Source organism: Streptosporangium sp. NPDC001681 (genome assembly GCF_040298085.1).
Lineage (GTDB): Bacteria > Actinomycetota > Actinomycetes > Streptosporangiales > Streptosporangiaceae > Streptosporangium.
The window spans coordinates 1-56,995 of the sequence record NZ_JBEOZN010000058.1 but is presented as its reverse complement, the minus strand read 5'-3'; the positions used below and the strand labels follow the sequence as shown (position 1 = coordinate 56,995).

Annotated in this window: 54 protein-coding genes and 1 pseudogene (1 of these 55 cut by a window edge); 24 read left to right on the top strand and 31 right to left on the bottom strand. The window is 69.6% G+C overall.

All coding sequences use genetic code 11. The annotated features are described in order from the left end of the window. A protein-coding gene (gene hemL, locus ABT130_RS25320) for a glutamate-1-semialdehyde 2,1-aminomutase (RefSeq protein ID WP_350959179.1) crosses the window boundary here: on the bottom strand, positions 1-632 show its 5' end (the start). Its footprint begins 667 nt before the window's first position; only the first 632 of its 1,299 coding nucleotides appear in the window; it begins with the start codon at positions 630-632; the stop codon falls past the left edge of the window. 219 nt (positions 633-851) lie between these two features. Here hemL and ABT130_RS25315 point away from each other — a divergent pair, with 219 nt between their 5' ends. From ABT130_RS25315 to ABT130_RS25305, 3 genes are all read left to right on the top strand, one after another. Further along, entirely contained in the window at positions 852-2,126 is a 1,275-nt protein-coding gene (locus tag ABT130_RS25315; RefSeq protein WP_350959177.1) for a sensor histidine kinase, read from the top strand. Between the two features lie 215 nt (positions 2,127-2,341). Next, on the top strand, positions 2,342-4,333 hold the full coding sequence (locus ABT130_RS25310) for a sensor histidine kinase (RefSeq protein ID WP_350959174.1): 1,992 nt from the start codon (positions 2,342-2,344) through the stop codon (positions 4,331-4,333). Next, positions 4,330-4,971 carry a response regulator transcription factor gene (locus ABT130_RS25305; protein ID WP_350918540.1) on the top strand — a complete coding sequence of 214 codons (642 nt, stop codon included), beginning with the start codon at positions 4,330-4,332 and terminating at the stop codon, positions 4,969-4,971. The genes ABT130_RS25310 and ABT130_RS25305 overlap by 4 nt, the downstream gene beginning before the upstream one ends. Positions 4,972-4,995: 24 nt before the next feature. Here ABT130_RS25305 and ABT130_RS25300 read toward each other — a convergent pair whose 3' ends face one another. From ABT130_RS25300 to ABT130_RS25275, 6 genes are all read right to left on the bottom strand, one after another. After that, the gene (locus ABT130_RS25300; protein ID WP_350959172.1) at positions 4,996-5,637 is read right to left on the bottom strand and encodes a bifunctional DNA primase/polymerase; all 642 of its coding nucleotides are present in this window, start codon (positions 5,635-5,637) and stop codon (positions 4,996-4,998) included. A gap of 192 nt (positions 5,638-5,829) precedes the next feature. Further along, positions 5,830-6,816 (bottom strand): porphobilinogen synthase, encoded by a 987-nt coding sequence (gene hemB, locus ABT130_RS25295; protein ID WP_350959169.1) that lies wholly within the window; start codon positions 6,814-6,816, stop codon positions 5,830-5,832. Positions 6,817-7,097: 281 nt separating this feature from the next. After that, on the bottom strand, positions 7,098-8,678 hold the full coding sequence (locus tag ABT130_RS25290) for a bifunctional uroporphyrinogen-III C-methyltransferase/uroporphyrinogen-III synthase (RefSeq protein WP_350959166.1): 1,581 nt from the start codon (positions 8,676-8,678) through the stop codon (positions 7,098-7,100). Next, positions 8,675-9,586 carry a hydroxymethylbilane synthase gene (hemC, locus tag ABT130_RS25285; RefSeq protein WP_451934946.1) on the bottom strand — a complete coding sequence of 304 codons (912 nt, stop codon included), beginning with the start codon at positions 9,584-9,586 and terminating at the stop codon, positions 8,675-8,677. Before hemC ends, ABT130_RS25290 begins: the two co-directional genes overlap by 4 nt. Before the next feature lie 5 nt (positions 9,587-9,591). Next, on the bottom strand, positions 9,592-10,932 hold the full coding sequence (locus ABT130_RS25280) for a glutamyl-tRNA reductase (RefSeq protein WP_350959165.1): 1,341 nt from the start codon (positions 10,930-10,932) through the stop codon (positions 9,592-9,594). A gap of 115 nt (positions 10,933-11,047) precedes the next feature. Next, positions 11,048-11,755 (bottom strand): redox-sensing transcriptional repressor Rex, encoded by a 708-nt coding sequence (locus tag ABT130_RS25275; protein ID WP_350959163.1) that lies wholly within the window; start codon positions 11,753-11,755, stop codon positions 11,048-11,050. A gap of 284 nt (positions 11,756-12,039) precedes the next feature. On the opposite strand from ABT130_RS25275, the gene ABT130_RS25270 reads away from it, so the two are divergent. Beyond that, positions 12,040-12,288: a glutaredoxin family protein gene (locus ABT130_RS25270; RefSeq protein ID WP_350918561.1), complete on the top strand. Its 249-nt coding sequence runs from the start codon at positions 12,040-12,042 to the stop codon at positions 12,286-12,288. Between the two features lie 50 nt (positions 12,289-12,338). Here the strand turns inward: ABT130_RS25270 and ABT130_RS25265 are convergent, their stop codons facing one another. Beyond that, a complete protein-coding gene (locus ABT130_RS25265; protein WP_350959160.1) occupies positions 12,339-14,069 on the bottom strand; it encodes an antibiotic biosynthesis monooxygenase in 1,731 nt (576 codons plus the stop codon). A gap of 204 nt (positions 14,070-14,273) precedes the next feature. Between ABT130_RS25265 and ABT130_RS25260 the strand changes: the two genes are divergently transcribed. The 3 genes from ABT130_RS25260 to ABT130_RS25250 all read left to right on the top strand — a co-directional run bounded on the left by ABT130_RS25260 (position 14,274) and on the right by ABT130_RS25250 (position 16,770). Beyond that, entirely contained in the window at positions 14,274-14,918 is a 645-nt protein-coding gene (locus ABT130_RS25260) for a sigma-70 family RNA polymerase sigma factor (protein WP_051752836.1), read from the top strand. Positions 14,919-15,170: 252 nt separating this feature from the next. After that, the gene (locus ABT130_RS25255; protein ID WP_350959158.1) at positions 15,171-15,779 is read left to right on the top strand and encodes a DUF5667 domain-containing protein; all 609 of its coding nucleotides are present in this window, start codon (positions 15,171-15,173) and stop codon (positions 15,777-15,779) included. 106 nt (positions 15,780-15,885) lie between these two features. Then, on the top strand, positions 15,886-16,770 hold the full coding sequence (locus tag ABT130_RS25250; protein WP_350959155.1) for an HAD family hydrolase: 885 nt from the start codon (positions 15,886-15,888) through the stop codon (positions 16,768-16,770). 47 nt (positions 16,771-16,817) lie between these two features. Here ABT130_RS25250 and ABT130_RS25245 read toward each other — a convergent pair whose 3' ends face one another. From ABT130_RS25245 to proC, 9 genes are all read right to left on the bottom strand, one after another. After that, a complete protein-coding gene (locus ABT130_RS25245) occupies positions 16,818-17,843 on the bottom strand; it encodes an alpha/beta fold hydrolase (protein ID WP_350959153.1) in 1,026 nt (341 codons plus the stop codon). Positions 17,844-18,003: 160 nt separating this feature from the next. Then, the gene (locus tag ABT130_RS25240) at positions 18,004-18,975 is read right to left on the bottom strand and encodes a lysophospholipid acyltransferase family protein (RefSeq protein WP_350959151.1); all 972 of its coding nucleotides are present in this window, start codon (positions 18,973-18,975) and stop codon (positions 18,004-18,006) included. Then, complete coding sequence (locus ABT130_RS25235) at positions 18,972-19,997, bottom strand: NAD-dependent epimerase/dehydratase family protein (protein WP_350918579.1); 1,026 nt, start codon at positions 19,995-19,997, stop codon at positions 18,972-18,974. The genes ABT130_RS25240 and ABT130_RS25235 overlap by 4 nt, the downstream gene beginning before the upstream one ends. 23 nt (positions 19,998-20,020) lie before the next feature. Beyond that, a complete protein-coding gene (locus ABT130_RS25230; RefSeq protein ID WP_018654693.1) occupies positions 20,021-20,119 on the bottom strand; it encodes a 30S ribosomal protein bS22 in 99 nt (32 codons plus the stop codon). Positions 20,120-20,424: 305 nt separating this feature from the next. Further along, entirely contained in the window at positions 20,425-20,628 is a 204-nt protein-coding gene (locus ABT130_RS25225; protein WP_012887307.1) for a helix-turn-helix domain-containing protein, read from the bottom strand. Between the two features lie 322 nt (positions 20,629-20,950). Next, positions 20,951-21,730 (bottom strand): phosphatase, encoded by a 780-nt coding sequence (locus ABT130_RS25220; RefSeq protein ID WP_350959148.1) that lies wholly within the window; start codon positions 21,728-21,730, stop codon positions 20,951-20,953. Between the two features lie 36 nt (positions 21,731-21,766). Further along, positions 21,767-22,930 carry an acetoin utilization protein AcuC gene (locus ABT130_RS25215; protein ID WP_350918587.1) on the bottom strand — a complete coding sequence of 388 codons (1,164 nt, stop codon included), beginning with the start codon at positions 22,928-22,930 and terminating at the stop codon, positions 21,767-21,769. 215 nt (positions 22,931-23,145) lie between these two features. Next, positions 23,146-24,384, bottom strand: coding sequence for an MFS transporter (locus tag ABT130_RS25210; RefSeq protein WP_350959146.1), 1,239 nt, complete (start codon positions 24,382-24,384; stop codon positions 23,146-23,148). 86 nt (positions 24,385-24,470) lie between these two features. Next, a complete protein-coding gene (gene proC / locus ABT130_RS25205; RefSeq protein ID WP_350959143.1) occupies positions 24,471-25,265 on the bottom strand; it encodes a pyrroline-5-carboxylate reductase in 795 nt (264 codons plus the stop codon). 261 nt (positions 25,266-25,526) lie between these two features. On the opposite strand from proC, the gene ABT130_RS25200 reads away from it, so the two are divergent. The 7 genes and pseudogenes from ABT130_RS25200 to ABT130_RS25170 all read left to right on the top strand — a co-directional run bounded on the left by ABT130_RS25200 (position 25,527) and on the right by ABT130_RS25170 (position 34,097). Then, positions 25,527-26,000 carry a hypothetical protein gene (locus ABT130_RS25200; RefSeq protein ID WP_350918596.1) on the top strand — a complete coding sequence of 158 codons (474 nt, stop codon included), beginning with the start codon at positions 25,527-25,529 and terminating at the stop codon, positions 25,998-26,000. Positions 26,001-26,256: 256 nt separating this feature from the next. Beyond that, entirely contained in the window at positions 26,257-28,128 is a 1,872-nt protein-coding gene (gene dnaK / locus ABT130_RS25195; protein WP_350959140.1) for a molecular chaperone DnaK, read from the top strand. 28 nt (positions 28,129-28,156) lie between these two features. Then, a complete protein-coding gene (gene grpE / locus ABT130_RS25190; protein WP_350918602.1) occupies positions 28,157-28,777 on the top strand; it encodes a nucleotide exchange factor GrpE in 621 nt (206 codons plus the stop codon). Positions 28,778-28,811: 34 nt separating this feature from the next. After that, on the top strand, positions 28,812-30,011 hold the full coding sequence (dnaJ, locus tag ABT130_RS25185) for a molecular chaperone DnaJ (RefSeq protein WP_350959137.1): 1,200 nt from the start codon (positions 28,812-28,814) through the stop codon (positions 30,009-30,011). A gap of 2 nt (positions 30,012-30,013) precedes the next feature. Next, positions 30,014-30,266, top strand: a pseudogene (locus tag ABT130_RS25180) (heat shock protein transcriptional repressor HspR); the annotation flags it as partial. A 240-nt stretch (positions 30,267-30,506) separates the two neighbouring features. Continuing rightward, a complete protein-coding gene (gene clpB / locus ABT130_RS25175; protein WP_350959134.1) occupies positions 30,507-33,089 on the top strand; it encodes an ATP-dependent chaperone ClpB in 2,583 nt (860 codons plus the stop codon). A gap of 120 nt (positions 33,090-33,209) precedes the next feature. Continuing rightward, entirely contained in the window at positions 33,210-34,097 is an 888-nt protein-coding gene (locus ABT130_RS25170) for a hypothetical protein (RefSeq protein ID WP_350959131.1), read from the top strand. 81 nt (positions 34,098-34,178) lie between these two features. Here the strand turns inward: ABT130_RS25170 and ABT130_RS25165 are convergent, their stop codons facing one another. Continuing rightward, positions 34,179-34,718 carry a tetratricopeptide repeat protein gene (locus ABT130_RS25165; protein ID WP_350918614.1) on the bottom strand — a complete coding sequence of 180 codons (540 nt, stop codon included), beginning with the start codon at positions 34,716-34,718 and terminating at the stop codon, positions 34,179-34,181. 169 nt (positions 34,719-34,887) lie between these two features. Here ABT130_RS25165 and ABT130_RS25160 point away from each other — a divergent pair, with 169 nt between their 5' ends. Beyond that, positions 34,888-35,583, top strand: a complete 696-nt coding sequence (locus ABT130_RS25160; protein WP_350959128.1) for a hypothetical protein — start codon at positions 34,888-34,890, stop codon at positions 35,581-35,583. Here the strand turns inward: ABT130_RS25160 and ABT130_RS25155 are convergent. The 5 genes from ABT130_RS25155 to ABT130_RS25130 form a co-directional block, all read right to left on the bottom strand. Beyond that, a complete protein-coding gene (locus tag ABT130_RS25155; RefSeq protein WP_350918693.1) occupies positions 35,559-36,119 on the bottom strand; it encodes a TetR family transcriptional regulator in 561 nt (186 codons plus the stop codon). The genes ABT130_RS25160 and ABT130_RS25155 overlap by 25 nt on opposite strands. A 200-nt stretch (positions 36,120-36,319) precedes the next feature. Continuing rightward, positions 36,320-37,429: a CapA family protein gene (locus ABT130_RS25150; RefSeq protein WP_350959125.1), complete on the bottom strand. Its 1,110-nt coding sequence runs from the start codon at positions 37,427-37,429 to the stop codon at positions 36,320-36,322. Between the two features lie 541 nt (positions 37,430-37,970). After that, positions 37,971-38,195, bottom strand: coding sequence for a DUF397 domain-containing protein (locus tag ABT130_RS25140; protein ID WP_350918623.1), 225 nt, complete (start codon positions 38,193-38,195; stop codon positions 37,971-37,973). A gap of 381 nt (positions 38,196-38,576) precedes the next feature. Next, on the bottom strand, positions 38,577-38,783 hold the full coding sequence (locus ABT130_RS25135; RefSeq protein WP_350918626.1) for a DUF397 domain-containing protein: 207 nt from the start codon (positions 38,781-38,783) through the stop codon (positions 38,577-38,579). A gap of 32 nt (positions 38,784-38,815) precedes the next feature. Next, a complete protein-coding gene (locus ABT130_RS25130) occupies positions 38,816-39,676 on the bottom strand; it encodes a helix-turn-helix domain-containing protein (RefSeq protein ID WP_350959122.1) in 861 nt (286 codons plus the stop codon). Between the two features lie 467 nt (positions 39,677-40,143). Here ABT130_RS25130 and ABT130_RS25125 point away from each other — a divergent pair, with 467 nt between their 5' ends. From ABT130_RS25125 to ABT130_RS25105, 5 genes are all read left to right on the top strand, one after another. Next, the gene (locus ABT130_RS25125) at positions 40,144-40,404 is read left to right on the top strand and encodes a hypothetical protein (protein ID WP_350918632.1); all 261 of its coding nucleotides are present in this window, start codon (positions 40,144-40,146) and stop codon (positions 40,402-40,404) included. Further along, entirely contained in the window at positions 40,391-41,074 is a 684-nt protein-coding gene (locus ABT130_RS25120) for a hypothetical protein (RefSeq protein ID WP_350918635.1), read from the top strand. The genes ABT130_RS25125 and ABT130_RS25120 overlap by 14 nt, the downstream gene beginning before the upstream one ends. Positions 41,075-41,262: 188 nt before the next feature. After that, on the top strand, positions 41,263-43,428 hold the full coding sequence (locus tag ABT130_RS25115; RefSeq protein WP_350918637.1) for a molybdopterin-dependent oxidoreductase: 2,166 nt from the start codon (positions 41,263-41,265) through the stop codon (positions 43,426-43,428). Between the two features lie 101 nt (positions 43,429-43,529). After that, positions 43,530-44,084, top strand: coding sequence for an HD domain-containing protein (locus ABT130_RS25110; RefSeq protein ID WP_245651701.1), 555 nt, complete (start codon positions 43,530-43,532; stop codon positions 44,082-44,084). Between the two features lie 89 nt (positions 44,085-44,173). Next, the gene (locus ABT130_RS25105; protein ID WP_350959119.1) at positions 44,174-45,040 is read left to right on the top strand and encodes a Rieske 2Fe-2S domain-containing protein; all 867 of its coding nucleotides are present in this window, start codon (positions 44,174-44,176) and stop codon (positions 45,038-45,040) included. Between the two features lie 46 nt (positions 45,041-45,086). Here ABT130_RS25105 and ABT130_RS25100 read toward each other — a convergent pair whose 3' ends face one another. The 3 genes from ABT130_RS25100 to ABT130_RS25090 all read right to left on the bottom strand — a co-directional run bounded on the left by ABT130_RS25100 (position 45,087) and on the right by ABT130_RS25090 (position 47,024). Next, complete coding sequence (locus ABT130_RS25100) at positions 45,087-45,314, bottom strand: DUF8836 family protein (protein WP_030916880.1); 228 nt, start codon at positions 45,312-45,314, stop codon at positions 45,087-45,089. Between the two features lie 29 nt (positions 45,315-45,343). Next, on the bottom strand, positions 45,344-46,099 hold the full coding sequence (locus ABT130_RS25095) for a sulfite exporter TauE/SafE family protein (protein WP_350959116.1): 756 nt from the start codon (positions 46,097-46,099) through the stop codon (positions 45,344-45,346). A gap of 130 nt (positions 46,100-46,229) precedes the next feature. Continuing rightward, positions 46,230-47,024 carry an ABC transporter ATP-binding protein gene (locus ABT130_RS25090; RefSeq protein WP_350918647.1) on the bottom strand — a complete coding sequence of 265 codons (795 nt, stop codon included), beginning with the start codon at positions 47,022-47,024 and terminating at the stop codon, positions 46,230-46,232. Positions 47,025-47,090: 66 nt separating this feature from the next. On the opposite strand from ABT130_RS25090, the gene ABT130_RS25085 reads away from it, so the two are divergent. Beyond that, complete coding sequence (locus ABT130_RS25085) at positions 47,091-47,810, top strand: Rv1486c family protein (protein ID WP_350959113.1); 720 nt, start codon at positions 47,091-47,093, stop codon at positions 47,808-47,810. 32 nt (positions 47,811-47,842) lie between these two features. Here ABT130_RS25085 and ABT130_RS25080 read toward each other — a convergent pair whose 3' ends face one another. Next, complete coding sequence (locus ABT130_RS25080; RefSeq protein WP_350959110.1) at positions 47,843-50,311, bottom strand: protein kinase domain-containing protein; 2,469 nt, start codon at positions 50,309-50,311, stop codon at positions 47,843-47,845. A gap of 172 nt (positions 50,312-50,483) precedes the next feature. Between ABT130_RS25080 and ABT130_RS25075 the strand changes: the two genes are divergently transcribed. After that, entirely contained in the window at positions 50,484-51,203 is a 720-nt protein-coding gene (locus tag ABT130_RS25075; RefSeq protein ID WP_350959108.1) for a hypothetical protein, read from the top strand. A 13-nt stretch (positions 51,204-51,216) separates the two neighbouring features. Here ABT130_RS25075 and ABT130_RS25070 read toward each other — a convergent pair whose 3' ends face one another. From ABT130_RS25070 to ABT130_RS25055, 4 genes are all read right to left on the bottom strand, one after another. Further along, positions 51,217-51,855, bottom strand: coding sequence for a response regulator (locus ABT130_RS25070; protein ID WP_350959105.1), 639 nt, complete (start codon positions 51,853-51,855; stop codon positions 51,217-51,219). Then, positions 51,852-52,982: a GAF domain-containing sensor histidine kinase gene (locus tag ABT130_RS25065; protein ID WP_350918662.1), complete on the bottom strand. Its 1,131-nt coding sequence runs from the start codon at positions 52,980-52,982 to the stop codon at positions 51,852-51,854. The genes ABT130_RS25070 and ABT130_RS25065 overlap by 4 nt, the downstream gene beginning before the upstream one ends. Positions 52,983-53,328: 346 nt before the next feature. Continuing rightward, positions 53,329-54,474: an RNA polymerase sigma factor gene (locus tag ABT130_RS25060; protein WP_350959102.1), complete on the bottom strand. Its 1,146-nt coding sequence runs from the start codon at positions 54,472-54,474 to the stop codon at positions 53,329-53,331. 6 nt (positions 54,475-54,480) lie between these two features. Beyond that, positions 54,481-54,888 (bottom strand): YciI family protein, encoded by a 408-nt coding sequence (locus ABT130_RS25055; protein ID WP_350959181.1) that lies wholly within the window; start codon positions 54,886-54,888, stop codon positions 54,481-54,483. 516 nt (positions 54,889-55,404) lie between these two features. Here ABT130_RS25055 and ABT130_RS25050 point away from each other — a divergent pair. Both ABT130_RS25050 and ABT130_RS25045 read left to right on the top strand, forming a co-directional pair. Next, positions 55,405-55,950, top strand: a complete 546-nt coding sequence (locus ABT130_RS25050; RefSeq protein ID WP_350959099.1) for a hypothetical protein — start codon at positions 55,405-55,407, stop codon at positions 55,948-55,950. 454 nt (positions 55,951-56,404) lie between these two features. Beyond that, the gene (locus ABT130_RS25045) at positions 56,405-56,959 is read left to right on the top strand and encodes a hypothetical protein (RefSeq protein ID WP_350959096.1); all 555 of its coding nucleotides are present in this window, start codon (positions 56,405-56,407) and stop codon (positions 56,957-56,959) included. Positions 56,960-56,995 lie beyond the last annotated feature (36 nt).

Sequence of the window (56,995 nt, the reverse complement as noted above, 5' to 3'; positions counted from 1 at the left end):
GCCGGGCACGCCTCGGTGATCACGCACGCGATCTCGGCGCCGAACGCCTGGAACGCCTCGGTGACCGCCTCGATCGAGTTGTACGGCAGCACCACGGTGTCGGCGGCCGAGGCGCCGGTCACGCCGGGGGTGTCGGGCAGGCCGAAGGTCACCAGGCCGGAACCGGCCGAGGCGAGCAGGGCGTCGACATGGCCGTGGTAGCAGCCGGCGAATTTAATGATCTTGGATCGGCCGGTGAAGCCACGTGCCAGCCGCACCGCGGACATGGTGGCCTCGGTGCCGGAGCTGACCAGGCGGATCTTCTCCACCGGGTCGACCCGGGCGACGATCTCCTCGGCGAGCTCGACCTCGCCGGCCGTCGCCGTACCGAACGAGGTGCCGTCGCGCAGCGCCTCCTGAAGGGCCTCGATCACGGCGGGATGCCGGTGGCCGAGGATCATCGGCCCCCACGAGCAGACCAGGTCGACGTAGCGGTTGCCGTCCACGTCGGTGATGTAGGGCCCCTGCCCCGAAGCCATGAAGCGCGGCGTGCCGCCGACGGCTCCGAAGGCGCGGACCGGGGAGTTGACACCTCCCGGGACGATCTCACGTGCGCGGGCGAACAGGTCCTCGGAGTTCTCAGTACGGCTCACGCCCACCAGGGTAGTCACCGCGGGACGAGCCTCCGCCTGCGGCGTTCCCGCCCCGGGTTCCAGGCCTCGCGTTCGCACCCCGGAGGGACAGAGCCGGGAAGCACCGCCCGAGCCTTCCCCACCAGATACACCCGCGAACCAGTGAGACCTAGAAAAATCATTCCAGAACGGGACATCTGCCCCGGGACAGCGGGACATCACCTGGGAGATCCTGCCCTCATGGCAGTCACGACGCCCCCCGCACAGCCCCCCGCTGCCCGGCCATCCGGCGTCCACGCCGTGCTCAACGGCGTCCTGGTCTACGGCACGCTGGCGCTGATCGCCGGGGGGATCTACTCCGGCCTGACCTGGCTGACCGGCACGCTGTCCGGCGACGAGGATCCGGTGGCCGGGCTCGTCGCGGCACTGACCGTGGGCGCGGTCTTCCGCCCGGTACGGCTGCGCCTGCAGCATGCCGTGAACCGGCTGCTCCGCGTCGAGCACGACCCCTACCGGGTGGCCGATCGGCTGAGCCGCACCCTGCAGGAGGCCGTCGACCCCGCCGAGGGGCTGGCCACCGCCGTGGTACTGGTCCGCCAGGCGCTGCGCGCCGACGGCGTGGCCGTCGAGGTCCACGGCGGAACCGTCGCCGACGGCGAGTTGGGGGAACGGCCGGTCGAGACTCCGCTGGTCTGGCACGGGGAACCGGTCGGACGGCTGCTCAGCAGCGGTCCCGCCTCCTCGCCGGACCTGCTGAACGTGCTGGCCCGGCACCTGGCCGAGCTGGCGCACGCCGTACGGCTCACCGCGGACCTCCGGCGGTCCAGGGAGCACATCCTCACCACCCGGGAGGAGGAACGGCGCAGGCTCCGCCGCGACCTGCACGACGGGCTGGGGCCGACGCTGGCCAGCCTGGCGATGACCGTGGACGAGGCCAGGCTCCGGCTGGAGCGGGATCCCGAGGCCGTGGAGGGGCTGCTGATCCGCGTGCGCGACCAGATGGGCGCCGCGATCGCCGACGTCAGGGACCTGGTGTACGGTCTGCGCCCGCCCGCGCTGAAGGACTTCGGCCTGGCCGGCTCGCTGAGCTCGCTGGCCGACGCGCCGGGGCCGCGGGTGGACGTCGCGCTGGCCGGTCGGCTGGAGGACGTACCCCCGGCGGTGGAGGTGGCGGCCTACCGGATCGCCCAGGAGGCGCTCACCAACGTCCGCCGGCATGCCCAGGCCACCACCGCCCTGGTACGGGCCGAGGTGGTACGGGCCAAAGGCGTCGGGCCCACGGTCACCGGAGGCGGATCCGGCGGCATGACAGACGCTGCGACGGCGGGCGGCGAGTTACGGCTCTCGATCGCCGACGACGGGATCGGCCTGCCGGAAAAAGTCCGCGGTGGCGTGGGCCTGCTCTCCATGCGCGAGCGGGCGGCGGAAACGGGCGGCTCGTGCACGATCGGGCCGCGTCCGGGCGGCGGCACCGAGGTCGTCGCCCGGCTACCCCTCGGAACGGAAGCACCGTGATCTCCTTCACCGGCGAAGACCTCACGACCTCATTCACGGACAACGGAGTCGGCATGACCTCCCCCGCGACCGCAGCCACCGTGACCGTCCCCAGGAACGAAGACAGAACGACCTTCCCCGGGAACGGAGGCGGAACGACCTCCTCCACCGACGGAGAGCCCACGGTCTCCCCCACGACCGCAGATGCCGTGACTTTCCCCAGGGACGAGAACTCCATGACCTCACCGACAGACGGAGGCGCCGCGGGGAACCGGCGGCGGACGGCGCTGGCCGTTCTCGTCTGGACCGGTGCGGTGCTGGCGCCGGTCTGCAACCTCCTGGCGATCTGGCTGGTCGAGCTGAGCGCCTCGACCTGGCGCGAGGACTTCATCACCCTGGATCCGACGGTCATCCTGTTCCCGGTCGCCGGCGCGTTCCTCATCACCCGCCGGCCCCGGCTGCTCGTCCCCTGGCTGCTCTGGGCCAGCGGGGTGGCCGGCGGCCTCTACTACCTGGTCTACAGCGCCGCCCACTGGTCCTACCTCACCGACCCCGGAGGGATCACCCCCTACCTCGGGTGGCTGGCGCTGTGGCTGTGGCTGTGGCACGTTCCGGTGTTCATCTCGCTGCTGCCGCTGCTCTTCCCCGACGGCCGGCTGCCCTCCCGGCGCTGGCGGCCGATCCTGTACGCCAACCTGGTCCTCATGGTCGGGCACTCGCTGTTCCTGGGACTGGCCCCGGATCCCGAGTTCGAGCTCCAGCTCCCGATCGCGAACCCCTTCGGCGTCGAGGCGCTGCGTGAGATCTCCCCGATCGTGGAGTCGTACATCGGCGCCCCGATGATGGCGCTCACCGCGCTCGGCGTGCTCTCGCTGGTCTTCCGCTACCGGGCGGGCGACACCGAGCTCCGGCGCCAGATCGCCTGGTACGTCGGCGCGCTGGTGGTGCTCCTGCTCTCCTGGATCCTCCGGGTGGCGACCGAATCCTGGCTGCTGAAGGCCACGGAGACCCTCTTCATGGCCGGGGTGCCCCTGTCGATCATCGCGTCGGTGCTGCGCTACCGCCTCTACGGCATCGACGTCGTGCTCAACCGGGCGCTGGTCTACGGCTCCCTCGTCGCGGTCACCGGAGGCGTCTACTTCGGGCTGATCTGGCTGGCCGGTGCCCTGGCCAGCGACCTGGGCCAAGGCGCCGGGCTGATCTCCGCACTGGCCGTGGGCGGTCTCTTCCACCCGGCACGGCTACGCCTGCAGCGGTTGGTGGACCGGGCCTTCGCCGTCGAGCGCGACCCCTACCGGGTCGTCGGCCTGCTCGGCCGTACCGGGCAGGGGGCGCAGGATCCGGCGGCGGCCCTCGGCGAGGCCGTGGCCCTGATCCGCGGGGCGCTGGGAGCCACCGGGGTCGGTGTCGAGGTCCGCACCGGGCGGGGCGCGACGCGCGTGTTCACCGACGGTGAGCTTCGGCCGGGGGTGGCGGAGACGCCGCTGTTCTGGCACGCGGACTGGGTCGGAACCCTGATGGTGGCGGGGGTCCGGCCGGGCCGCGAGCCGATGGAGGTGCTCGCCAGACACCTCGCCGAGCTGGCGCACGCCGTACGGCTCACCGCCGACCTGCACCGCTCCCGGGAACGCATCCGGTCCACCCGCGACGAGGAGCGCCGCAGGCTGGGCAGGGAGCTGCACGACGGGCTCGGCCCGGCGCTGACCAGCGTCACGTTCGCCCTCGACGAGGCGCGCAGAAGGCTCGACACCGACCCTCGGGCCGTCGAGAAGCTGCTGGTCCAGGTCCGCGAGGAGATGATCGCGACGATCGCGTCGGTCCGCGAGCTGGTGTACGGCCTGCGCCCGCCCGCGCTGGACGACCTGGGTCTGGAGGGCGCGCTGCGGGCAACGGCCGGAGAGACCGCGGTGACCGTGGCCGGTCCGCTGGCCGACCTGCCCGCGGCCGTCGAGGTCGCCGCCTACCGCATCGCCCAGGAGGCACTCACCAACGCCCGCCGCCACGCCGGCGCGACCACCATCCTCATCCGGCTGCGCCGCCTGCCGGGTGAGCTGCGCGTGGAGATCGCCGACGACGGGATCGGCCTGCCCGAGAACCCGGTCGCGGGCGTGGGACTGACCTCGATGCGCGAGCGGGCGGCAGAGGTGGGAGGCTCATGTGTGATCGGCCGCGGGCCGGGCGGCGGCACGGAGGTGATCGCCAGGTTGCCGGTGGAGGAGACCGAGTGATCACGGTACTGATCGTGGACGACCACCCGATCTTCCGGCAGGGTCTCCGCGGCCTGCTCGGAGCCATGGACATCGAGGTCGTCGGGGAGGCCTCCGGCGGCCAGGAGGCCGTGGCGCTGGCCGCCGAGCTCCAGCCCGACGTGGTCGTGATGGACCTGCAGATGCCCGGCGGCAACGGCATCGAGGCGACCAGGACGATCATCAGGACCAGCCCGCGGATCGGGGTGCTGGTGCTGACCATGTTCCGCGACGACGACTCGGTGTTCGCCGCGATGCGCGCCGGGGCGCGCGGTTACCTGCTCAAGGAGGCCGGTGCCGAGGAGATCGCCCGCGCTGTACACGCCGTCGCCGCCGGCGAGGCCATCTACGGGCCCGAGATCGCCCGCCGCGTCCTGACCTACTTCACCGGCATGCCCGATCCGTCACGTACCGCCTTCCCCGAGCTCACCGAGCGGGAGCGGGAGGTGCTCGGGCTGGTCGCCCAGGGCAAGGGCAACAACGAGATCGCCGGGCTCCTCTTCCTGTCCGGCAAGACCGTGCGCAACCACGTCTCCAACATCTTCATGAAGCTCCAGGTGGCCGACCGCGCCCAGGCGATCGTCCGCGCCCGCGAGGCCGGCCTGGGGGGCTCTCCCTGACCGGGCGGCTGCTCCGTACCAGAGTCACTCGCAGACGTCGGCGAGAAACTCCAGGACGCGGAGCGGATCGGGCAGCGGGCGGCCGTCCGGCGGGCGCAGCCACGAGCAGTGCTGGCCACCGGGCAGGAGCGAGGGCGGGGCGAGGACGTAGCTGTCGCGGCAGTGCCAGCGCAGGCCGGGCATCTCGTCGATGGTGGACGGGCCGAAGTCGAGGGCGCAGGACCACCACTCGTCCTCGTCGTCGGAGGCGTTACGGGTGGCCACATAGAACAGGGCCCGGTCGCCGTTGACGGCGACCGGGCCCTGGGCTGCGCTGGCGGAGTCCATGTTCGCGAGGGCGGTGCGCCCCGCGGCGAGCGGTACGTCGAACACGTCGAACACCCGCCCCGTGGGGAGAATCACATTCGCCTCGGGTTCGTACCGCCACCAGTTGGTCAGCAGGGTGGGGTCGGTGGTGGCCTGCATCTGCCAGGCCACCGAGAGGGGGTGGCATCCCGGGTCGGGACAGCCGACGCGGTCGCAGGAGCAGGAGCGCGAACCGCCTCTCAGCGGCCGCGCGCCCAGACAGCTCGCCCAGCCCAGTGCGGCGTACTCCAGCACAGAACTGATCATCTGCTTCGGATGGCCATGTCGTCTGTTTCGACGAACCATCGGTACCCCGACCATTGTGTCCTCCGTCGTCCGCGCATCCCGCGTGCCACCCGGATGCGACGACCTGTCCACACTCTGGTCAGTGGGAACGTCAAACCCCCCAGGGTCTACGCCACCTGGGACACATCCGCACCGGTTATCGCACTCTAACGCACACGTATCTCCAGCAAGCGACGAACCTCCAGTTCTCGGTACGTGCCGCCGATCTCATCTCAGCTTCGCGGCGACCTCGGTCGCCCAGTAGGTGAGGATCATGTCGGCCCCCGCCCTGCGGATCGCGACCAGCGACTCCATGATCACCCGATCCCGGTCGATCCAGCCGTTCGCGGCGGCGGCCTCGACCATGGCGTACTCGCCGCTGACCTGGTACGCCGCCACCGGCACGTGCACGGCGTCGCGCACCTGGCGCAGGATGTCAAGGTAGGCCAGGGCCGGCTTGACCATGACGGCGTCGGCGCCCTCGTCGAGGTCCAGCCGCACCTCGCGCAGCGCCTCCCCGACCGGCCCCGCCGCGTCCTGCTGGTAGGCGTTGCGGTCGCCGAACTGCGGAGCGCACTCGGCCGCCTCGCGGAACGGGCCGTAGAACGCCGAGGCGTACTTGGCCGAGTACGCGAGGATCGGGACCTGCTCGAAGCCGTCGTCGTCCAGGGCCGCCCTGATCGCCGCCACCTGGCCGTCCATCATGCCGCTCGGTGCGATCACCTGCGATCCGGCCCGTGCCTGGGCCACCGCCGCGGCCGCGTAGCGCTCCAGGGTGGCGTCGTTGTCGACCTCCCCCTCAGCGGTCAGGATGCCGCAGTGCCCGTGGTCGGTGAACTCGTCCAGGCAGGTGTCGGTCATCACGACCATCGTGTCACCCACGTCGGAGACCAGATCGGCGACGGCTCGCTGGACGATCCCCTCCGGGTCGTCGGCCGCCGACCCCCTGCCGTCCTTCACCGCGGGGATGCCGAACAGGATCAGCCCGCCCACCCCTGCCTCGGCCGCCTCATGGGCGGCCTTGCGCAGCGAGTCGCGGGTGTGCTGGAACACCCCGGGCATCGAGCCGATCGGGTTCGGCTGGTCGATGTCCTCCTTCACGAACATCGGCAGCACCAGTTCCGCCGAGTGCAGCCGGGTGCCGGCCACCATCCGGCGCATCGGTGCCGTGCGGCGGAGCCTTCGCGGGCGTGCGACAGGGAACTGGGCCGTCATGGTGTCTCCCCCTCCCCCCGGCCGGTAGGGGACTGCGGGCCGGAGAAGCTCGATGTGTGTGCCGGCTCACCGCTCGCCGCGACGCGCCGCTGTCTCATGGCGCGCCGCCCGGCACCGCACATCACGCACCGCGTTCCGCGGCACTCCGGTCGCCACGCCCCACCACCTGTGGCGACGCACCGCCTGCCGGGGCGCCGCCGGTCACGGCCCGGCGCGCTCGCGCGGGACCGTCGAGCACGGCCTGCCCGCCCTTTTCGCGCGGGCAGCCGCCTTGTTCAAGGTTACTTGGCGCGGCGCCGGGCCCCTCTTCGGGTCTGCGAGGGCCTGCGGGGAACGTCCCCCGCCATGACCGCGGCCTGCCGCTGCTTGGCACCGTACTCCGCCAGCGCCGCCGCGAGGGCGGAAGTCGAAGGTTTGTCTGCCATGACGTCGACCCTGAGCCCGAATTCCTCCGCGGTCTTGGCGGTCTGCGGGCCGATCACGGCGATGACCGTGACGTTGTGCGGCTTGCCCGCGATGCCGACCAGGTTGCGGACGGTGCTCGACGAGGTGAACAGCACCGCGTCGAACCCACCGCCCTTGATCGCCTCACGGGTGGGGGCGGGCGGCGGCGCGGCGCGGACGGTCCGGTAGGCCGTCACGTCGTCACATTCCCAGCCGAGCTCGATCAGCCCGGCCACCAGCGTCTCGGTCGCGATGTCGGCACGCGGCAGCAGCACCCGGTTGATCGGGTCGAGCATCGAGTCGTACGGGGGCCACTCGACCAGCAGGCCCTCCGACGACTGCTCGCCGGACGGCATCAGATCGGGCCTGACGCCGAACTCCACCAGGGCCCGCGCGGTGCTCTCGCCCACGGCCGCGACCTTGAGCCCGGCGAACGCGCGGGCGTCCAGGCCGTACTCCTCGAACTTCTCGCGCACCGCCTTGACCGCGTTCGCGCTGGTGAAGGCCACCCACTCGTAGCGTCCGGTGACCAGGCCCTTGATCGCCCGATCCATCTGCTGCGGGGTGCGCGGCGGCTCGACGGAGATCGTGGGGACCTCCTCGGGCACCGCGCCGTACGAACGCAGCTGGTCGACCAGGCCGGCCGACTGCTCCTTGGTCCTGGGCACCAGCACCCGCCAGCCGAACAGCGGTTTGGTCTCGAACCAGGACAGCCGGTCGCGCATGCCGACGGCCTCCCCGACCACGATCAGCGCGGGCTCGACCATCCCGGCGTGCTTGAGATCGGGCCCGATCCGGCCCAGCGTGGTCACCACGGTGTGCTGCTCGGTCGTGGTACCCGCGCTGCTGATCGCCACCGGCGTCGAGTCGGGACGGCCCGCCGCGATCAGCGCCTTGCCGATCGGAACGGCCTCGGCGACGCCGTTGTAGATCACCAGAGTGCCCGCTCCCGCGGCGTAGGCGGACCAGTCCTTGATCTGGGTCGCGTCCACCACCCGGAACTCGGGCACCGACACCGCGGCCGGGATCCCGGCATAGGTGAGCACCGCCGTGGCCGGGGGCACACCGGGCACGATCTCGAAGTCCACCTCCGCCTTGGCGCAGGCCGCGACCTCCTCGGTGATCGAGGAGAAGAACATCGGGTCGCCCGCGCACAGCCGCACGACGCAGCTGCCGCCCTTGGCTGCCTTGACCGCCTTCAGCGAGACGGCGCCCTCCTCTGCCGTGCCGACGATCTCGACGCCCTCGCGGCAGTGACGTAGCAACGAGCCGTACGCCTCCTGGTCGAGGATGACGATGTCCGCTCTGGAGAGCAGATCGGCACCGCGTAGCGTGAGCAACCCCTCATCGCCGGGCCCCGCGCCAACAAAGGCGACGAACCCGGACGGATGCTCGAAGGTGGTACTTCCGGAGCTCAATGTGCTTGCTCCCCTATCAACGTGCCGGCCCCTTCGGCGATCATCTCGGCCGCGAGGTCGCGACCGAGATCCATGGGCGCAGAAGAGCTCCCGGCGGCGGACTTGCGCACCGCCCGCCTGCCGTCGACGGCGACGGCAGCGGCGGTCAAAACCAGATCGTGCCCGCGGGAGGCCGCGTACGTGCCCAGCGGGGCGGCGCACCCCGCCTCCAGGGCGTTGAGCACCGCGCGCTCGGCGGTGACCTCGGCGCGGGTACGCGCGTCGTCGAGCACGCTCAGCAGCTCGATCATGTCGGCTCTGTCGGAGCGGCACTCCACGGCCAGCGCTCCCTGACCGGGGGCGGGGAGTATCTCCTCGACCTCGAAGATCTGGGAGATCTCGGCCTCGCGGCCCAGTCTGCCGAGCCCGGCGGCGGCGAGCACGACCCCCTGCAGCTCACCCGAGGTCACCTTGCCGATCCGGGTGTCGGCGTTGCCCCGGATGGGCACGTAGTCGAGATCAGGACGGATCATCCGAAGCTGGGCGATCCTGCGCGGGGAGCCCGTGCCGATCTTCGCTCCGGGCGGCAGGTCGGCCAGCTTGGCGGCGCTCACCAGGGCGTCCCTGGGGTCGTCGCGCGGCGGGATCGCCGCGATGACCACGCGCGGGTCGGGCGTGGTGGGCAGGTCCTTCAGCGAGTGCACCGCGAAGTCGATCGAGCCCTCGATCAGCTCGTCACGGAGCGCGCTGACGAAGACGCCCGTACCGCCGAGCTGCGTGAGATCGCCCTTGGTCACGTCGCCGAAGGTGACGACACCGACGAGCTCGACGGCCCTTCCGGTCAGCTCGGTGAGGCGGTCGGCGACCAGGCCCGACTGCGTGGTCGCCATGACGCTCCGCCTCGTTCCCAGCCGGAGCGGAGGAGAAATGCTGCTCACAAGCCTGCCTCCTTCTTGCTCGGCTCGGTGTTCCTACCCTGCTCGACGTCGATCGTCTCGATACGCCGCACCGCTTCGGGCACCTTCGGGTCAAGATTGAACAGTTCGCGGAGTGCTTCCGCATAATGATCGCCCGCCGGAGACTCCGCCAGCTGCTTGACACGCACTGTGGGCTCGTGGAGTAGCTTGTCGACCACCCGCCTGACGGTCTGGGTGACCTCGGCCCTGACGCGTCCGTCGAGTTCGGGAAGCCGCGCGGCGAGGCGTTCGAGCTCCGTCTCGACCACCTGCGCCGCCTTGCTCCGCAGCGCCACCACGGTCGGCGTGACGCGCGCGGCGCGCTCGGCCGACAGGTAGGCGGCGACCTCCTCGGCGACGATGCCGCGCACGGAGGCCACGGCCTCGGCCCGGCCACCGTCGTCGGTGCCGGCGTCGGCCCCGCTCTCCTGCATGGACTCCAGGTCGACCAGCGTCACGCCGGGCAACCGCCGTACGGCGAGGTCGACGTCGTGCGGCAGGGCCAGGTCCAGTATGAACATCCGGTGCGGAGTCACCATGTCGGCGGTGACGACCACGTCGGTGGCGCCGGTGCAGGAGATGACCAGGTCGGCCCTGGCCAGTTCCCTCTCCAGGTCGCCGAACTCGGCGGCCCGGCCGCCGACCGTCTGCGCCAGCCGCACCGCGCGCTCGTGGGTCCGGTTGACCACCACGATGTCGGTGAGGCCCGCCCGCTGCAGGGTCGCGGCCGACAGGGCGCTCATCGAGCCCGCACCGACCACCAGGGCCCGCGCCCCCTCAAGGGGACCGAGGGTCCGCTCGGCGAGCGTGAGCCCGACCCCGACGAGGGAGGCGCCGGCCCGGTCGATGCCGGTCTCGGTGTGCGAGCGCTTGCCCACCCGCAGTGCCTGCTGGACGAGCTCGTTGAGCGTCGGGCCGAGCGTGCCCTCCTCCTGGGCCAGCCTGAGCGCCGAACGCACCTGGCCGAGGATCTGCCCCTCGCCCAGGACCATCGAGTCGAGGCCCGAACCGACCGAGAACAGGTGCTCGATCGCGCGATCCTCGTAGTGCACGTAGAGGTGGGCGGCCAGCTCGTCCATGGGGACGCCGGAATGGGTGCTGAGCAGCCAGGAGATCGACGTCACCGCGGCATGGAACCGGTCGGCCTCGACGTAGACCTCGACCCGGTTGCAGGTCGAGACGACCATGGCCTCGACGACGTGGACATCCCGGTGGACTTCCTGGAGCAGCTTCACCAGCGAGTCACCGGAGACGGAGACCCGTTCCAGCAGGGCCACCGGGGCCGTGCGGTGGCTCAGGCCGACGACGAGAACGCTCATCGACCCTCCACCGCCTTCCCCGAGAGGACACGGTCCGCCCTCGTCGTCTCCATGCTCGTGGTCGCCCGGGAAGGCCTGAAGAGTGCGTGCCCGTCAGTTCGTGTGCGGTGCTTCCTCACAAGTCCACCGCCTCGGGCCACTCCTCGGCCATCGCGGGCCCCCCACTCATCCGATCCGTCTTACGTTGCTCGTGGAACGCAAGGATCTGTAGTTCAATCGATAGGTCGACTTTACGGATATCAACGCCTTCTGGAACAGAAAGTACAACGGGGGCAAAGTTCAGGATGCTGGTGACCCCCACGGCAACGACCCGGTCGGCCACCTGCTGGGCCGCCACGGCCGGTGTCGCAAGCACCACGATCGACACTCCCCGCCGTCGTATCACGGCTTCCAGCTCGTCGATGTGCTCCACATTCAATCCCGCGATGTGGTCGCCCACCACTTCGGGGTCCGCGTCGAGCAGCGCCGCGACCCTGAATCCTCGGGAGACGAACCCGCCGTAATTGGCGAGCGCACGACCGAGGTTACCCACTCCGACGATGGCGACGGCCCAGTCCTGGGTGAGGCCCAGCTCGCGGGAGATCTGGTAGATCAGATACTCGACGTCGTAGCCGACCCCTCGGGTGCCGTACGACCCGAGGTGGGAGAGGTCCTTGCGAAGCTTGGCGGAGTTGACGCCGGCCGCGACGGCCAGGTCCTCCGAGCTCACGGTCGCCAGGCCACGCTCGGCCATGCCGTTCAGCGCTCGCAGATAGAGCGGCAGCCGGGCGACGGTCGCCTCGGGTATGCCGCGTTCGCGGGCTTGGGACAGACGGCGGATCACGTGCCGGAGCTCCAGGGGGACAGGCGACCGGCGCGGCCCGGACGCGACGGATGACGAGGTGAGGCCACTGTCATTCAGGTTAGTCCTTTTGTGAACCGGTGCACAAAGTGAGTGTTCACAATCTTGGCCACCCCCTTCGCCGGTTCGCGGTCCGACCCCCTCATCAGGGCCCTGACCTGCGCCTCCGGCAGGTTCCCCGAGGCCGTCACCGGACCGCCCACCGCCCACCGGGCAGGTCGGCGGGCAGTCCGGCGTGGCGCCCTGACTCGGCTACCGTGGCGGTCATGTCACCCCGAGACCATCGCATCACCCTGCTCGGCAAGCCCGGTTGCCACCTGTGCGACGACGCGCGGGCGGTGATCGAACGGGTCGCCGCCGAACTCGGCGTCCCGTGGGAGGAACGCGACATCACGGCCTCAGCGGAGGATCAGGCACGGTACTGGGAGATGATCCCGGTCACCTTCGTCGACGGCGTGCAGCACGACTTCTGGCGCGTCGACGAGAACCGCCTCCGCGCCGCCCTCGGCGCCTGAGACGTCTCACCTGATCCGGCGCGCGGACGACCACCGCCCGCGCGCCGTGGTCACGGCCTGAAGGCCGTCGGGAGCGGCATCACCTTCGCGGCGTTCATGGTGAGCTCGATGACGTTGGTGGCGAGCACCATCGGCTGGCGCTCGGTGACGAAGCGCTCCGTGTGCGGCTGGCGTTGATGGTCGCTGTAGGCGACCTCGTCACGGTAGATCTCGTAGACGATGCGCTGGAGCGGCGCCGACTTCACCGAGTGGCAGGCGTAGATGAGCGTGTCCGGCTCGGATCGGCGTACCGCCTCGACGGTCTCCTCGGCGAGCCGGTCGAACCTCTCGCCGGTGCCGTCGAGGAGGGTGAAGACGGTCAGCATGCCGAAGATGCTCGGTGAGGGACGGCCCGAGCCGCCCGGCAGGTCACCCGCCCCGCCCGGTCCACCCGGGTACCTGGCGCCGCTTGCGGGGGCGGCGCCGAATGCCTGGTCATAGCCGGGAAAACCGCCTCGCCCCTGGTCCATGCCCGGGGAGGGCGCGCCGCCGAACGCCTGGTCGGCGGGCATCGGCTGGAGACTGCCCGGCCTGCCGAACTCACCGGTGGCGGGCCCGGCGGGCCTGCCGAACTCACCGGTGCCCGGGCCGGACTGCCTGCCGGGACCGGGAGCCCCGTGCCTGCCGAACTCGTGGGCCGGAATGTCGTACTCGCCGGTCGCCGGCCCCCCGGACGGCATGCCGAACTGACCGGTGACCGGCGGCTGTCCCCCGGGGGCGCCACCCCGTCTGCCGAGGTCGCCGCCGAACGGCTGGTCGGGGGAGGGCATGCCGTACTCACCCGCCATGAACATCCCGGTGGCGGGTCCGCCGAACCTGTCGTCGCTCGGCGGAGGCTGCTGCCCCATGCGCGCCGCGTAGTCGACCTCCTGGTCGCCCGCACGGTACTCGGCGACGAGGTCGCCGAGCCCGGAGCGGCGGGGAGGCTCCTCGGCCAGGGTCCGGCCGCCGGGGGCCTCCTGGGACATCCTGCGTCCGGCGACCTGCACGTCGCGGGGCTGGTACTCGGGGGGCCGGAGTGTCGGGAGGCGCTTCTCCCAGTCGTCGTCCTCGGCCTCCTCGTCGTCCTCGTAGGGCGCGAGCGGACGGAGCAAGGCGTACCAGACGGCGGCGGCGGTGACGAGGAGCAGCAGCGCGGTGAACATTCCGGGCACCGCGAAGCTGACGGCTCCCACCAGCGCGAGACCGGTGGGGCCGAGCACCAGGAGCGCGTGCATGTTGTCGGCGTCGTAGTCGTCGCCGCCGCGCCAGCGCATGACCGCGAGCAGCAGTCCGGCCAGCAGCACGATCGCGACGATCACGTGGACGACAAGCAGCAGGTATTTCGACGGCAGGTCCCAGTGGTGGCTACCCAGCGGGAGGACCTTGGCGAAGTCCTTGTCCTGCAGGACCGGGTCGACCGCCAGGATCACCGTCGCGATGACGGTGAGTGCGATCCCCAGGAGCCATGAGGCGAACCTGGCCGTGCCCTTACGGGCCAGCAACTGGATGGCTCCGACAGCCAGCCACAGGGGCGCCAGCATGGATCCGGTCAGTTGATAAACACGAAATGTTCCTGCCCCGAACCCGGTTATGTAGCCGATGGCGATTACTCCGAGTGAGACGGAGAGAGACGCCGTCGTGATGCTCCAGGCGATCAGCCAGCCCTTGGGCTCACTGCGAAGACGGCTGATGAGAGCACCGGTGGCGATGACGGCGAGCAATGCACCGGCGAAGGCGATGACAGCGACGAGGACTTCCATGGTGTCTCCAATGCTGCCGGACATTACCCCCTAACCGGTAGCCGAACCCTCGGTCGGCTCCCGGAGTCGGCATGAAACAACCGACCCAACACCGTATCTGGTGATTACCCCCAGTCACGGCGCTTCGAAGTGGATTGTGGAATTACCGCTTGGTTTCCTAGAGTGATCAGGCACGCCGTACCCCCTTCCCCTCAGGGATACCGGATGCCTGAAACGTGGCCGCTCGCCGGGCACCTCCCCACGACCGTCGGGATGGCCCAGCCCGTCCGCAGTAATGACCTCACTCTGCGTGAGGACGCCTCCGAAGAACTCCGGAGGCTCGTTTTGCGTGCCAAAACCGGAGACACGGATGCTTTTGGCACGCTCTATGATCGCTACCTCACCCTGGTCTACCGCTATGTCTATTTCCGGGTCGGCTCACACCCGCTGGCCGAGGATCTCACGAGCGAGACCTTTCTCCGCGCGCTCCGCCGGATCACTGACTTCACGTGGCAAGGGCGTGATTTCGGGGCCTGGCTCGTGACCATCGCGAGGAACCTGATCACCGATCACTTCAAGTCCGGCAGGTACCGTCTTGAGGTCACAACGGCCGAGGTGATCGACACCCCGCTCGACGGCCCGCACATCCCGGAGAACGCCGTCGTCATCTCGATGATCAGCGACCGGGTGCTCAGCGCCGTCCGCGACCTGGGCCCCGAGCAGCAGGAGTGCGTGGTGCTGCGCTTCCTGCACGGCATGTCGCTGGCGGAGACCGCGCTCATCATGGGCAAGAAGAGCGGCGCGATCAAGGCGCTGCAGTTCCGCGCGATCCGCTCCCTGGCCCGCGCGCTCCCCTCGGACCTGGGCTGACGCCGCGCCCGCGCCCCTTACCCCGCCCCAAAGGACCCCGCCCGGGGGAGCCTGCGGGAAGAATCCCGCGTCCGGCCGGGCGCAAGAGGATTGTTCACCATGCCGATGCCGGTGCGGCGCGTAACCTGACGTGCGGAGTCGTCGTTAGGCAAGTGACACCGATGGATCATGAGCTGGGGGCGGCAGGGAGCGTTCATGGGGAAGTGGCTGCCCGGAATCTCACGGAGATCGCAGGCTCACATCCAAAACCGCGTGTCGCGCCTCGGTAACCGCATGGCGGCCACCCCCCGTCCCGAGTTCCACGCCAGGCTCCGCGAGCAGCTCACCCAGCCCCCTCCCGGAGAGGACCTCGCGGAGCGGCCGCCGACCGGCCCGCGCCACTCCCGGCGCAGACCTCGTACGGGGCTGTTCACGCAGCTGCTGAGCGTCGTCCTGGTGGCCGCGATGGTCACCTCCGGTATATGGACCTCCCGGTCGATGCCCGGTGACACCTTCTACCCGCTCAAGCGCGCCGCCGAGAGGACGCTGTTCCACCTGAGCACCGACGAGGCCGAGCGGGCCGACCGCTCCTTCGGCTACGCGGAGACCCGCGCCCGCGAGGTCGAGGAACTCCTGGGCTCCGGCGAGCGCGAGGACATGATCGGGGAGACCCTCCAGGCGATGGAGGACACCACTCGCTCCGCGGTGACCTCCCTCAGACAGGTCCGGCGCCGTGACGCCGCGAACGCCAGGGAGCTCAAGCGCTTCGTCCAGAAACAGCGCACCCAGATCAGTGGGATGATCCCCAAGATGGATGCCGAGGATCAGATCAAGGCCCACGTCTACCTCAACTACATCGACGGTCTGGCCCCACCCGATTAGCCTGTTCCGTCCAGGTCATGCCATGCCGTATGACATCGAGACGTCACATTGGGCTAACACGGCGGCTACCGATCTACCCCCCGTGTCCCGGTTAAGCTGAGGTGCTATGAGGCGGCTACTACGACGACGGGGCGAAACGGCGACGGTCGGGGAGCAGGCGGCCGGGGAGGTCGCGGCCGCGGCCGCCGTGGCGATGCCGATGGCCGAACCCGACCCGGTGGCCGCCGCCTTCTTCGACGTCGACAACACCATGATGCGCGGCGCGTCCATCTACCACTTCGCCCGGGGCCTCGCCTCCCGGGGCCTGTTCACCAGCAAGGACCTGTTCAGGTTCGCGCTCGGCCAGGCGGTCTTCCGGGTCCGCGGCGACGAGAACCCGGCCCACATCGCAGAGGCCAGGGAGACCGCGCTGGCGTTCGTGGCGGGCAGCAAGGTCGAGGAGATCATCCGGCTCGGTGAGGAGATCTACGACGAGGTGATGGCCGACCGCATCTGGGCGGGCACCCGCGCCATCGCGCAGGCACACCTCGACGCCGGCCAGCGAGTCTGGCTGGTCACCGCGACCCCGGTGGAGCTGGCCCGCGTGATCGCCCAGCGCCTCGGCCTGACCGGTGCCCTCGGCACCGTCGCCGAGACCGAGAACGGCGTCTACACCGGCCGCCTGGTCGGCGACCTGCTCCACGGCCCGGCCAAGGCGGAGGCCGTCAGGGCTCTGGCCCGCAGGGAGGGGCTCGATCTGACCCGCTGCTCCGCCTACAGCGACTCGGCGAACGACCTGCCGCTGCTCTCCCTGGTCGGCCACGCCACCGCGATCAACCCCGACGCCGAGTTGCGCGACTTCGCCAGGGAGAACGGCTGGGAGATAAGGGACTTCCGCACGGGGCGTAAGGCGACCTTGATCGGCCTGCCCATCGCGGCGGGCGCCGGGGCCATCGCGGGGAGCATCGCCGCCGCCATCGCCCTGCGCCGCCACTACCGTTCCGGCGGCTGACCCGCCCGCCGCTCCGGCGCCCGCAGGACGGCCTGGCGCGGCTCCGGTCAGCCTGCCGTACCGGCGGCCGTGATCCGGTCCAGCAGCGCGGACAGTTCCCGGTTGACGGCCTCCGGGCGTTCCAGGCCGATCATGTGACCGGCCTCGGGGAACACGACCAGCCTGGCGCCCGGCACGGCCTCGGCGATGCGCCTGCTGTGCGCCGGTGGAGTGAGACGGTCACGGTCCCCGACCATGACAAGCGTCTCGACCCCGCCGAACGCGGCCAGCGCGGCCAGCTTGTCGTGGATGAGGAAGTCACGAAAGAAGCCGACCATGACCTCCGTCGGGGTGGCCGCGGCCATGTCGTTGACGAAGCGCACGTGCTCGCGCGGGGCGCGGGGCCCGAAGGCGACGTACCGGGTCACCGGCAGGTTGGTGCGAGATTTGAGGGCCACGCCGCGGTCGATGAGCGTGCCCCTGGCCAGCATGCGTTCGAACATGAGGGGCGTGACGCGCGGGGCGAGCCGCCCGATCGGCCCGGGGAGCCCGAACGTGCTGCCGTTCAGCTGCCCGGACGACGTGCTCAGCAGGGCCACTCCCGCCACCCTGGCGGCGAACGTCTCCGGATGCCGCCCGGCGAACGCCATGACCGTCATACCGCCCATGGAGTGGCCGACGAGGAGCACCGGCAACCCCTCGGGCACGGTGGCCTCGATCACCGCGGCGAGGTCGTCACCAAGCCGGTCGACGGTGCAGGCGTCGAGGGCACCCGCCGAGGAGGCGCCGTGCCCGCGCTGGTCGTAGAAGATCAGGGTGGCCCGGCCGGCGAGCGCCTCGCGCTGGAAGTGCCAGCAGTGCCTGTTCATCACCCAACCGTGTGTGAAGATCACAGCCAGCTCGGGCGCCCCGGCCTCCTCGATGTCGACCGCGAGCCGCACGCCGTCACCGGTGGTGACGGTGGCCGACCGGCCGCGGTGCCCGCCGAGCACCGTGCCCGCGTACGCCCTGCGCCGCCGTACGGCGACTCCCAGTACCGCCCCCACGGCCAGCCCGGCGATGGCGGCCCCTGTCGCGGTACGGCCTGCGCCCATGACCACTCCCTTGATCCGGAAGACCGATGTTGAGCGCACCATACCGACGGAAAGCACTCGTTGTTAGACGTCGTGACTAATAAAAACCACCCCCGTTTGTCCGCCGGGCGCGCGCTCGCGCGACAGGTCTCCATCCGGATCGGCGGGAGGCCGGAGAGCCTCAGAAGAAGGGCGGGAACGCGTGGCCGCGCTGGAGCCGGAGCTCGTCCAGCTGCTGCTGGATGGTCTCCCGGACCTGGTCCGTGAGGTTGAGGACCAGCATCGGGTCGTCGGCGTCGGCCGGGGCGAACTCGTCGGTACGGATCGGCTCACCGAAGCTGATCATCCACTTGGACGGGAGCGGGACCAGCCCGAGGAGCCCGAACCAGGGGAACAGCGGCGTGACCGGCAGGTAGGGAAGGCCGAACACCCTGGCCAGGAGACGCAGGTCACCGATCTTGGGGTAGATCTCCTCGGCGCCCACGATGGCGCAGGGAACGATCGGCACGCCCGCGCGGATGGCGGAGGCGACGAAGCCGCCCCGCCCGAAGCGCTGCAACCGGTAGCGATCGGAGAACGGCTTGCCGACCCCCTTGAACCCCTCGGGAAAGACACCGACGAGTTCGCCCTTGCGGAGCAGCCGGTCGGCGTCCTCGCGGCAGGCGAGGGTGTGGCCGGTCTTACGGGACAGATGCCCGAGCACCGGGAGCCGGTAGACCAGGTCGGCCCCCAGCAGGCGGAGCGCGCGGCGCGCGGGATGTTCGTCGTGCAGGGCCACCTGCAGCATGAGCCCGTCAAGCGGGATGGTGCCCGAGTGATTGGCCACGACCAGGGCGCCGGAGTCGTCGGGCACGTTGTGCAGGCCGACGGTCTCGGTGCGAAACCAGTGGCGGTACAGCGGGCGGATCAGCTCCAGCAGCACCCTGTCGGTGAGCTCGGGATCGAACCCGAACTCGTCGACCTCGTACTCTCCGCTCACCCGGCGCCGCAGGAAGGCGAGCAGTTCGGCCAGCCTCTGATCGTCGCCTCCGCCCGCCGGCGGCCCGGGGAAAGGCTCGTCCGGCGTCTCCTCGGCGACAGGCTCGCCAAAGGTGCGGGCGCCGGTGATGGGAATCACCTCGGCCTCCCGGCCCTCCCCTGCCGTCTCGGTCATTCCGTCACCGCCCGGGACAGCACGTCCATCATGGCGGCGGGAAGACCACCGGCCAGATCCCGCGCGCGGATGAAATCCTCGAAGGCGGTGGCGGTGGAGAACTTCGGCTTCCAGCCGAGAGCCGCGGACAGCAGGGTGGTGTCGACCACCCGGCCGTGACACATCAGGCGGAGTTGCTCGGGGGAGAAGTCGACCAGCCCCGCACCGCGGGCGAGGTCGCCCATGAGACCGAAGACGGGAGAGGGCATCGGAAGCGAAAGCAGGCCCACCCTGCGCGCGCACTGCGACAGGAGCAGCACGCCGTCCCCGGCCACGTTGAACGTGCCGGGGTGGTCCTCCATCGCCATCCGCCGCAGCACCTCGACCGCGTCGTCCTCGTGAACGAACTGCAGCCGCGGGTCGAACCCGAACACGGTCGGCAGGACGGGCTGGGCGAAGTAACGCGTCAGTGGGGAGTCGACGCCGGGACCCATGAAGTTGGCGAATCTGAGCGTCGACACGACCATGTCGCGGCGCCGCCTGGCAAAGCCCCGGACATAGCCCTCCACCTCGGAGGCGTCCTTGGCATAGCCGTGGCTCGGCGGCTCGGCAGGCTCGGCGTTCTCCGTGAAGACCGCGGGATCGTGCGGGGAGGAACCATAGACGGCGGTGGTGGAGCGCACGACGACACGGCGGACCGTCGCGGACCGCTGACAGGCACCGAGCAACTGCATGGTGCCGATGACGTTGTGCTCCTTCATGAGTGCCCGGCCACCGCTCCGGGGAGGAGCGCTCACCAGGCTCATGTGAACGACGGTGTCGATGTCGGCGGCCGCGATCACCTGCGCGATGTCGGGGCTGCGCAGATCGACGCGGACGAACTCCGTCCGGCCGAGAGGTACGCCGCCATCACCTGAGAGCGAGGGCGGCGGCACCGTATCCACTCCGATGACCCGGTCGATATCCGGGTCATCCGCGAGAACGCTCGCCACTCGGGCGCCGATGTGGCGCGAGACCCCGGTGACAAGCACGGTGTGGGTCATCGGCGCCTCGCAGATCCGCGCTGTTACTTCTTGTTACGCCGCTGGATGCGGGTCTTCTTCAGAAGCTTGCGGTGCTTCTTCTTCGCCATGCGCTTACGGCGCTTCTTGATCACAGAGCCCACGGGACCCCCAGGTAGCTGGTAGCCGAGAATGTCAAACCGGCATGCGATAGCACACCGGCACAACAGACTACCGGCGATCCACGGTAGATCGCCCCTGGGGGGACCCCGGGCACATCAACTCACGACGTGGCGTACACGTCGCTACCTCGACGAGACAGCGGCCTGTCACACACCGGTCGCACCGGAAATCATGCTCCGGCACGACCGGAAGGGACAGACTCACGAGCCGTCAGCGCGCCTCGCCCACCTCACGGCCGGATGTTCCCTCCACCGGCCGCTCGGCTCGGCGCGCCGAGCCCCCTGTCTCAACCTGCCTCGATGTAGGCATCCCTGAGATAATCGTGCACCGCCTGCTCAGGCACCCGGAAGGATCGACCGACCCGGATGGCCGGCAGCTCGCCCGAATGCACGAGTCGGTACACAGTCATCTTGGACACCCTCATGACAGTGGCCACTTCTGCCACCGTCAGGAACTTCACCTCGCTGAGAGGTCTTTCGCCTGCACCCATCGGACGCCTCTTCCGCACGTGTATCCGGGTTATCCCCACTGGTGCCATTGCTCACGCACGTGTACTGCCGTCAGCGTAAGTCGGGAGGCCGGGCACGCAAACCCCCTATTTTCTCAGCCCTCTGAGCCTCACGTCAGTGAAACCGACAAAATCGCTGGCCAGCAGCCGGACCGTGCCCCTTTTTTCGATCTTGGAACGGACCAACTGTCTCCTATTAGAGTCGCCCACAATCACCAAAAAGTTGGCAAACGGTCGGCGAGCTCCGTGGAATGCAGGCGCGAAATACCTGTATAGGGATGACCCAATTTGCGCATCCCCCGTCTCAGAGGGCTCGTGCGACCCTCTCGACCAGGTGGTGTGTCAGCGGTTCGTAATACCTCGGTAGCACGTTGTCATCGAGCGGGACGGTCACCGCGATCTTGCCCTCGGCCTCCCCGACGAAGAGCGCGGGGTCGTTGCTGTCGGCGAATCCGACGGTGAGGATGCCCGCCTCGCCCGCCGCTCCGGCCCAGCCGTGATCGGCGATCACCAGATCGGGACGGTCCGCGTCGAGCTCGGCGATCATGGCCCGCATCGGGGCGGGGTCGTGGGTGTGCACGAAGGCGCCCTTGTCGTCGAGCATCGCGACGTCGTCCAGATAACGGATCTTGCGCCTGCGGCCGAACCCGCTGCCCCAGTACGACCACCCCTCGGCCGGGCTCATCAGGATCGCCCCGCGCGCCCTGAGCATCCGGGCCAGGGCCAGGTGAATGGTGAGCAGGCCGGTGGGGTGCCCGGTGGCGATCAGGATCTGCGGATTCTCCCTGCCGAGCACTCCCGCGATCGTGTCGCCCATCTTCTCGACCGCCTCGATCGTACGGTCGGGGTCGATGGTGTCCTGACCCTCCCGGTGCAGCGGATCGGCCACCACCCCGGCGGACTTGGCCATCAACTCCAGCACGTCCCGATAGGACCAGGCCCCGTCCACGGTCAGCCCGAACATGTAGTGCGGATCACGGTTGGCCAGCGACCGGTAGTGGTCCAGGTTGTTCTCCCGGCTGGTCGCCACATCACCGGCGATCCGAGTCCGGACCAGGTGCTCACGAAGCTCAGCACGAGTCATCGGTATACCAGTCCAATTCGCCCACGGACACTCGTGTCACGGGAGGGGGTCGAGGCCGTGGAAGGGGAAGATGGCTTTTCTTGTCGCCATGATGGCTCGGTCGATCGGGTCTGCTGGGTCATAACCGGCGGAGAAATCGCTGAATTCCGGATTCCGGCCATCGGTCAGCGTCAGGGGTGCCGACTGGTTGGTCCGTTCCTTGACGAACGTGCGCCACGCCTCGGGAGTGGCGGTCCTCGGGTCGAGCGGGTGGCCCGCCACCTCCGCGATCAGGTGGGTCCACGCCCGGGGCACGACCTGCACCAGCTCGTACCCTCCACCGCCGGTCACGATCCATCGCCCGCCCGCGGTCTCGTGGGCCAGCTCGTGCAGCGCCGCGTACGCCAGGCGCTGACCGTCCAGGCTGAGCATCAGGTTGGCCAGCGGGTCGAGGGCGTGACTGTCGCAGCCGTGCTGGGTGACCAGGACCTCGGGGGCGAACTCCCGCAGCAGCGGCGGGACCACCGCGTGGAAGGCCCGAAGCCAGTCGCTGTCGCCGCATCCGGCGGGTAGGGCCACGTTGACCGCGGTGCCCTCCGCGCCGCTCTCATTGGGGAAGCCCGTACCGGGGAAGAGCGTGCGGGGGCTCTCGTGCAGGCTGATGGTGAGAACCCTGGGATCGTCATAGAACATCGCCTGCACGCCGTCGCCGTGGTGCACGTCCACGTCCACGTAGGCGACCCTGGACGCGCCCTGAGCCAGCAGCCACGCGATCGCCACCCCCGGGTCGTTGTAGACGCAGAACCCGCTCGCCAGGGCGGGCATCGCGTGGTGCAGGCCGCCCGCGACGTTGACCGCGTGCTCGACCTCGCCGGTCCACACCGCGCGGGCCGCGGCCAGGCTGGCCCCGGTGATCAGCGCGGACGCCTCGTGGACCCCGACGAAGGCGGGATTGTCCTCGGTGCCGAGCCCGCAGGTCAGGTCGCGTCGCCCGGTGGCGGAGACCCGTTTGACCGCCTCGATGTAGTCACGCTTGTGAACGAGCGCCAGCTCGTCGTCGGTGGCGGGCGTGCATCCGCTCATCTCCACCAGGTCCAGCACGCCCAGTTCCCTGGCCAGCGCCATGGTCAGCTCGACCCGCACGGGCGCGAGCGGGTGCCCCGGCCCGAAATCGTAGGAGATGAGCGCATCGTCCCAGACAACCCGCACGGATCGGCTCATGCGCACTCCCTGTCTGGTCGCGACGCCACGCGCCACGGCCCGATCTTCCTACTCCCGGCTCGACGTTACCGCACGTGTACGGAATGCGGTTTACGCACGCGTCTCGGAGGACAGGGCGGTTTTCATCTGAGCGAAATATCCTAATTTATTGCTATTAACAGTTCCGTATGCCGGGACATGAGACCGCTGCCCGGAGCACCCTCCGGGCGGTGTGGTCAGGTGGGGTGCACCCGGCGCAGTCCCCGGACAGCGGGTACCAGGAGTAGTGAGGCGCATCCGGCGACCGCCACGATCGAGGACACGGTCAGCAACTGCGGCGCACCCACCACCCCTGCCACCGGGCCGGCGAGCACCTGGCCGATCGGGACGAACAGGGTCGAGCCGGCGACCTCGTAGGCGGTGACCCGGTTGAGCGCCTCCGCGGGCACCTGGGTCTGGACGCTCGTGGCCCACATGACCGACCAGAACGCCCATCCCGCGCCGCCGATCACATGCGCGGCCATGAGGACCCCCTGCGGCGATGCCAGGGCGATGGAGAGCGGCTCCAGGGCGAAGCCGAACAGGCCGATCGCGCCGGCCATCAGCGGCCGTCCCGGGCGGACCCGCATGGCGATCAGACCGCCGACGACAGTGCCCGCGCCCGAGGCGGACATGACCAGGCCGTAGGCGGTCTCGCTGAGCCGCTCGGTGATCAGCACCGAGCCCAGCGGAATCATCGGGCCGAACAGGGTGACGCCGAAGACCGTCCAGACCAGGATCACCGACCACATCCAGGTCCTGGACCGGAACTCCTGCCAGCCACCGCGCAGGTCACGCCAGACCGACCGCGCCACGGCCTGGAAGGCGACCGCGGGCAGGCGCAGGAGGAGCAGGCAGACCGCGCTGACGGCGAACCCCGCGGCCTCGATCGCGAAGACGACGCCGACCCCCCAGAAGCCGACGATGGCACCGGCGACCCCCGGCCCGGCCAGCATCATGATCGACTCGGAGACGCGCAGGGTGGCGTTGGCCTTCTGCACGTCCCGCGCCACCCGCGGGACCGTACTGGAGACCCCCGGCTGGTACATCGCGGCGGCGACACCGTTGACCACGGAGATGACGAGGATCTGCCAGAGGTCCGGCCTGCCGGAGATGAACAGCGCCGCGCTGATCCCCTGGGTCACCATCCGGACCGTGTCGGCGCCGATCATCATGCGGCGCGGCGTGAACCTGTCGGCGAACACCCCGCCGAACAGGATCAGCACCGCGAAGGGCGCCATCCAGGCGGCCAGCGCCAGCCCCACCCCGGTGGGACCGTAACCGAGCCCGCCCACCCCCACCGCCGTCGCGAACGGCACCATCGACGCGCCGAGCATGGAGATCGATCTGGCGGTGAAGAAGAGCAGGAAGCTCCGTGTCCAGACGGAGGGACCGCCGAGTTCCCGCTGATCATCATCCAGTACGGCCTGCCCCACGATGGCCCCATCTCCCCCGAAGTTCCGCGGAAAATGATGCCGTTATATAGGAAAATTTCCTAATAGATTTCCTGGCGGGGGCGAGCTCAGCCCTCGGCGAGCTGGCGTCCCCTGTCCCTGGCGGCCTCGATGGCGGCCAGGAAGGCGGCTCGGACGCTGTGCCGCTCCAGTTCGGCGATGGCGGCGATGGTGGTGCCCCCCGGCGAGGTGACCGCCTCGCGCAGTATCACCGGGTGCTCGCCCGAGTCACGGAGCATGATCGCCGCGCCGACGATCGACTGGGTGACCATGTCAAGGGCCGCGGCACGGGGCATGCCGAGCAGGATTCCGGCGTCGACCATGGCCTCGACGAGATAGAAGAAGTAGGCGGGACCGCTGCCCGACAGGGCCGTGGCCGCGTCCTGCTGCGCCTCGGGGATGCGCAGCACCTTGCCGACCGGGCTGAACAGGTTCTCGGCGCGCTTGAGGTGCTCCTCGGAGGCGTGCGCTCCCGCCGAGATCACGCTCATCGCCTCGTCGACCAGCACCGGCGTGTTGGACATGACCCGGACCACCGGGATCTCGGCACCGAGCCGCGACTCGACGAACGAGGTCGTGATCCCCGCCGCCGCCGAGATGACCAGCCGGTCGGCCGGCAGGTGCGCCGCGATCTCGGCGAGCAGGAACCCCATGTCCTGCGGCTTGACCGCGAGGATGATCGTGTCGGCGCTCTTGGCCGCCTCGGCGTTGGAGACCACCCGTATGCCGTACTGCTTCGCGAGGGCCTCGCCCCGCTCGGCACGTCGTGCCGTCGCCATCACGTCGCCCGGCTTGAACCCGGCTCTGAGCAGCCCGGACAGCAGGGCCTCCCCCATCTTGCCGGTTCCAAGAATCGCGATCATGTGAGCACCTCGAAATCAGGGATCGAAACTCCTCGCAGCCTATCGGCCCCGTCTTCCCACGAAATCATCCAGCGCCGCTGGGTAGTGGCGATGTATGTGGACATACGCCATCGACATAAACCGCCGTGCACCACGGGCCGACCGCACTACCCGTCGACAATGACCTCGTCACGGTCTCGGCGGTCATGGCCGAGGTACGACAGCGCGACATCGGGGTGCCCTGAACCGTCCAGGGGCCCGATCCGTCTTAGGGGTATGCGTATGATCGCGACTCCCATCCTGGCCGGAAGCCTCCTGCTGGCGCTGGGCTGCGGTACCGAACCCAGCGCCACCCCCTCGCAGCCGGTGAGCCGGAGCACCGCCCTTCCCGGCGGTCCCTCGGAGCCGGCGAGCCACACCGTGGCCCCTCGGGACGAACCCACCGGTGGCGGCCCCAGACCGACGAGGCCGGAGGGCCACACCGAGAATCCCCGCAAGGTCAGGTGGCTGAAGGCGACCCCGTCGAAGGACGGCCGGAGCCTGCGGATCATCTGGTGGTCCGGGGTGGAGCCGTGCAACGTGCTCGACCGGGTCACCGTACGGGAGACCTCCAAGCGGGTGACCGTCACCCTGTGGGAGGGCCCGAGCAGCAAGGCCCAGAACGTCGCCTGCATCGAGATCGCCATCCAGAAGGTGACGACGGTCAAGCTCAAGAAGCCGCTCGGCTCCCGCAAGGTGGTCGACGGCGCCCGCTGACGCGGTGCCCTCCGGGGCTCGCGCGTCCAGAACGGGCCCCCGTCGGCGGTGACCGGACGGCCTCCGGTCACCGCCGGGAACGACCATGCGCGTTCCCTCGTCGGAGGGGATGAAGGATCCCGCCCGTTTCCCGGAAATCGGGAATGCTTCCACGCGGTCGAAGGTTGAGCCCAATAGACTCAAGTCGTTTGACAAACCTCGCGCGAGGTTCCACTATGAGTGGCATCGACTCAACTTTGACTACAAGGACGTACTCATGGCACGTGCGGTAGGTATCGACCTGGGGACGACCAACTCCGTCGTCTCGATTCTTGAGGGCGGTGAGCCCACCGTCATCGCCAACGCCCAGGGTTCGCGGACCACGCCGTCCGTGGTCGCCTTCGCGAAGAACGGCGAGGTCCTCGTCGGAGAGGTCGCCAAGCGGCAGGCCGTCACCAACGTCGACCGGACGATTCGCTCGGTCAAGCGCGAGATGGGCACCAACTGGACCGTCGAGATCGACGGCAAGAAGTTCTCCCCGCAGCAGATCAGCGCCTTCGTCCTGCAGAAGCTCAAGCAGGACGCCGAAGCCTACCTGGGCGAGAAGATCACCGACGCGGTGATCACCGTTCCCGCCTACTTCAACGACGCTCAGCGTCAGGCCACCCAGGAAGCCGGCACCATCGCCGGCCTCAACGTGCTGCGCATCATCAACGAGCCCACCGCCGCGGCGCTCGCCTACGGCCTGGACAAGGACAAGGACGAGACCATCCTCGTCTTCGACCTCGGCGGCGGCACCTTCGACGTGTCCCTGCTCGACGTCGGCCAGGAGGACGGCCACGGCTTCGTCGAGGTCAAGGCCACCAGCGGCGACAACCACCTCGGTGGTGACGACTGGGACCAGCGCGTCGTCGACGAGCTCGCCACCCGGTTCAAGAACGCCCACGGCGTCGACCTGACCAAGGACAAGATGGCCCTCCAGCGCCTGCGTGAGGCCGCGGAGAAGGCCAAGATCGAGCTCTCCAGCCAGTCGGAGACCTCCATCAACCTGCCCTACATCACCGCCTCGGCCGAGGGTCCCCTCCACCTGGAGGAGAAGCTCACCCGCGCCGAGTTCCAGCGGCTCACCGCCGACCTGCTCGAGCGGTGCAAGGGCCCGTTCAACCAGGTCGTCAAGGACGCCGGCATCAAGGTCTCCGACATCGCCCACGTGGTGCTCGTCGGCGGCTCGACCCGCATGCCCGCCGTCGCCGACCTCGTCAAGGAGCTGACCGGCGGCAAGGAGCCCAACAAGGGCGTCAACCCGGACGAGGTCGTGGCCATCGGCGCCGCCCTCCAGGCCGGTGTGCTCAAGGGCGAGGTCAAGGACGTCCTGCTGCTCGACGTGACCCCGCTGAGCCTGGGCATCGAGACCAAGGGCGGGATCTTCACCAAGATCATCGAGCGCAACACCACGATCCCGACCAAGCGCTCCGAGGTCTTCACCACGGCCGAGGACAACCAGCCGTCGGTGCAGATCCAGGTCTACCAGGGCGAGCGCGAGATCGCGGCGTACAACAAGAAGCTGGCCACCTTCGAGCTGACCGGCATCGCCCCGGCGCCGCGCGGGATCCCGCAGATCGAGGTCACCTTCGACATCGACGCCAACGGCATCGTCAACGTCTCCGCCAAGGACCTCGGCACCGGCAAGGAGCAGACGATGACGATCACCGGCGGCTCCGCGCTGCCGAAGGACGACATCGAGCGCATGATGCGCGAGGCCGAGTCCTACGCCGACGAGGACAAGAAGCGCCGCGAAGAGGCCGAGACGCGCAACAACGCCGACTCGCTCGTCTACCAGACCGAGAAGTTCCTCGGCGAGAACGCCGAGAAGGTCCCGGAGGACATCAAGAACGAGGTCAACGAGGCCGTCGCCGAGCTCAAGAAGGCCCTGGAGGGCACCGACTCGTCCGAGATCCGCGCCTCCGCGGAGAAGCTCGCCACGGTCAGCCAGAAGATGGGCTCCGCCATCTACGCCCAGTCGCAGGCCTCCGAGGCCCCGACCGGCGCCCCCGGGGCGGACGCCACCGCCGGGCAGAAGGCGGACGACGATGTGGTCGAGGCCGAGATCGTGGACGACGACCCGAAGCGCGACAGCGGCACCAAGTGACGGCCGGCAAGTCGAGGGGAGCAGCAGCGTGAGCACGCGCGAGAACGGTTCCGAGGAGGAGCCGGTGATCCGCGACAACCGGAAGATAGACCCGGAGACGGGACAGGTCCGCGAGACGGCCCCGGCGGAGGCCACGGGTCAGAACGACAAGGAGCAGGCCGACAGGTCGTCCTCCTCGTCCTCCCTGGCATCGGACCTCGCCTCGATCGAGCTGGCCACCCAGCTCGCCGAGCGCACCGCGGACCTGCAGCGTCTTCAGGCCGAGTATTCCAACTATCGCAAGCGGGTCGAGCGGGACCGGGCCCTGGTCAAGGAGCAGGCGGTGGCCGGCGCGCTGGCCGAACTGCTCCCTGTCCTGGACGACATCGGCCGGGCCCGCGACCACGGCGAGCTGACCGGCGGTTTCGCCAAGGTGAGCGAGTCGCTGGAGGCGGCCACGGGGAAACTGGGGCTGAGCGCCTTCGGCACCAAGGGCGAACCGTTCGACCCGACGGTGCACGAGGCCCTGATGCACAGTTACTCCCCCGACGTCACAGAGCCGACCTGCGTGGAGATCCTGCAGCCCGGTTACCGGATCGGCGAGCGAGTGCTCCGCCCCGCGCGAGTCGCGGTGGCCGAGCCCGAAGAGCCCGCCGCGGACGACAACTGACCCCCCAAGATCCAATCTCTGTGAAGGAACGTGGATGAGCACCAAGGACTACTTGGAGAAGGACTACTACGCCGTCCTTGGTGTGCCCAAGACCGCCACGGCCGATGAGATCAAGAAGGCGTACCGGAAGCTGGCCAGGAAGTACCACCCTGACGCCAACCCCGGAAGCTCGGCGACCTCCGAGAGCACCGCCAAGTTCAAGGAGGTCTCCGAGGCCTACGACATCCTGTCCGACACCAAGCGCCGCAAGGAGTACGACGAGGCGCGGACGCTGTTCGGATCGGGTCTGGGCGGCTACGCGGGGACCGGAGGGGCTCCGCGCACCGGCTCGGGCGGGTTCCCGTTCGACCTGGGAGACCTCTTCGGGGGCACCCACCAGCAGAGCGGCGCCGGGGAGCGCATCGGCGACATCTTCGGCGGCCTCTTCAACCGGGGTGGCGCGAGCCGCCCCGGCGGGACGTCGACCAGGGCACGGCGCGGCCAGGACATCGAGTCCGAGGTCTCGCTCTCCTTCTCCGAGGCGGTGGAGGGCACCACGGTCTCGCTCCGTCTGACCAGTTCCTCCGCGTGCACCACGTGCGGGGGAACCGGCGCCAAGGCCGGCACCACCCCGCGGGTCTGCCCGACCTGCGAGGGCACCGGGGCGGCCAGCCGCAACCTCGGAAACTTCGCCTTCTCCGAGCCGTGCCGCGACTGCAAGGGCCGCGGCCTGCTGGTGGACGACCCGTGCCAGGTGTGCGAGGGGAGCGGGCGGGGCAAGAGCACCCGAACGATCCAGGCCCGCATCCCGGCAGGGGTCGGCGACGGCCAGCGCATCAAGATCAAGGCGAAGGGCGCGCCCGGGGAGAACGGCGGCCCCGCCGGTGACCTCTACGTCCAGATCCACGTCAAGCCGCACTCCGTGTTCGGCAGGACGGGTGAGAACCTGACGGTCACCGTTCCGGTCACCTTCACCGAGGCGGCGCTGGGAGCCGAGATCAAGGTGCCGATTCTCAAGGGAATGCCGGTCACGCTGCGCATCCCCGAGGGCACCCCGAACGGCCGCACCTTCCGGGTGCGCGGCAGGGGTGTGGCACGCAAGGACGGCACCAAGGGCGATCTGCTCGCCACGATCGAGGTTCTGGTGCCACAGCAGCTGGAGGACAAGGCGAGAGGGGCCCTTGAGGAGTTCCGCGACGCCACCTCGGGTGGTGACCCACGGGCGGACCTCATCGAACAGGCCAGAAGCGAGTAGCCATGGAAGCCAACTACTTCGATCTGTCGGATGACACACCCGTCTATGTGATCTCGGTGGCCGCCCAGCTGTCAGGTCTGCACCCGCAGACCCTTCGCCAGTACGACCGTCTCGGCCTGGTCAGCCCAGGCCGTACGGCGGGACGCGGACGCCTGTACTCCACCCGCGACATCATGATGCTCCGCGAGGTCCAGCGGCTCTCCCAGGAGGAGGGCATCAACCTCGCGGGCATCAAGCGAATCCTGGTCCTTGAGACGGAGGCCCTGCGCCTGCGTGACGAGAACCACCGTCTCCGCGCGGAGATGAACATGATCCGCGCCCTCATCCAGTACCAGCTGCCTCCCGCCTGAAAATCTCACGGGGAGATCACCGGACAGGGGCGTCCTCACCGCGACACGCCGACGCCGGCGCCGGCGTCATGCCGTGAGAACGCGCCGGTGACCGGGCTGAGGGGAGGGCCGCGATACGAGCGGCCCTGAACTACGAGGGAAGTCAATGGACTACAAGCTCACCCAGAAGAGTCAGGCGGCGGTCTCCTCCGCCATCCGGCGGGCAGCCGCGGAGGGTAACCCCGAGGTCGCCCCGGCCCATCTGTTCACCTCACTGCTCGCCCAGACCGGTGGCACCGCGGTGCCCCTGCTCGAAGCGGTGGGCGCCGACTGGAAGCAGTTGCGGATCGAGGCCGAGAAGCAGCTCGCGGCCCTGCCGAAGGCGCAGGGCGCCACGGTCAGCGCCCCGTCGAGCTCCCGGCAGCTTCTCACCGTGATGAACACGGCGGCCCAGCGGGCCCGCGGCCTTGAGGACGACTACGTCTCGACCGAACACCTGCTGGTCGGTCTCGCCACGGACGGCGGCCCCATCGCCGAACTGCTCAAATCGCGCGGCGCGAGCCCGAACGCGCTGCTCGACGCCTTCGAGAAGGTACGCGGGCACGCCAGGGTGACCAGCGAGACGCCCGAGGACACCTACCAGGCGCTGGAGAAGTACGGGATCGACCTGACCGAGCGGGCCCGGGCGGGCAAGCTCGATCCGGTGATCGGCCGCGACTCGGAGATCCGGCGCGTCGTCCAGGTGCTCAGCCGCCGTACCAAGAACAACCCGGTGCTCATCGGCGAGCCCGGCGTCGGAAAGACCGCCGTGGTGGAGGGGCTGGCCCAGCGGATCGTCGCGGGTGACGTGCCCTCCAGCCTGCGCGACAAGCGCCTGATCGCGCTCGACCTGGGCGCGATGGTCGCCGGCGCCAAGTACCGCGGCGAGTTCGAGGAACGTCTCAAGGCGGTGCTCGGGGAGATCAAGGAGAGTGACGGCCAGGTCGTCACCTTCATCGACGAGCTGCACACCATGGTCGGCGCGGGCGCCGGCGAGGGCGCGATGGACGCGGGCAACATGCTCAAGCCCATGCTGGCCCGCGGCGAGCTGAGGATGATCGGCGCCACCACGCTGGACGAGTACCGCGAGCGCATCGAGAAGGACCCCGCGCTGGAGCGGCGGTTCCAGCAGGTCTACGTGGGCGAGCCCACCGTCGAGGACACGATCGCCATCCTGCGCGGCCTCAAGGGGCGCTACGAGGCACACCACCAGGTCCAGATCGCCGACGGCGCACTCGTGGCCGCCGCCGCCCTCTCCGACCGCTACATCACCTCCCGCTTCCTGCCCGACAAGGCGATCGACCTTGTCGACGAGGCCGCCTCCCGGCTCCGCATGGAGATCGACTCCCGTCCCGTCGAGATCGACCAGCTCCAGCGGAACGTGGACCGGATGAAGATGGAGGAGCTGGCGCTCGCCAAGGAGACCGACGAGAGCAGCCTGCAGAGGCTGGAGCGGCTCCGCGGGGAACTCGCCGACCGCCAGGAGGAGCTCAACGCCCTGGTCGGCCGGTGGGAGCAGGAGAAGGCCGGGCTCAACCGGGTCGGTGACCTGAAGAAGCAGATCGACGAGGTGCGGAGCGCCGCCGAGCGCGCGCAGCGCGACGGCGACTTCGAGGCCGCCTCGCGGCTGATGTACGCCGAGGTGCCCAGCCTGGAGGCCAAGCTCGCCGAGGCCAGCAAGGCCGCCCAGCCCGAGAACCCGATGGTCAAGGAGGAGGTCGGCGCCGACGACATCGCCCAGGTCATCTCCTCGTGGACCGGCATCCCCGCAGGCCGGCTGCTCGAAGGCGAGACCAGCAAGCTGCTCCGCATGGAGGAGGAACTCGGCAGGCGGCTGATCGGCCAGCGGCAGGCGGTCGAAGCGGTCTCCGACGCCGTACGGCGAGCGCGGGCCGGCATCTCCGACCCGGACCGGCCGACCGGCAGTTTCCTGTTCCTCGGCCCGACGGGCGTCGGCAAGACGGAGCTGGCCAAGGCGCTGGCGGACTTCCTGTTCGACGACGAGCGGGCGATGGTCCGCATCGACATGAGCGAGTACGGCGAGAAGCACAGCGTCTCGCGGCTGGTGGGCGCCCCACCCGGTTACGTGGGCTACGAGGAGGGCGGCCAGCTCACCGAGGCCGTGCGGCGCAGGCCGTACACCGTGGTGCTGCTGGACGAGGTCGAGAAGGCCCACCCCGAGGTCTTCGACATCCTGCTCCAGGTGCTCGACGACGGGCGGCTCACCGACGGACAGGGCCGGACCGTCGACTTCCGCAACGTGATCCTGATCCTCACCTCCAACATCGGCTCGCAGTTCCTCGTGGACCCGAGCATGGCGAAGGAGGATCAGCGGACCGCCGTGATGGCCGCGGTCAGGAGCTCGTTCAAGCCCGAGTTCCTCAACCGGCTCGACGACGTGATCCAGTTCGACGCACTCGGCACCGAGGAGCTCTCCCGGATCGTGGACCTGCAGGTGACCCACCTGGCCAGGCGCCTGGCGGACCGGCGGCTCACGCTGACGGTGACCCCGGCGGCACGCGACTGGCTGGCGCTGACGGGCTACGACCCGCTGTACGGCGCGCGCCCGCTCCGCCGCCTCGTCCAGTCCGCGATCGGCGACAAGCTGGCCAAGGAGGTGCTCTCCGGCGAGGTCCAGGACGGCGACGAGGTGCTGGTCGACCTCGACGAGGCGAGCGACTCCCTGAACATCGGTCCGGTAAGGGCTTGACCATCACCGGATGGGGCCCGGTAATGGCTCGACCACCATTGGGTTAAGCACGCCCCTGGGCAAGACCCCCCTGTTACGTTCGGCAGTCATCGGATTACCGAACGCAACAGGGGGATGTGCATGTCGCACTCATCACGGAACATCAGGGGAATCCTCGCGGTGGCGCTGCTCACCGCCGGCGCCGGCTGGACCATGGTCTCTCCGGCCTCGGCGGAGGTCGCGCCCTGCCAGGAGCGCGAGACGGCAGGGGCAGCGCAGGCGCCCGGGGCCATGGCGGCCGCCTGCGAGGAGGCCGGCGACGTCGGAGGCACCGCGGCAGCCGACGGGACGACGACCACCGGCGACGCCGGGACGCCGGCGATCGCAGACGGTTCCGGGGCATCGGTGACCGCGAACATCGGCGAGACGCCGGTCGCGACGGACGGCGCCGGGGCGTCGGTGACCGCCGGCACCGGCGAGATGCCGGTGACCGCGGACCGGCTCGCGCACGTCACCGAACTGCCGGATCTCTCCCAGGCCTCAGCACTGGTCAGCTTCGCCGATGCCGGAGGCGTCGCCGCGGGCACCGGCTTCCACGCGTTGCCCTTCGGGCTGTCGAGCCTTCCCGGTCACGAGTGGACGAACTCCTGGGTGAGCATCGTGGCCGACGCGCCGGACCTGCCCGGCCTGCCGGGCGCGCCGGGCGCTCCCAGCGACGGCATCAGCTGGCTGCGGGCCCCGGTGCCCCCGGCGCCCGAGCGACCCGCCGAAGCGGAGGTCACGCCGGACGACGACACGGCGCCGCTGCCCCAGCCGGCCCAGGCGGACGCCGTCACCGAGGACCTGCCGTCGGCCGAAACGCCGGCGGTGGAGCCTCCGGCCGTCGCACGCCCGGAGGCCCCCACGGCGCCGGAGACTCCCACGGTGCCGGACACCTCCGCGGGCGAGGCCGCCACCACGGAGGGCGGCGCGGAGCTTTCCGTCCTCCCCGCGCTGGAGAGGACGATCCCGGGCCTCAATGTGGGGTAACCACCGGATCGCGAACCACCATGGAGGAAGGGTCGTGCCCCAACGGGCACGGCCCTTTCCCGGTTTCGGGGCAGGCCGCCGTCAGCACGAAGCGTCGAGGAGGGCGTCGAGTTCGTCTTCGGGGAGCCCGAGGTCGACGCGGATCCGGTAGCGGGTTCTGAGCAGGGCGATGTGCTCACCACCGCCCTCCACCGCCCGGTGCGCCCCCTCGGTGGCCCACCGATGGGCCTCCCCGAGGTCTCCGTAGGCGACGAGCGTCTCAGCGACCGTGAGAGCGGTGGCCGCGGTGACCTCGCCGACCGCGTGAATCGCCGCGATCACCTCTCTCGCCTCGTCCGGCTGTTCGAGCTCGAAAAGAGTGTCGGCGATCCCGGCCCGGGGATCGACGCTCACCTCGCCACCGTCGTCCACCGCCCGCTGGAAGCAGTCAAGGGCCCGAGCGGGCTGTCCGGCCTGCCGCCACTCCTCGGCGGCGAGCACGAGGATCGCCGCCCGCGACATGTCGCCGGACGCGTACGCCTCGACCAGGGCTTCGAGTCGCCGAGCCAGGGCTTCGTGATCGTCGGCCAGAAGTGCCTGCTCAAGCAATCGATCAAGTTGCTCACGTGTCACATGCGCCACATCGCGAGAGTACCGAGCGACGCTCGACCGCGTACGGCCAACGGCAGGTATTGGCCATATGACCTTGAGTAAACGAACGACTACGGTGCGCGTGTTTCTCCAGTAAAACGGGCATATGAGCGATGACTCCTGCTAGGGGAGCACATCATTGGGAGGAGCTGCGATGGGCATGTCCAGGCAGACGGCCTTCACCCTGATGCTTCTCCTGGCCTTCTCCGTGATCGTTCCGGGGTCCGCCGGATATCTGTCGGTCAAGATGGAGGCGATCGGTCAGGCCCACCAGGAGCTGCTCACCCTGGAGAGCAGGCTCCGTCATGAGAAGCTCGCCGCCCGGATCAAGAGGATGGAGCGGGTCCATCGGGCGCGACGTCTCCAACCGGTCACCCCCTCCGAGCCCGTCCGGAGCTCCCGCGTCGAGTCGGGGACGCTGCCGCCCGGACCCGGCACGGTCGTAACGGTGCCGATCGAGCCGGGCGCGGAGTGGCCGCGCGAGAGACCGCCGCGCGTGCAACGGCAGGATGCGCAGCGGCAGAGCCCCCAGAGACCGGGAACGGCCTGGCAGAACCCGCAGGGGCCGGAAGCGCAGAGACTGCTGGAAGCGCCGAGACCGACGGCACAGAGGCGCGTCGAGACCGGGACGGCCGGGGCAGCCGAGGCGGCCGGCGGGACCTTCGCGCAGGAGCGGTGGTCCCAGCTCGAACGCCGGGGCCAGGTCCGGCAGTATCGGGAACGGCTCACCGACGCGGGGCCCGTGTTCGCCACGCCGGACTCGACCGGCGGCGGGAACCCGCGTGAGGGCACCGGCGAGTCTCTCGAAGAGAACCTTCTCCCCCAGCTCTCTCAGCCCGAGACCCGGGCGAACTGACGGTTCAGGTAGCCACGGATCAGGCGCTTGGCCTCGGCCACGAGCTGCGGGTCGCCGTTCGGATCACGGCGGAACGCCAGCTTGAGCACCGCGTCTCCGGCCTCCACCGCGACCAGGATGGCCAGGTCGAACTCCTCGCTGTCGGCCAGGCCGTACTCCTGCAGGAGGAGGCCACGCAGCCGTCCGGCGATCACCGTGTTGTTCTCAGAACCGGCGTCGAGCAGGTTGAGGTCCACCACGTCGCCGAAGTGCAGGGACCGGAAACCCGGCACGGTCCTGTGCATCTCCACGTACTCATCGATGATCGCGTCGACCGCGTCCCACCAGCCCGCGTAGTCCTCCGACAGGAAGCGTCTCCCGATCCGGGAGACGAACCCCTCGATGTGACGCCGGGTCACCGCCTGGGCGATGGCCCGTTTGTCGGGAAAGAACTGGTAGACCGAGCCGATCGCGACCCCCGCGCGCTCGGCGATCCGTGTGGTGGAAAGCGCGTCGTAGCCGATCTCGTCCAGCAGGTCGGCGCACGCGTCGAGCATTCGCTCCACGCGCCGTGCGCTCCGTCGCTGGCTGGGCTGACGCCGCAGTGGGACTTCGCAGGGCTCCTCGGCGGGCACGATGGACACCCCACCATCTTGCCCGCCTGACGCCGTCAGGTCAGTGCTTATTCGTCATTGAAGCGCTCCCCACGGCTAAAACGGCGACGCGGCACGGGGAGGACGGGGCCGGTCCGGCTCGGTCAGCCGGACTGACCGGGTCTGGCGGCCAGTCCGGTGCAGTCGCGCAGCGCCTTCCAGTTCGCGATGGCCTGCTGCCGCCCGAGCCCGGTGATCGGGATCGGCACCCCGCCCTGGATGCTGGCCGGGGTCCACTGGTCCTTGAGCACCCTGCGGCCGTTGATCGTCAGGGTGAGCACGCCGGTCCTGCCGGTCTCCGGGCCCCAGTTGTAGAAGACGAAGTTACCCATGCCGTAGTTGACGTAGCTGTTCTTCAGGTAGCCGCCGCCGAGCAGGATGTGCGCGTGGCCGCCCACGATGACATCCGCCCCGGCCGCGACCAGCTTGGGCGCCAGGCCGCGCTGCGCCTCGTTGGGGCACTTCTGCAGTTCGGTGCCCCAGTGCAGGTGGACGATCACGGTGTCGGAGTTCTTGCGGGCCCTGCGCACCTCCTGGATCAACCGCGCCTCGTTCTTGGCCGAGGCGAGGCCGGCCTTGTCACCGGAGGCGGTCCACGCCCCGACGAACTCCGCGTCCAGCACCTGGGTGGCGCCGATGATGGCGACGCGGTTGCCGTTCACGGTGGTCCGCCACGGCCGGTAGGCCTCGGCCTCGTTCCTGCCCACGCCCACAACGGGGAATTTGGCGCGTTTTATGGCGGCGAGGGAGTCGGTCAACCCGCTCTGCATGTAGTCCATGCCGTGGTTGTTCGCCAGGGACGCCACGTCCACCCCTGACGCCTTCAGCGCGGTCAGCGCGGCCGCCGGAGCGCGGAAGGTGTACTGCTTGCCCGGGGCGGGGGTGCCACCGGTGGTGATCGCGGTCTCCAGGTTGACCATCGCCAGGTCGGAGCGGCTGAGCACCTTGGCGATCGGGCCGAGCGCGGTCTTCGGATCGGCGTTCAGACGGGTTCGCAGCACGCCCTCGAAGTGCACGTCGCCACCAAAGGAGATGGTGTACGGCTTGCGCTCGGGGGTAGGCGTGGGCTCCGCCTGGGGGGTCGGCTTCTCCTCGACGTCGGCGAGTGCGCCGGGGGTGACCGACTCGGCCGTGGAACAGGCCGCGAGGAGAACGGCTGAGGCGGTGATCGTGGCGGCCAGGGCAAGACGTCGGGCGGTGCTGTACGTGTCCATCGGTATCCGAGGATGCCATCTCACCCGCGATGTGTGGCACAACTCGCCCTACGAGATTCGATTCCTCAAAAGTTGAGTAAAACACTTATTCGAATAATTCAGCTTTAGACCGTACCGTGTCGTCCATGGAGGACCAGGGCCGGTGCGCTCGGCAGCCCCGACACCCGGCGTGACCCGCGCGGCTTCGCGCTGAGGTTCTACACCGAAGAGGGCGACTACCACATCGTCGGCGACAACCCGTCGACCTTCTTCCACCGGCCGCGCCCACCTGGTGAGCAACGTCGTCGGCCACGCCTCCGCCCCGAAGGTCACCGCCGAGACGAAGAAGCGCGTCGTGGAGTACTGGACGAACATCCACAAGGGCCTCGGCCAGGGCCCGGGGGTCACCGCCGAACAGTCACATCCTCTCCTCGTACGGCTCGTACCTTCGACAGGTGCGGGCCATGCGGCTTCTCCCCCGGTTTCCCGGAGAGACCGCCCCCGGGACGCGAAAGGGGCCTGACCACCGTTGGGCAAGCCCCCGTCCGAGGTGCGGAACCGTTCAGAAGTCGAACTCCCCACCCTTCACCCCACCGACGAACGCGGCCCATCCGGCATGGCCGAAAACGAGCACCGGTCCTTCCCGGTCCTTGCTGTCGCGCACGCCCACTTCGCGTCCGGAGAGCCTTGCCACCTCCACACAGTTACCATTGAGGGAACTGTGGCTGCTCTTCTTCCAGATCAACGCATCACCTGATTCCATGCCCGTCCTCTCACCCAACAGCACCAATGCCAGAATTTCATCGGGAAGCCAAGGAAAGGCAAGACTCTTACATGGAATAGTCCGCTAACCAGCGGGTTTATCGCGCCAGGCCCCATACCGGGAAACCGGCGACGGTGGAGCCCATGGTTCCCCCCACCATCTGCACCCACATGGGCATCCCCGTCGGCGTCGCCCGCCTGAGGCGCCTCGGGCCGCGGGGCGGGTATTCCACCAAGATCGTTGATCGCCCGGCACACCGCCTCCATCCAGCGGTCGGCGACGGGCCCGTGAACCTCGAACCGGATGTACGGCTTCGCGGCCCGGCAGTTCTCGGCCCGCACGAGGCGGTGAGAGGTGCCCGGGGAAACGGCCCGCGGCCATCGGCCGGCGGGCCGTTCTCATCTCTCAGAGATGTAATCCGTCTTTCTTGATCGCGCCGACGAAGACTCCCCACTCCTCGCGGGTGAAGACCAGGACCGGCCCTGACCGTTCCTTGCTGTCCCGGACCCCCATGTGGCCCCCGTCCAGCGCCGCCACCTCGACACAGTTCCCGTTCACGGAACTGAGCGAGCTTTTCTTCCACTCAGCGGCGCTGATATGTTTCTCGTTCATTTGTCTTCCAATATGTGCATAGCGGCCTGCCGCTATCTTTCCCAGTACTCCGTTGTGTTTCTTATCAGTTCCTGCGACGCCGCCTCGTCCAGAGCCCGCTCCGCCAGATGGCCGAAGGCCCGTTCGTACCCGTAGACCATTTCCGCGTCCTCTATGAACCGTCCACCGAACAGGGACTCCAGATAGACGACATCGGGGAAGTCGGAGAACGTCAGGTGCACGAAGGTGCCCGTGGACACCGGCGGCGGAACGTCCTGGGGCAGGATCCGTATCTCCACGTGCGGTAACCGGGAGATCTCGATCAGATGCAGCAGTTGGTCTCGCATGACCTGGGCGTCGCCGTACTGGTTCTTCAGCACGGACTCGTGGAAGACGCTTATGTGCGTCAGCGGTCGCGGCGCGTGCAGCAGGGTGTGCTGGCGCATCATCCGGATCTCCGCGCGATCCTGAAACCAGCTCGACGGTAGCTGGCTGGCGTGTTGACCCGCCGCGAGGACCTCCCGGGCGTATTCCTTCGTCTGGAGAAGGCCGGGCACGACCTGGGGTTCCCAGTTTCGCGTCATGGTGGCCTCCGCCTCCATCCCGATGAGCGTGATGTAGTCATCGGGGACGGAACTCCGATACCTCTCCCACCACCCCTTCCGGGCGGCGTCGTGTCGCAGCGCGACCAGAGCCTCCCGGAGGTGCTCGTCGACCCGGTAGAGCCCGCAGAGCGCCTCGACGTCCTCCTCCTTGGCCAGCGTCTTGGCGGTCTCGATGCGGCTGACCTTGGCGGTCGACCACCCGAGACGGTCGGACACCTCGTCACCGGTCATGTTCAGTCCTTCGCGGAGCCGGCGAAGCTCCATGCCCAGCCGACGCCGGCGGAGCGCTGGACTACCACGTTCCGGCATCACGACCTCCTCGCCATGACGGGCGGGTGGACGTCATGGCCTCGACAGGAACCAGACGAATGGTAGTGCAAATTACACTGTCGTTTGCAGTGTATTCGGAGAAGTTTATTGCTTTTTTCCTTACGGCAAGTCTTGCAGGGAAATCTCTACTGAGCGACTATCAGAACAGGAAGGTTCTCGGAAGATCGGGGAATCCACCGGTGATCATCCGGGGGATGTCTTCGAGGACCTCCGCGAATCGCGCGCGGGGCGAAACGTGCGCGCACCTGATCGGCAACGGCGCCGTCTCCAGCACGACGGAGTTGAACCGGGGAGGCCAGCAGGGGGAGCGGAGGAAATCGGCCGGCGACGGCCCAGAGTCGCACGCACCAGGGGGCGCCCGATCGGGCGCAAAAAAGCACCGGGTCGGCGGCCACCGACCCGGTTGGCACAAGAACTCCACGTTGAAACCACGAAGGGAGTCTCCTATGTCCTTCCACCGTACCAAGGGACTCTGCGGAATCAAGACCCTCATCCTCGATCTGATCTACATCATCGACCGAGAACTCTGCATGGACCAGGACGAGTGGGCCCACCGGCTCGGCTGGACCGTGACCAGGACCGGTTTCGTGAGCAGGCACTACCGCGAGCCCCGGTTCGACCTCCTCAAGGCCGAGCGGACCACCGCCTCCGCTCTCGCCCTGGCGCCCGTACCCGGCAAGAGGGCGGGCGGCGATGTCGCGGCGTAACCTCCGCAACAACCGCTACGGTCGCCCCGACGGCCGGCCACCCGGCAGGACGGGCCTCCTCGTCCGGCTGTGGCGCTGGCGGACGGAGATCGTCCTGCTCGCCGCCGTCTCGACCGTCCTGGCCGTGGCGGCCCTCTCCTTCAAACAGGGCCACTGGTGGCCCTCTGCCCTTCTGGCCTGCACCTCCGGCGTTCCCGCCGCCTCCCGCTCCGGGCGCAGGTGGGTGAGGGCGCACGCGTGGTGTCTGATCTCCCGGCACCGCCTGCAGAGGACGTGCGTGGAGACCGGGATACACACCCGCTCGGGACGGCTTCCGCTGGTGCTGTGGATCACTCCTTCCGCCGCCGGGGAGAAGGCGCTGATCCTCGCCAGGGCCGGGATCTGTGCTGAGGACTTCGAGGCGTTCTCGGCCGAGATCGCGTCGGCGTGCTATGCCCGCGACACCGTGGTCCTTCGGCACCGCAGGTGGGCGCACCTGCTGGCCGTCGAGATCGTCCGCAGGGACGAGTTCACCGGCCCCCCGGTGGGAATCGACCGGTGGTACGGGTGGACGGACTGGGTCGGCCCACGGGCCCACCGGACCGTGCGGGAGGAGTCCGGCATCCGCTCCGCCGCCGCCCTGCTCCCCGGGCCGCACGAGCCCGCCGACCAACGGCAACGGGCCGCGTGAACCTCCGGTCCACGGGAAGCAGGCCGCGCGAACCTCCCATCCGGCCGCGGGACACAGCGGGCCGCCTGGGTTCCACTGGCCGCCCCGTCCTCCTGGCGGCATGGAAGCCCCCGAGTTCGCCCTCGGGGGCTTCCCCTCGCCCCGGCCTACGGCCATGATGAGTTCACTTACCGGACTCAGGAGTGCCGATGAGAACAGCGCACCGGACCTGCCCCCTCTGCGAGGCCGTCTGCGGCCTCCGGCTCACCCTCGACGACACCGGGCATGTCACCTCGGTCAAGGGCGACCCGGACGACCCGTTTTCCAAGGGGTTCATCTGCCCCAAGGGGGCAAGCCTGGGCCGCCTCGACGAGGACCCGGACCGGCTGGGCGTCCCGATGATCCGGACGGGCGAGGTGTGGCGCGAGGCGTCCTGGGACGAGGCGTTCCGCACGGTCGAGGAGGGCCTGAAGGGCGTGATCGACGCACACGGCCGCCGGTCTCTGGCCGTCTACGTCGGCAACCCGAACGCCCACTCCATGGCGGGCGCCCTGTACGGCACACCCCTGATCCGCGCTCTCGGCACCCGCAACGTCTTCTCCGCGAGCACCGCGGACCAGATGCCCAAGCACGTCTCCTGCGGCCTGATGCTCGGCGACCCGCTGGCCATCGCGGTGCCCGACCTGGATCGCACCGACTACCTGCTGATGCTCGGCGCCAACCCGCTGGAGTCCAACGGCTCGCTCTGCACCGCCCCTGACTTCCCCGGCCGCCTCAGGGCGCTGCGCGGACGCGGAGGCAGGCTCGTGGTCGTCGACCCGCGCCGCACCCGCACCGCCGCTCTCGCCGACGAGCACCTGTTCGTGCGGCCGGGCACCGACGCCTACCTGCTGTTCGGCATCGTGCACACCCTCTTCGCCGAGGATCTGACCTCGGTGGGCGTCGAGGTCAACGGGCTGGACGAGGTCGGCCGGCTGGCGGAGGACTTCGCCCCGGAGACCGTGGCCCCGATCTGCGGGGTGCCCGCCGCGGAGATCGTACGGCTGGCGCGCGAGCTGGCCGCGGCCCCGACCGCCGCCGTCTACGCCCGGATCGGCACCTGCACCGTCGAGTTCGGCACCGTCACGCAGTGGCTGGTCGACGTCGTCAACATCCTGACCGGCAACTTCGACCGCCCCGGCGGGGTCATGTTCGCGAAAACCGCGGTGGAGAACGGCCGCAGGAGCAGGCCGTACACCACGGGACGCTGGCACAGCCGCGTCCGCGGGCTGCCGGAGGCGAACGGTGAGCTCCCGGTGGCCACCCTCGCGGACGAGATCGAGACACCGGGCGAGGGGCAGGTCAGAGGGCTGGTCATGGTGGCCGGCAACCCGGTGCTGTCGGCGCCGGGCGGTCCACGGCTGGACGCGGCCTTCCGTGACCTGGAGTTCATGGTCTGCGTGGACCCGTACCTGAACGAGACCACCAGGCACGCGAACGTCATCCTGCCGCCGCCCCGGGTGATGCAGTCGCCGCACTACGACCTGTCGCTGCTGTTCGTCGCGGTCCGCAACTACGCGAGGTTCTCCCCGCCGGTCCTGCCGCTGGAGCCGGGACGTCCCTCCGAGGCCGAGATCATGGCACGGCTGACGATGATCGCCTCTGGGCAGGGGGCGGACGCCGACCCGGCCCTGCTCGACGAGCTGATCCTCGACCAGATGCTCCGCAAGGCGGCCGAGACGCCCGGCTCACCGATGGAGGGCGGGGACCCGGCCGAGTTGCGTGCCTCGCTGGACGGCGGCAGCGGAGCCGAGATGCGGCTGGACGCCATGCTCAGGCTCGGCCCCTACGGGCTCTCCCTGGCCACGCTCCTGGCGAACCCGCACGGCATCGACCTGGGCGCTCTGGAACCTCGGCTGACGGAGATCGTCCGCACCGCCTCAGGGCGGGTGGAGCTGGCTCCGCCGCGGCTGGTCGAGGACGTCGCGCGGCTGCGCGGGCGGCTGACCGTGCCACCCGCGGAGATCGTGCTGATCGGCCGGCGCCACCTGCGCTCCAACAACAGCTGGCTGCACAACGTGGGCCCGCTGGTCGGCGGGACCAACCGGTGCACCCTGCAGATCAACCCGGACGACGTGAGCAGGCTCGGGCTGGGCGAGCACGCGGTGGTGCGCTCGGCGGCCGGCGAGCTGGTCGTACCGCTGGAGCCGACCGACACGATCATGCCGGGAGTGGTGAGCCTGCCCCACGGATGGGGACACGCGGGCACCTCGCAACTGGTGGCCGCCGAGCACGCGGGGGTCAATGCGAACGCGCTGACAGACGATTCCATCGTGGACGTACCCTCGGGAAACGCCGTGTTCAACGGGGTCCCCGTCACACTCGGCCGGGCATGATCCCATGATCGCTCGGAAAAGGGGGATCGACGCGCATTAGGCTTGCGCGCGTGACCACCCCTTTAGCACAGGACCGTCTACACGCTCAGCTCACCTTCGCCATGGAGATCGACAAGCTCAGACGCATCGTCCGCCGCAACACCCTCATGGACGGGTCGCGGCGGGAGAACGACGCCGAGCATTCCTGGTACGTGGGCATGCTGGCGATGGTCTTGGCCGAACACGCACCACCGGGCACCGACCTCGACAGGGTCGTCGCGATGCTGCTCGTCCACGACATCGTCGAGATCGACGCGGGAGACACCTTCATCTACGACGCCTCCGCCGTCGAGGCCCAGTTGGGCATCGAGCGCAAGGCCGCCGACCGGATCTTCGGGCTGCTCCCAGATGACCAGGCCGCGCGGTTGCGCGACCTCTGGGACGAGTTCGAGGAGCGCAGGACTCCCGAGGCCAAGTTCGCCAAGGCCCTCGACCGGATCGCGCCCATCATGGCCAACCACCACAACGAGGGCGGCACCTGGTCGCTCTACAAGGTGACCGCGGAACAGGTGCTGGAGAAGGTGAAAATCATCGAGGAGGGGTCGGCGACGCTGGGCGCCTACGCCACCGAGATCATCGCTCTCTCCGTCAGCCGAGGACATTTGGCGCGTGCATAACACCGTTCCCGGGTAGGTCCCTATGGGTCGAGAAGGGGGCGATAGTGAAGGAAACCGTCAAAACAGGGCGCCGAACTTTTAAGCGCCTGGTGCCCGGGGTCGAATTCACCGAGCGGATCGAGCGGTCCCCCAGGGCCGATCGGCCGATCCGCATACTCGCCAAGGCGGTACGCCGACGGATCGGCCCAGGCCTGCTCCGTGACCTGCTGCACGGGGTACCGCTCGGCAAACCACTTCATCCACCGCTCGCCAACCTCAGCCTGGGCCTCTGGGCGGCGACCGCGGTGCTCGACGTGACCCGCTCGGATCCACGCGCGTCGCAACTGCTGGTCGCGAGTGGACTCGCCACCGCCACCCCGGCGGTGGCCGCGGGCGTCGTCGACTGGTCCGCGCTCCACCGCGAGCAGCAGCGGGTGGGGTTCGTGCACGCGATCGCCAACCTGACCTCCCTAGGGCTCTACGCCGGATCGCTGGCGTTCCGGTTGAGCGGGCGCGACCGGACCGGGCGGCTGCTGTCGTTCGTCGGGCTGGGTGCCGCGAGCGTGGGCGGCTACCTCGGCGGCTACCTCGCCTACCGGCAGGCGGCCGGGTCCAACCACGCCGAGTCCGTCGCCCACCTGGTCCCGCTGGGCTGGCACGACCTATGCGAGATCGGCGATCTGCCGGACGGACGTCCGGTGACGCGACGGCTCGGCTACATCGACCTGTTCGTACTCCGTGTCGGGGGCACCGTCACGGTCCTCGCCGACCAGTGCGCCCACCTGGCCGGGCCACTCCACCAGGGGCGTCTGATCTCGGAGGAGGGCACCACCTGCGTGGTCTGCCCGTGGCACGGAAGCACCTTCAGACTCTCCGACGGTGCCGTCGTACACGGCCCGGCCACAGCCCCCCAGCCGTCCTTCGAGACCCGGGTCCGCCGCGACGGCGTGCTCCAGGTCCGTCCCGCCCAGGCATGACGAACCGCCCCGCCACCGGTCCTGAGCTGTTCGGGCCCGTTCGGGGCTATGCGGACTTGCCGTCGGCGGGGTGTTCCACCAGGGCGAGGATCCGGCTGGACATGAACCGGGCGGTGCGCACGGCCGTTCCGCTCCGGGTGACCTCGCTCACCTCGACGACGCCGCCGCGTGCGTTGGCCACCTCAACGCGGCGTCCCGCTCTGGTGGCGCTGACCTCGTAGGTACGGGAACTGTCTCCTGCGTCGATGACAACCTCGACCTTGTCACCTTTCATACCTAATTGGTACCCACTAGTAGGCAGGTTCACCCGTACACCAGTTTGACTATCGCCACCACACCGATGCAGACGATGAACCAGCGCAATACCGGAGCGGGCAACTTCCTGCCGATCTTCGCACCGAGGAAACCGCCGATCGCGGCGCCCAGCGCCACCATCAGCACCGCCAGCCAGTCGATCTCCGCGATCAGGATGAACAGCGCCGCGGCGGACATGTTGATCAGCAGCGAGAGCACGTTCTTGGCCGCGTTGATCCGCTGCAGGCCGTCGTCGAGGAAGCTGCCGAGCAGCCCGATGAGCAGCACGCCCTGCGCGGCGCCGAAGTAGCCGCCGTAGATGCCGCAGGCGAAGACACCGATCCAGAGCCAGGGGCCGCCGTGCGGCTGGGCGTGCTCCCGCCGGGCGCTCAACCACCTGTTGAGTCTCGGCTGGGCGATCACCAGCACGCACGCCACACCGATCAGGACGGGCACCACGACGTTGAACGTCTCCGCGGGGAGATAGAGCAGGAGCACCCCGCCGATCACCGCGCTGATGATCGTCGGAATTCCCAGCCGGATCAGCCGCTGGCGCTGCCCCTTCAACTCCGCCCGGTAGCCGAGCGCGCCGGTCAGCGAGCCCGGGACCAGGCCGACGCTGTTGCAGACGTTGGCGACGACCGGCGGCATCCCCAGCGCGACCATGGTCGGAAACGTGATCAGAGATCCGGAGCCGACAACGGCGTTGATGCCTCCGGCTCCGATACCGGCCACGAAGATCGCGGCCGCCTCCCATGGTGTCATGAACTCCCCTTTGCTGGTGAGGCTCGCGCCCATGACGAGGTGCACGGCACTTACCGGATGCTAGGAGGAGCCCGGCCGCCGTCTCACAGCAGGGGTATGCTTTACCGGTTTTTGGACAACCGTAATGAGCTCAGAGTTGGTGCGCCCGCGCGTACCACCGGCCGTCCCGCCCCTGATCCAGGCTGAGCGGGACGCTGAAGGTGTGCGACAGGTTCTCCGCCGTCATCACCTGCTCGATCGGCCCCTGGGCCACCACGGAGCCGTGCCGGAGCAACAGCGCGTGGGTGAACCCGCTGGGCACCTCCTCCACGTGGTGGGTGACCAGCACCATGGTCGGCGCCTTCGGATCGTGCGCGAGCGTCGCCAGGCGACGGACCAGGTCCTCGCGCCCGCCCAGGTCCAGGCCGGCGGCGGGCTCGTCCAGCAGCAGCAGCTCCGGGTTCGGCATGAGCGCGCGGGCGATCTGGACCCGCTTACGCTCTCCCTCGGACAACGTGTTGAACCGGCGCCGGATCAGGTGGGCGCATCCGAACTGGTCGATCAGCTCGACGGCGCGCGTGACGTCGTGGGAGTCGTACTCCTCCGTCCAGCGGCCGAGGATGGCGTACGAGGCCGTGAGCACCAGGTCGATGACCTTCTCCTCCGGCGGCACCTTCTCCGCCAGTGAGGCGCTCGCGAGCCCGATGCGGGGCCGCAGTTCGAAGACGTCGCTCTGGCCGAGCCGCTCGCCCAGAATCTCCACGATGCCCTCGGTGGGGAACAGCATCGCCCCGACCACCTGCAGCAACGTCGTCTTCCCCGCGCCGTTGGGACCGATGACGACCCACCGTTCGTCCTCGTGAACGGTCCAGTCGATCTCCCGCAGCAGGGCCGCCCCGTCCCTGCGGACGGTGACGTCCTGTAGCCGAAGCACCTGACCGCCCATCCCTTACGCCTCCTTGTGAATCGCTGGAACAAAACCTATTGCAGGGTGAGCGCATATCGTGGATCGGTGCACCCTGATTCACCGATCTCGGCCACCCTGGTCTGCTGGGGCAACGCCTGGCTCGCCGGACAGGTCGGCCTCGACGAGGCCGCCGACCGCGTGGAACGACAGGCCGGCCCCCAAGTCGTCGCCGCGGAAAGCGGCGACCTTCCCCTCCGCGGGTTCCTCGCCGACCTGCGGATCGGGGGTATGAAGTCGCTGCGACTGGCCCTGCCCGTCCCGGGCGACCCGCTCGGGCTCACCGGACCGCCCCCCTTCAACTCCGCGGCCATCGAGGCCGGACAGGCGGCGACAGCCGTGCTCGGTGACAGATGCCTTGGCCTGGTCCCGGTAAAGGACCACCGCGGGTCATCGTACGCCGGGGTTCGCTGGAGCGTGCTGGAGGCCCGAGCCACGGCACCCGACCTGCCCTCTCTCGCCGACGCGGAGCACGAGCTGACCCGCGCGATGCGCGTGGCCACCGACGCCCTGCTCGGCGTGGAGGGGCCGGCCCAGGGCCATCGGCAGCTGAACATCACCGATGACGGCCTGGCCCCCGGCTACCCCGCCCGCGCCCATCGGGTCGCCGCCCTGGCCGCCCGTCTCGCCGCGGTGCTCCGCATCGCCGACGAGCGGGGGCTCACCTCGGGCCAGCTCGCCGTGCGCGCCGAGGCCCTGCGTGAGCTCGACCGCGCGGTGCGCCGGGCCCGCGTGGTCGCCCACCACGCCATCACCGAGCTGGTCTGAGGGCCCGGTCCGAGAGCCTGTCGCGGGGCGGGTCACCGGCCGGAGGTCAGCTTCCAGAGCTTGACGGTGCGGTCCTTGCCCGCCGAGACGGCCACCATACGGTCGCCGATGGTCATGACGGTGACCGAGTAGACCCCGCCCTTGTGTGCCTTGATCGCCTTGCCAAGGGGTTTGCCCTCGGCCGGGTCCCAGAGCCGGACGGTCCCGTCCGTGCTGCCCGACACCAGCACGGTGCGCCCGTCCACCGTGCCGAACGCCAGGGAGTAGACGTTGCCTCCGTGACCTTTGAGCGGCTTGCCGATGGTCTTGGAGGTCTTCGGGTCCCAGATCCTGATCTTCTTGTCCTTGCCGCCCGAGGCGACCACGGTGCGGTCGCCCAGCTTGCCGAAGGCCACCGAGAAGACCCGCCCGCTGTGCCCCCGGTAGACCTTGCCGTACCGCTTCCTGGTGACGAGGTCCCAGATCTTCAGCGTCTTGTCGGCGCTGGCGGACACGACGACGGAGCGCTTTCCGATCTTGCCGAAGGCGAGCCAGTTGACGTCGTCGCGGTGCGCGGAGACGACTCTGAGCAACCTGCGGCTCTTCAGGTTCCAGAAGTAGAGCGTGCCGTCGCCGTCCCCGGTGACGGCGACCGGTGAACCGTTCACGATGCCCGCCGCGGCGGAGAAGACCGCGATGGGGTGGTGGCCGAGAATCCTGCTCTTGCGGGTCTTCAGGTTCCACAGGCGGACGGAGTGGTCGTAGCCGCCGGTCACCGCGTACGGCGTGCCGCCGAAGGTGACGGTGGCGACCGCGTAGACCTCGCCCCGGTGGCCGCGGAGCCGGTGGAGCCTCTTGTGCTCGTCAGGGTCCCAGATCCCGAGCGAACCGTCCTGGCTGCCCGAGACCACCGTGGGCCTGCCCTTGATCTCGACTTTGGCGAGGGACTGTACGGCCCTGCTGTGCCCCTTGAGCGCCTTACCGTCCTGACCGTCGAAGAGCACCGCGGTGGGCGGCATGGCGAGCGGCTCGGACGGCTCGGAGGTCGGCGCCGTCGTGAGGCTCGCCGTGGGGGCCGGGGGCAGGGCCTGCGCGACAGGTGTCGGGGCCTGCGTGGTGGCCTGCGAGGCGGCCGTGGGGGGCCGCGTGGAGGGAATCGAGGACGACGACGTACCGTCATTGGGAGCCGGGGAGCTCGCCGTGGTGTCGTTCCGCATGCTCGGCACCGCCACCAGCACGGCGGTGGCCAGGGCCAGGGCTCCCACGAGCACCCCGGTGACGAGGGCGGCCCGTCTGCGCCGCGTCCCGTGCTCGCCGGGCGCGCCGGGTACCGGGTCACCGAAGAGGTCCGGGTGCCGCGGCGGTGGCGGGGGGTACGCCCCCTGCGGAGGCGCGGCCTGCCGGCCGACGGGCGTCAGGTTGCCCGGGTAGTGCGCGGGTCCCGCTGGGGAGGTGAAGGGGACGGCCGCGGGCACAGGAGCAGCCGGGGAGGTGCCCGCCCTGCCGCCCGAAGCGTGGCCGGGGATCGCACCGGGCTCCCCCGGGTCCGCCCCTGACGGGCGCACCCACAACGTCTCGGGAGCGGGCGGCGGGGGCACGGTCGAGGCGGCAGGCGGGGGCACGGGCGGAACGGCGGGCGAAGGCGCGGGCGGGGCGGTGGGCGGTGGCAGGGGCGGAGCGGCGAGCGGAGGCTCGGGAGCGGCTGCCTCCTCCGACTGGGTGTCCAGAAGCGCGAACAGCACCTCGGAGGCGTTGGGCCGTTCCCCGGCCTGCTTGCTGAGGCACGAGGTGACGATCGGCCGCAGGGTGTCGGGAAGCTCGGACAGGTCTGGGGCCTCGTTCATCACCCTGTAGATGACCGCTGGCACGCTGTCCTGGCCGAACGCGGGCCGCCCGGTCGCGGCGAACACCATCGTCAACGCCCAGCTGAACATGTCGGAGGAGGGCTCGACCCGGTGCCCGGAGACCTGTTCCGGCGACATGTAGGCGGGGGTGCCGACCACTCCGCTCGTCACGGTCATCGCCGAGTCGAGGGCCCTGGCGATGCCGAAGTCGATCACGCGGGGTCCGTCGGGACCGAGCAGCACGTTGCTGGGCTTGAAATCGCGGTGCACGATGCCCGCCCGGTGGATGGCGGCCAGCGCGGTCACGGTGCCGACCGCGAGCCGGTGGAGCACGTTGCCGCCGCGGGGCCCCTCGGCCTGCACGACCCGCTGCAGGGAGATCCCCTCCACCAGCTCGCTCACGATGTAGGGGCGGTCACCGTCCATGTGGGCGCCCAGCACCTGGGCGGTGCAGAACGGCGCCACCCGGCGGGCGGCGGAGACCTCACGGAGGAACCGGGCGCCGTCCATGCCGGTGTCGCTCAGCCTGGGGTGGAGCAGCTTGATCGCCACCATCGCCCCGTCGGACCCCCGGCCCGCGTAGACCACCCCCTGCGCCCCCTCGCCGAGGCGGCCGAGCAGCCGGTAGTCGCCCAGTGACTCCGGGTCCTCCCTGCGCAGCGGGCTCGTATCCGGCACCTGAGCCTCCCCGTTGTCCAGCCTGTGAACCACCGCCATCCCCGAGTCACCAAAGATACGCAAATAACTAATTTTCAGGTAGATCATTCACGCTTCCGGCGCGTCCTTCTTAAGTCATAATCTTCGAAACAAATGGTGACTACGGTCACCCCTAGCTCGTGCGGAGACGCCCATGCGCCGAAGCTTCGGCACGCTCCTAGGTCTCAGCCTCATCACTCCGCTCGCGATCGTCCCCAACGCCTCGGCCGCCGCCGCGAACACACAGTCCCCGGCTTCCTCCGAGGCCCTGTCGGCGCCCCGGACGGACGTCTCGGCCGTGGCCCCGTCAGCGGCGAGTCTGGACAGGCCCTGGTCCGCTTTCAAGGTCTCAGTGAAGGCCCCAAAGCGGGTCAGAAGCGGCCAAGAGTTCATGTATACGATCAAAATCACCAATCGGGGACCGCAGAAGGCCGACTACTTCTACGTAGGCGGGACCCTCCTACCAAAAGGCATCAACAGCACCGTCTACTACAAGGGCCCGAAAGGCACCGACTGCGACTTCTACACCGACGGCTTCTGGTGTGTGACGCCCTGGATCATCGGCAAGGGCGAGTCGGAGACGGTGCGCATCTGGGTCAAGCTCAACAAGCGGACCAGGGGCACCGCGGTCGCCAAGCTCGGCGCCGACACCTGGAACGTCCCGACCGGAGGCGCGGACCTCAGCCGCAACGAGTGGAGGCGACTGAACTTCCCCCACTGGTACTACCTCAAGACGGTGAAAACCAAGATCGTCCATCCCACACCGCCCAAACCCAAGCGCAGTGGGGGCGGGAGTTACACCCCGCCACCGCCGCCGCCTCCCCCGCCACCGCCCCCGCCGCCGGGACGGCGTGAGGAGAAGAAGGACACCTGACCTCGCACGCCGGTCAGGCCAGGCCGTTCCGCACCGCGTAGAGGGCGGCCTGGGTCCTGTCCTGCACGCCCAGCTTCATCAGCACGTTGGAGACGTGGGTCTTCACGGTCTTCTCCGCCACGGTGAGCTGTCTGGCGATCTCCCTGTTGGAACGGCCCGACGCGATCAGCGCGAGCACCTCGCGCTCCCGTTCGGTCAACGGTGCCACCCGCCTGCCCTCCGGCGTGGCCGGAACGGATCCGGAGAGGGAGAGCATCGCCTCCGCGGCCTCCGGAGCGAGCAGCACCTGGCCGCCGTGCACCGCCCGGATCGCGTGCACGAGCGCTGCCGGTTCGACGTCCTTGTACAGGAAGCCCGCCGCGCCCGCCCGCATCGCCGGGGCCACGTCCTCCCGGTCACTGACCGAGGTCAGCACGAGCGCCCGCGGCGACAGTCCCCGCTCCCCCAGCAGGAGCAGCGCGCCGAGCCCGTCGAGGACCGGCATCTTCAGGTCGAGCAGCAGCACGTCCGGGGCGAGGGTCTCCACCAAGGTGACCGCCTCGGCGCCGTCGGCGGCCTCGCCGACCACGTCGAGGTCTTCCTGGAGGTCCAGGAAGGTACGCAGCCCCTGCCGGACGACCGGGTGGTCGTCGGCGATCAGGACGCGGATCACGCCGGCACCTCCATCCGGACGAGCGTGCCGCCCCCGGGCTCCGACCTCACCCGCACGCTGCCGCCGACGGCCTCCGCCCGATCGCCCATCGAGGCGATGCCCAGCCCTCGTCCCACGGCGGCGGTCACCTCGAATCCCGTCCCGTCGTCGCTCACCTCCAGAAACACGCGCCCGCCCTCGCAACCCAGCCGTACGCCGACGGCACGCGCCTTCGAATGCCTGGAGGCGTTGTGCAGCGCCTCCTGGGCCACCCGCAGCACGGCCGCCTCGATCTCGGGTTCGAGGTCGCACACCGGAGCCTCCTCGAACGAGAACGAGGCCGGGTGGAGCCGGTCGAGCAGGCGGACGTGCTTGCGGAGCGTCTCGGCCAGGCCGTGCCGGTCGAGCTCGGCCGGCCGGAGCTCGACGATCACCGCCCGCAGTTCGGCCAGCGCCTCTCCCGCCAGCCGTTCCACTTGGTCGAGCTCCCGCACCGCCCGTACCGGGTCGCCGGCGACCAGCGACGCCGCGGCCCGCGCGGTGAGGCGCAGCGAGAACAGCTTCTGGGTCACCGCGTCGTGCAGTTCCCTGGCCATCCGGGTGCGCTCCTCCACCAGCGTGAGCTCCCGGCTCCGCTCGTACAGGCGGGCGTTGGTGAGGGCGAGCGCGGCGTGCGCGGCGAACATGGTGAGTAGCCGCTGGTCGGCCTCGGTGAAGCCGCCCGGGGCCCGCTTGTTGGACAGGAAGATGATGCCGAGCACCTCGTCCCCGTCGAGGATCGGCACCCCGAGGAAGTCCTTGAGCACCGGATGGGCGCGGGGCCAGTATTCGAACCGGGGGTCCCTGCGGATGTCGGGAAGCCTGACCGGCACGCCCTCGCGCAGCAGGGCGCCGAGCATGCCGTGCTGGCGGGGCGTGGGCCCGATCGCGTCCCACTCCTCGTCGGAGATGCCCTCGGCGACGAACTCGGCGAACGCCCCCTGGTCGTCGGGCACGCCCAGCGCGGCGTAGCGGGCGTCCAGCAGCCGCCCCGCCGACCGCACGATGACGCCGAGCACCTCCCGGACCGACAGATGCCTGGTCACCGCGAGGACGGCCGAGCTCACCGCGTGCAGCACGGCGTCCCGGTCCTCACTCTCGGAGCTCACGGAACGACTCTAGCCCCGGTCCTATGAGAGCTCGGCGCCGCCGTTCGGCGGGCTCGGTACCGGTGGGCGGACGCCCGTACGGCGGCCGGTACCACGATCAAGGCCGAGGAGGTGTGTTCGCTGACGATCCGGTTGCCGGGGCCGTCGGCCATCGAGCGGGACGGCCGTCCGGTCCGTCCGCCGCGCCGTGCGCCTCCAGGGCGTCCAGCTGGGACTGGAGTTCCTGGATGAGGGAGGAGCAACGGGCGTGGCCGATGCGGATGTCGGCTGATAGCCGGTCGAGGTCGACCGGGGCGGGCGGCGGGGTGAGCAGACCGCCCCTGTCGGGTCGGTGAACGCCCGCCGCTCAACTGCGCAGCTGCGCGTTGAGCCGTGCGGCCTGTCGCGTGAGGTGGTCGCGTTCGGGGAGGCTGGGCGCCGATCGGGCGGCTTCGGCGTAGAGCCGTGCCGCGGTCACCGGGTCACCGTCACGCTCGTGCAGGTACGCCGCGACGGCGGCGTAGCGGGGCAGTGCGGGGTCGAGCCCCGCCAGGGCGGCCAGGCCGGCCCGCGGGCCGTCGGCCTCGCCGACCGCGACGACCCGGTTGAGGCGGGCCACCGGGCTGCCGGTGAGGCGCACCAGTTCGTCGTACCACTCGACGATCTGCACCCAGTCGGTCTCCTCGGCCGTCCGGGCGTCGGCGTGCAGCGCGGCGATGGCGGCCTGGGCCTGGAACTCGCCCAGGCGGTCACGGGTGAGGGCTGCCTGGAGCACGTCGACGCCCTCGGCGATCAGGCGGGTGTTCCACAGGCCGCGGTCCTGCTCGGCAAGAGGCACGAGCCTGCCGCCGGGGCCGGTCCGTGCCGGGCGCCGTGCGTGGTGGAGCAGCATGAGCGCGAGCAGGCCCGCGACCTCCTCATGGTCGGTCTTGGCCGCCAGTCGGCGAGTGAGCCGGATCGCCTCGCCGGCGAGGTCGACGTCGCCGGAGTAGCCCTCGTTGAAGACCAGGTAGAGCACGCGCAGCACCGTGGCGACGTCACCGGGCTGGTTGAACCGGACGCCCGAGACGGCCCGCTTGGCCCTGCTGATCCGCTGGGCCATGGTCGCCTCCGGCACGAGGTAGGCCTGCGCGATCTGACGCGTGCTCAGGCCGCCGACCGCGCGCAGCGTGAGCGCGACGGCCGAAGCCGGTGTCAGGGACGGGTGCGCGCACAGGAAGTACAGCTGGAGCGTGTCGTCCACCGCCTCGCCCGGGCCGGGCACGGGCTCGCCCTCGACACGTACCTCGCGCTGCCGCCGGGAGGTATCGGCACGGGCGGCGTCGAGGAACTTACGCCAGGCCACGGTGACCAGCCAGCCCTTGGGGTCCCGCGGCGGGTCGTCCGGCCACACGCGCACGGCCTCGACCAGGGCGTCCTGCACGGCATCCTCGGCCGCCGCGAAGTCGGCTCCGCGACGGACGAGGATGCCGATCACGATGGGGGTGAGGGTCCGCGGCAGGGCCTCGTCCACCGTGCGTCACTCCGTGATGGTCGGGGGCGCGGCCAGGAACGGGCGCACCTCGAGCCACTCGTGGATCGGCTTCCCACCCGCCCCCGGAGCCGCGGACAACTCGCCGGCCAACTCGAGCGCCCGCTCGTAGGTCTCGACGTCGATCACCATCCAGCCGGCGATCAGGTCCTTGGTCTCCGCGAACGGGCCGTCGGTGACCGGCGGCCGCCCCTCGCCGTCGTAGCGGACGAACGTGCCCTCCGGGGAGAGCGCCTGACCGTCGACGAACTCGCCGGTGCCCTCGAGCCGAGCGGCGAAGTCCTGCATGTACTGCACGTGGGCCGAAAGCTCCTCCGGCGTCCACTGGTCCATCGGCACGTCGTTGACCGGTGCCGGCGCGCCCCGGTAGTGCTTGAGCAGCAGGTACTTGGCCATCATGTTCTCCTTGGTGCGGTACGGCCCATTGTGGCCGTGTTCACTCCGGGGACGAAGCCGCGCTCGGGTTCTCGACATCCCACCGCGACATTTCCCGGCGGATTTCACAGACTCCGCGCACTCCCAGGCGCCGCAGATGGGCACAGGGAGTCCCTTCTCGTCCAAGGCGCGAAGGGCACGGTGGTGAGCCGGACCCGGCCGCGTCGGATCGCCGCCTCTCGATCGGCACCCGGTGCGGCCGGCAGGAGTCGGCCTTGTCCGCGCACCGCGGATCGCCAGGCGTCTCCCGAACCCGAGTAACCCCAGGTCAGAGGTGGGTTCGTTGGATTCTGCCGCATTGCTGCCGAGACTCCCGGGGGAGGGAGGCGAGGACCGGGCCGCAGCGGGCACCCGACGCGTCGTCCGACCGCTCACCGTTCGGTCGGCCAGTCAGTCACAAGGAATCTCCAAGTGGGCTCCCGCATGCTGATCGCATTGACCAACGGGGGATCACCGAATTCCGACTGGAGTAAAGAAATGCGCCGGCACCTGACCGCCTTCGCCGCCATCGCCCTGGCGGGAGGCATGCTGCTCACCCCTGGAACCGCGAACGCCGCGGCTCCCCAGATCACCGCCCCGCAGGGGACGGTCCACGCCGACCAGCCGCTCGCGCCGCTGAAACTGACCGTCACCTACCCTCGCAGGGCCTGGGCGGGTGACTCCTACGTCTACACGCTCACGACCAAGAACGTGGGCAAGTGGTACACCGACATCGCCTACATCGGCGGCTACCTTCCTTCACAGGTCTCCAAGGTCCGCGTCATCCGCAAGCCCGCCGGGTCGTACTGCGAGATCTCCGGCCGCGAGGTGGGCTGCCTGCTCGACACCCTGAACCCCGGAAAGACGGCCACCGTCAAGGTCAGGGTCTGGTTGAAGAACAGCGCCAGGGGCACCGCGACCGCCGATTTCGGCTCGGCCTCGATCGACGTCCCCGCGGGCGGGCTCGGCACCTTCGACATCCACGGCATCGACATCGGCAGCGACGTCAAGTACGTGCGGGTGAAGACCCGGGTGCTCCGCTAACCGCGCGTTCCGCGCGTGCCGCCGTCCGTCCCCCTGGGGCGATCGCCGAAAACAGCGACGATCGTGACGCCCCGTACGTCGACGACGCGGCACGCGCGGAAAACAATCTAAGCCGGTTTCATCCCCTAAAATCCTCTTAGGGCGCCTTTAGGGCATTTTCAAAACCCGGCCTTTCCCGGTTCGGGTTCCTCACGAAGCCCAGGCCTCCGCACGACGCGAAGTCCCGGCCCTTTCGAGTCTCAGGTCACTCCGGGCCCCGGATCGCACGAGACGTGCCGGTCGGTGTGGCCCTGCCCCGCCCGGCACCTCCACCCGGTACGGCGCCGCGCCAGGCGCTCCACCTAAATCACATAACGAAATATGATTTCTCCCCACATCTATATGTGTGATAAAACGCTGGAACTTTATGGGGCGTTCCAGACGTCCCCTTAACCCTTCAGCTGGGAGACGTTTGATGCGCCACCCGATCTCCAAGATCGCCGCTCTTGCTCTGGTCGCCCCGCTGGCCGGCGGCATGCTGTTCGCCACCCCCGCCTCGGCGGCTCCCGCGCAGGCACCGGCGGCGGTCAAGGCCGCAGCCGAACCGTTCTCCTCCTTCACGGTCAGCGTCTCCGCTCCGAAGAAGGCCAAGGCCGGCGGAAAGGTCACTTACAAGATCAAGGCCGTCAACAAGGGCCCCCACCCGGCCGACGCCTTCTACATGGGCGGCCTGCTGCCCAAGCACTCCAAGGTCACCGCGATCTACGGGCCCAAGGGCACGGAATGCGGCACCTACGAAGACGGATTCTGGTGTTTGACCCCCTACGCCCTTGAGATCGATGACTACGAGACCATCGCGATCACGGTGAAGCTCGGCAAGAAGTCGGGACGGACCGCCGAGGCCATCCTGGGCGTCGACACCTACGACGTCCCGACCGGCGCCGAGGACCTCTCCCGGGACGAGCTTGAGCGCCTGGGCAACAAGCACTGGTTCTTCGTGAAGAAGGTCAAGACCGGGATCGTGCGCTAACACACCCACCGAGAAGGCGAGCAGCCCCGGCCCGTC

Excerpts from the sequence above, each read along its gene's own strand:
- ABT130_RS25170 (WP_350959131.1), top strand. The coding sequence starts at position 33,210 with ATGTCGCACTCATCACGGAACATCAGGGGAATCCTCGCGGTGGCGCTG.
- ABT130_RS25075 (WP_350959108.1), top strand. The coding sequence starts at position 50,484 with ATGCGCCGAAGCTTCGGCACGCTCCTAGGTCTCAGCCTCATCACTCCG.
- clpB (WP_350959134.1), top strand. The coding sequence starts at position 30,507 with ATGGACTACAAGCTCACCCAGAAGAGTCAGGCGGCGGTCTCCTCCGCC.
- ABT130_RS25055 (WP_350959181.1), bottom strand. The coding sequence starts at position 54,888 with ATGGCCAAGTACCTGCTGCTCAAGCACTACCGGGGCGCGCCGGCACCG.
- ABT130_RS25200 (WP_350918596.1), top strand. The coding sequence starts at position 25,527 with ATGATCGCGACTCCCATCCTGGCCGGAAGCCTCCTGCTGGCGCTGGGC.
- ABT130_RS25090 (WP_350918647.1), bottom strand. The coding sequence starts at position 47,024 with ATGGGCGGTCAGGTGCTTCGGCTACAGGACGTCACCGTCCGCAGGGAC.
- ABT130_RS25315 (WP_350959177.1), top strand. The coding sequence starts at position 852 with ATGGCAGTCACGACGCCCCCCGCACAGCCCCCCGCTGCCCGGCCATCC.
- ABT130_RS25260 (WP_051752836.1), top strand. The coding sequence starts at position 14,274 with ATGCCTGAAACGTGGCCGCTCGCCGGGCACCTCCCCACGACCGTCGGG.
- ABT130_RS25130 (WP_350959122.1), bottom strand. The coding sequence starts at position 39,676 with ATGCCGGAACGTGGTAGTCCAGCGCTCCGCCGGCGTCGGCTGGGCATG.
- ABT130_RS25225 (WP_012887307.1), bottom strand. The coding sequence starts at position 20,628 with ATGGGTGCAGGCGAAAGACCTCTCAGCGAGGTGAAGTTCCTGACGGTG.
- ABT130_RS25050 (WP_350959099.1), top strand. The coding sequence starts at position 55,405 with ATGCGCCGGCACCTGACCGCCTTCGCCGCCATCGCCCTGGCGGGAGGC.
- ABT130_RS25150 (WP_350959125.1), bottom strand. The coding sequence starts at position 37,429 with ATGGACACGTACAGCACCGCCCGACGTCTTGCCCTGGCCGCCACGATC.
- dnaJ (WP_350959137.1), top strand. The coding sequence starts at position 28,812 with ATGAGCACCAAGGACTACTTGGAGAAGGACTACTACGCCGTCCTTGGT.
- ABT130_RS25240 (WP_350959151.1), bottom strand. The coding sequence starts at position 18,975 with ATGACCGAGACGGCAGGGGAGGGCCGGGAGGCCGAGGTGATTCCCATC.
- ABT130_RS25120 (WP_350918635.1), top strand. The coding sequence starts at position 40,391 with ATGTCGCGGCGTAACCTCCGCAACAACCGCTACGGTCGCCCCGACGGC.
- ABT130_RS25155 (WP_350918693.1), bottom strand. The coding sequence starts at position 36,119 with ATGCTCGACGCGTGCGCCGACCTGCTGGACGAGATCGGCTACGACGCG.
- dnaK (WP_350959140.1), top strand. The coding sequence starts at position 26,257 with ATGGCACGTGCGGTAGGTATCGACCTGGGGACGACCAACTCCGTCGTC.
- hemB (WP_350959169.1), bottom strand. The coding sequence starts at position 6,816 with ATGACGGCCCAGTTCCCTGTCGCACGCCCGCGAAGGCTCCGCCGCACG.
- ABT130_RS25310 (WP_350959174.1), top strand. The coding sequence starts at position 2,342 with ATGACCTCACCGACAGACGGAGGCGCCGCGGGGAACCGGCGGCGGACG.
- ABT130_RS25095 (WP_350959116.1), bottom strand. The coding sequence starts at position 46,099 with ATGACACCATGGGAGGCGGCCGCGATCTTCGTGGCCGGTATCGGAGCC.
- ABT130_RS25300 (WP_350959172.1), bottom strand. The coding sequence starts at position 5,637 with ATGGTCGGGGTACCGATGGTTCGTCGAAACAGACGACATGGCCATCCG.
- ABT130_RS25220 (WP_350959148.1), bottom strand. The coding sequence starts at position 21,730 with ATGACTCGTGCTGAGCTTCGTGAGCACCTGGTCCGGACTCGGATCGCC.
- proC (WP_350959143.1), bottom strand. The coding sequence starts at position 25,265 with ATGATCGCGATTCTTGGAACCGGCAAGATGGGGGAGGCCCTGCTGTCC.
- ABT130_RS25265 (WP_350959160.1), bottom strand. The coding sequence starts at position 14,069 with ATGGAAGTCCTCGTCGCTGTCATCGCCTTCGCCGGTGCATTGCTCGCC.
- ABT130_RS25245 (WP_350959153.1), bottom strand. The coding sequence starts at position 17,843 with ATGGGCGCAGGCCGTACCGCGACAGGGGCCGCCATCGCCGGGCTGGCC.
- ABT130_RS25235 (WP_350918579.1), bottom strand. The coding sequence starts at position 19,997 with ATGACCCACACCGTGCTTGTCACCGGGGTCTCGCGCCACATCGGCGCC.
- ABT130_RS25135 (WP_350918626.1), bottom strand. The coding sequence starts at position 38,783 with ATGAACGAGAAACATATCAGCGCCGCTGAGTGGAAGAAAAGCTCGCTC.
- ABT130_RS25215 (WP_350918587.1), bottom strand. The coding sequence starts at position 22,930 with ATGAGCCGATCCGTGCGGGTTGTCTGGGACGATGCGCTCATCTCCTAC.
- ABT130_RS25125 (WP_350918632.1), top strand. The coding sequence starts at position 40,144 with ATGTCCTTCCACCGTACCAAGGGACTCTGCGGAATCAAGACCCTCATC.
- ABT130_RS25270 (WP_350918561.1), top strand. The coding sequence starts at position 12,040 with ATGTCACCCCGAGACCATCGCATCACCCTGCTCGGCAAGCCCGGTTGC.
- ABT130_RS25045 (WP_350959096.1), top strand. The coding sequence starts at position 56,405 with ATGCGCCACCCGATCTCCAAGATCGCCGCTCTTGCTCTGGTCGCCCCG.
- ABT130_RS25110 (WP_245651701.1), top strand. The coding sequence starts at position 43,530 with ATGGAGATCGACAAGCTCAGACGCATCGTCCGCCGCAACACCCTCATG.
- ABT130_RS25115 (WP_350918637.1), top strand. The coding sequence starts at position 41,263 with ATGAGAACAGCGCACCGGACCTGCCCCCTCTGCGAGGCCGTCTGCGGC.
- ABT130_RS25100 (WP_030916880.1), bottom strand. The coding sequence starts at position 45,314 with ATGAAAGGTGACAAGGTCGAGGTTGTCATCGACGCAGGAGACAGTTCC.
- ABT130_RS25280 (WP_350959165.1), bottom strand. The coding sequence starts at position 10,932 with ATGAGCGTTCTCGTCGTCGGCCTGAGCCACCGCACGGCCCCGGTGGCC.
- ABT130_RS25250 (WP_350959155.1), top strand. The coding sequence starts at position 15,886 with ATGAGGCGGCTACTACGACGACGGGGCGAAACGGCGACGGTCGGGGAG.
- ABT130_RS25160 (WP_350959128.1), top strand. The coding sequence starts at position 34,888 with ATGTCCAGGCAGACGGCCTTCACCCTGATGCTTCTCCTGGCCTTCTCC.